Genomic DNA, 57671 nt, shown 5'->3' with positions numbered 1-57671 from the left:
ATCTAAGCCTATAGTTATTTCTAGTTTTTCTGCCAGCTCCTGGTATTTATAAAGCTCATCAAGAGTTGAATGAGACATATTTACTCTAAATATGTCTACTCCAGCTCGCTTAAGCTCAAGTAGAGCTTTTTCGTTATTGCAACTGGGCCCAATAGTGCAGATTAGCTCTGGATTATTCATGAATTATCAAAATAAATCGGAGTTAAGTCTTTGCAGTTATTAGAACTCTAACATTAAGCTCAGGTCGAGGTCTAATTAACTAACAAGCTTACTTAACTATTTTGTCCATTGGACGTTACAAAATAAATTTCATATTAAAAGATATCATACTATATTTTTTTTATAAAGCCTAGTAGTTATAATCCTAAATGTATCTTTGTTTATCTGTATTTATTTTTTTAATCATAATCTATAAAGTAATATGTAAATCTTTGATCTTATCTTGAACTCTTGTATGAAGAATCTAATATTTTCTAAATTTAAAAAAACAACAATAAGCTTTTATTTATTAAGTGTCTAAGAAACAGTCTTAATAGCCTTAAATAGAGATTTTACTTGACTATTAATTATATCAGTTATAATATACTATAAAGGCTTAAATATATTAATAATGAATAAACCAGTCATTTTTGTAGGTAGGAATAATCCTGACAGTGTATATGCAGCAAATCGATTGTTTGATGAAGGTGTAATCTCTATTGCAATAATTGAAGAGAAATTATCATTTAAAAATGAATTTAGAAATTTTAATTTTAAAAAAAATATATTTAAATTATTACACTTTTCTAATTCAAGATTCAATTCAACTCAGCATAGGCGAATTTTCGGCTCTTATTTAAATGTATTTAATGATAAAATTAACCTATATAAAGTATCTAACGTTATATCAACAGAGACAATCGAACTTATTAATTACCTAAAAGCCAAACTTGTTATTTCTCTAGGAGTTGATCAACTTAGCTCAAACATATTTAAAGATTACTTGCCTGAATGGATAAATATAAATTGGGGTAATAGAATTTTCTATAGGTCAAATGGTGTTATATTACCAATATATAAAAGGAATTGGGAAAAGGTTGGATTTACGATTCATAAAATCGACATAGATAATGAATATGGTTCTAATTTTTGTAATGATCAAATAATTATTGATGAATCTGATGATTTTAATTCAATATGCTCAAAGATGACTAGAAAGGCTATTGATTATTTAACCAATGGCTTGATTGTGGATGATAAACTTAGTATTCCGAAAAATTTTTCAAGCAAAAACAATATACAATCTTCTGATAAACTTAATAATTTCTATTACCTTTATATTTTATTTATTTCAAAACTAAATTTATTCAGTTTAGGATTAAGATTAAGATTTTCTAAGAAAATTAAACCTCATATAAAGTCTATATTAGGCTCGTTATCATTTCCATTTATTCCCAAGTCACCTCAAGTATTTTTATATCACGAGGTTACAGATAAACCTTCCTCATTTGCTATTGATTATTCTTTATCAATATCTACTAAAAACTTCATTAAACAACTAAATTGGATTTCAAAAAGGTACTCAATAGTTGATCCAATTGACTTATTAAATAATCCCCAAATTAAAGGGAGAATAGGTAAAATGCCAGCTATTTTAACTTTTGACGATGGTAACCTTTCAGTATTTAAATTCGCTGCTCCAATTTTAAGAAGATTGTCTTTAAAAGCTATTCTTTTTATTAATATGGCACCAATTCAAGGAGAAATGTTTTGGGCTGGTTTGGTTCATTATTTATGCAATAATGATTATTTCTTTCAGCTTGAAATAGAGAATAAATATCATATGGGAGTCAAAAACTACCTTTATGTGACCAAGGATGATATTGAATTATATGCTAATGCAGCAAAAATAAAAAATTTTGAAAATAATGTTAGACAATACTATGGTCAATTTTCCAATCTAAATCTTTTAAAAGAAAATAAAGATGTCTTTATTTATTCTAACCATTTGTATAATCATTACAATGCTACTACTTTGAATGAAATAGAATTAAAAGAACAAATTATTAAGAATAAAAGAATTTTGAATCAACTAAAAGCTAACATAGAATTCTTTGCATATCCTTTTGGTCAACCGATTAGTTGTTATAACAACATTACTAACTCTATTGTTCTCGGATGTGGTGTCAAAAAAATATTCTATTCTAATCCTGGCATAAATAAATCTTTGGATGATAACTTTTTTTTTAGAACCTCACCTGATAACTATTTCTCTAATGGATACATGAAATATATATCCTCTGTAAGACCATTCTTTATTGATTATTTAAATTCAAACAGATTTGATTCTAATTAATTAAATTTTTCTTTCTATTAATACTTATAATATATAAGAACAATAAAAGATTTGCTTGCTAATAATTTAATTGCTTTAATGGATAAGAATAGTATTGTTATAAAATATGTTTTGCTGCCCCTCTTGTAAAGAAATATTAAATAATTCTTCTACGACAAGTAATTTGCTTGTATGCAGCAATGTTAAGTGTCAAATTTATAAAAGGCAGTTTACAAGGATTGATAATATTCCTATATTAGTTCCTTTTGGTTTTGACGATTGTATTTTTGATAATCTTGATTTTAATCTAAGTGTTACTAATAAAAATAAGCATAGTAAGAAATTTGAAGGGAGATCATCTTTCCTTTCTTATGTAAGTAAGATTTTTATGGGAGAAAGTAAAATTACCAAAAAAAACTTTAAGTATCTATCTAGTAAGATTAATAATAATTCAAGAATTTTAATTATTGGTGGAGCTGAGATTGGCTACGGCATGCATAACTTTTATCTTAAATGTATAAATGAAGCTTCCCTAGTTGAATCCATTGATGTTTATCCATCTAGCAATATAACTGTTATTGCAGATGCTCATTATCTTCCTTACAAAAATAATTCTTTTGATTTGGTGATAATTCAAGCAGTACTAGAACATGTTATCAACCCTAATCGTGTAATTTCCGAAGTTAACAGAGTTCTTGTTGATAAAGGCTTAGTTTATGCAGAAACCCCTTTTATGCAATCTGTGCATGAAGGTCCCTTTGATTTTACTAGATATACACATTCCGGTCATAGATGGCTTTTTAAGGATTTTAGGGAGCTAAGTTCCGGCTCGATTTTTGGAGGTTTTTCTGCAACTGTTTTCCTCTTTAGTTATACTTTGTCAGCTTTATTTAGAAGTAGATTAATTGGATCTATATTTAGAATTCTTTTTACTAGAATAGCAAAGTCTTTAGATCAACTAATTCCACATAAGTCAAATATTGATGTTGCTTCAGCTTTTTATTTTTTGGGAGTAAAATCCTTGAAATATCATCAAAAGTTAAACTCCAATATAGCTAGTTATTATTCTGGTTCACAGTAATCATTTGAATACAATTTTAATAGTTAAAAGATCAAAATTAATTAATTTCTAATAATTTAATTTTGCTTATCATTAGTAAGCGAAAGTATTGACAATTTACTTATATAATTGGATAATATAAATATATTATTAATTAAAGTTAATCTACCAATAATAGAAAACCTTTATGCATAATCATGGAAAATAAGAGTTTCTCAGTTGAATCCAAGCAAATGGATGAAGAAATTGATGCTTACAATATAATTTTGGCAATAAATAGAAATAAAGATCGAATTGCCGTGATGACTGCAATTGGTTTTTTGGTTTCATTAGCTTATGTATTACCTAAAAAAAGAGTCTGGCAAGGAGGTTTTCAAATAGTTTTGGAGCAAAAGTCCACTGCCGCAAACGACTTGAGAAGTGTTGCTCAGAAATTTTGGCAAAGAAATTCTTCAAATTCAATTGATACAGAAATTGCTATACTTTCCAGTCCATCAGTTTTGATGGAAACATTTGAATATGTAAATTCACTGAAGTCCACTTCTAGCAAAAACGAATCATCGTTAAGGTTTACAGATTGGACAAAGAATAATTTAGTTATTAATCGTAAACCCAAAACCACTATTCTTAATGTTAAGTATAACGATACTGATAAAGATTTGATAATACCTGTTTTGGATCGAGTTTCTAAAACTTATCAAGATTTTTCTGGTAGGAAGAGAAGAAGAAGTTTAGAATTAGGGCTAGATCACATAACTAGTCAACTAGAAATTGCGAAGAATGAAAGAACAAAAATTATTAAAGATGCTAAGGATCACGCCAATGAACATGATTTGATTCTATTTAGCGATTCAGAGGTCTCAACAAGTTCATTCTGGCAGCCATCTTATTATGATAAAGCTCAACTAAATGCAAAAGAATTAATAAAAACATCTAATAGTTATCTATCTGCTATAAACAATTCCAACATAGAAAATGATGATCTTTTGAATATAGCTAATTCAATTTCTGAATTTAGAGAGTTATCAACAACTGAAAAATTAAATGCTATAAATTTTGATTTAAATATAAAAAGAAATATTTTCAGAGAAAATGATATTTCTATTCAAGAATTAATCCGCAAAAAGAAGATTTTATTATTAGATTTACAAGTCCAGATGATAGGTACATTAAATGCTAAGATTGAGTATGCAAGAAATGAATTGTTATCAGTACAGCGTCCCCAACCAGTACTTTTAAAATTTAGAGATTTATTGAATAGCATAAATAAGTCTAATTTAAATATTAATGAATTAGAAAAACAGTACAATGCTCTTTCTTTAGAAAATGCGAGAAGAGAAGATCCTTGGCAACTGATTACAAATCCAACTTTATTGCCATACCCCGTGGCACCATCAAGAACTAAAGTTGCCGTCATAGGTTTAGTCTCGGGCTTTTTTGTCGGATTGCTATCTTCTTTAATTTACGAAAAAAAAGAGGATATTATTTATTCATCAAATGAGTTAAATTTATTATCTGATATTCCATTAATTTCAGAACTTACTATTGATAAACAAGAGTTCCTTCAAAAGGAAATCTTACTTTTATTAAATGGCCCCTTTTCTAGTCTAGTAGGAACTATTGGAATACTTACATTAAGCAATGTAGATGATAATAAGATACAATTAATACTAGATAATTTTAATAAAATTAGACCTGATCTAAATATATTAGTATCAAATAATATTCAGGAATTAATAGATATATCAAATTTATTTATTTTAGTCGATTTGAATTATACAAATAGAAGTGAATTCAATAGAATGATTAATACATTAGGCATTCAAAAGAAAGTTGTTTTTGGAACTATTGTTTTAAAATCAAAGAAGGCTGGTAAATTGGATTATATATTTGATATGTTTTTAAATTTTTTAAATAAATTAACCAATTTAACCACTTAGGTAAATATGGTTAAGGATACAATAAACTCTGATTCTTATAAGGATTTTGTAGATCAAACTACAAATTTTCTTAGTTCATCCTTAAATAAGAGACTGTTTATGCATGTTAGTATATTATCTCCTATTCGAAGGGATTTTCACTTTAATATTATTAAAAATAGGATTCTAAGTCCTAATTATCTTAGATTTTATCTCATTCAAATTTCATTGTTAATTAAGCATTTCCTGGATTTTATTTTATATTTTAGTAATTATTTCTATAATAATTTGATTTCTAATTATTATGATAAAGGTTTCCATTCAATTTCTATCAGCAACAATAGAAATCTTCTATTAATTACTCATTGTAATAAATTAGAGCAAATTAACTTTAATGTCGATTCATATTATGGGTTCCCTAAAAATCTAAAAAATGCATCTTTTCTTATTTTAAACAAGACTGGTATTTTTGGGAGAAAATTATTGAATAAAATCTCCAATTATCAAATTTCAAATTCTTTCCTGCTAAATCTTCCTAGTTCATTACTTTCAACTTTATCCGCTTACAAGCATTGCTATAATTCTCACCGTATCCTTTTTATCCAATGGCTTCGTAATCCTTCTGATAGATTAATGCTAGCAGCAAGCATTGATTCCATATCACTAAGTAGCGTAACTAACTTTATTATTTATCAACAAGTTAAAGATATCCTTTGTGAATTTAAATTTAAACAGATTGTTTTTACTTGGGAAGGTTATCCATGGGAAAGGTTAGTAACTAATTATTGTAGGTTAAATAATATTATAAGTTATGGATATATCCATGCAGGTCCGTTTAGGGATCAATTCTCCGCTTTTAGATTGTTAGGTCTTGACTATGAACCTAATTATCTTTTAACCCATACCAAGGTCTCAAGATCACTGCTTTCTTCTTTTCATCAAAAATCATCATATTCAATTGGTTCTCATAAATCACAATTTATTGCAAATAATTTAGGACATTCTTCTTTTATTCAATCAAGATATTCTTCCAATAAAAAAAGATTATTAATTGTTCCCCAAGGCACAATTAAGGAAGTAAAATTACTTTTTGACTTTGCTTTAAAGTCACTTAATACTAAATTTAGTCTAATTCTTCGACTTCACCCAGCATTACAAAATAATAAATCTCTCTCTAAATATATTAAGGCAAAAATCAGAAATTCGAAATTTAAAACTAATATAATTTTTTCTTCAAGCACTTTACTAGAAGATATAAATACTTCTTCTCATTTTCTATATGCTGCATCTACCTCTGCAATCGAATGTCTAGCACTTGGCCTTACCCCCATTCACTTAGAAAATACTGATAATTTAGATTCATTGGAGGGGTACAATATCCCAAAGGAATTTCATGTTTCACTTCCTTCAGAGATACCTTATTTGCTTAATAAGCAAATCTCTAATAAATATATAAAGGATATTATTGAAGATCATTCATGCCCATTTGACCTATCTTTTTTTAACTAAATTTCTATATTTTCGCTATGTATTTAAAATATTAGTTTATATTAATAATTAATTAAGTTTAATTCTACTGCTTTGTTTCATCAACTTTCCTGGCTTTTGAACGTAAGAAAACTTTCCAAGGTACGTCTAATCGTATTAGATGTTGATGGAGTATTAACTGATGGAGGTCTATGGTTCTCTTCAAGCGGCGAATTAATTAAGAGATTTGATGTTAGAGATGGTTTAGGCATTATGTTATTAAAAGAATACGGCATTGAAGTAGCATTTTTGAGTGGTGGAAAGTCTGGAGCCATAGAAATAAGAGCCAAAGATTTAGGAATTACCAATTGTTATGTGGAAGTAAAAAATAAAGCCAACGTTTTAATTGATTTGCAAAAATCATTAAATTTAATACCTTCAGAAACAATATTTCTAGGAGATGATCTAAATGATTTAGTTTTAAAACCTTACGTTAGTCTTTTAATCTCAACTAGTGATGGTTCCTTGGCTTTTAGAAAGAAATCTCATCTTCTATTAAGAAACCGAGGCGGATATGGAGCGGTTAGAGAACTTGCCGATAATGTCCTCACTGCTAAAGGACTTATTTCAGAAATAGAGCAGAAAGGCTGGGTAAATAAAAATGATTAGCTTTTATTGTATTCATTTAATTTTGGGTTAATCTTGTTATAGCTCAATTTCTACTATATAAATTGAAATATAAAACCTTATTTTTGCTATCAAAACTTTGGAAATATATAGAGAAAAAAAGAAGAATTCAATTGTTTTTATCAAGTATTTTGATTCTTTTAAGCTCTTTAGCAGAATTTATTTCTATAGCATCTTTATTTCCATTTATCACTGCTTTATCTAATACAACTAGTCTATTCAACATCTCAATAATAAAACAAGTTTCTTTCTATTTTGGTATTAAGGATCCATCTAGTCTCTTAGTCCCTTTAACAATTTTATTTATTTTTGGCATTGTTATATCATCTTTAACAAGATTACTAAGTCAGTGGCTTAATGCCAGAATTGCCGCGTTAATAGCCACTGATCTAAGTGTTAGTGGTTTTGAGCGAACTTTATATCAACCTTATAAAGTTCACCTTTACAGGAACTCAAGTGAGATAATTAGTATTCATTCTAATGAAATAAATCGGGTAGAGAATGTAATTAAAGCTGTTCTTGAATTTATTGCCAATCTTATTTTCTCTCTTAGTATTATAGTAACCTTATTTTTCTTTAGTCCACGTATTTCAATATCAGTTGCATTCATTTTAGGTTCAATATATATTATAATCGCAATATTGACTCGAGATATTTTAGCAAAAAATAGCAAGTTGATATCTAAAGCAGATAATAGAAAAATTAATTCTTTACAAGAAGGTATGGGTTCAATTCGTGAGATATTACTTTCATCGATTCAACCATTTTTTGTTTCTAGACTCTTAGAAGCTGATTCTTCGGTAAGGAATACCGTTGTTACTAATTCAATGATTTCCCTTTTACCAAGATATGCTATTGAGACTTTTGGAATAACAATACTCGCATTATTTAGTCTAATCTATTCATTTAATCCTGAGTATAAAGAGCCTATCTTGCCAATTATTGCTACTTTTGCTCTTGGTGCACAAAAACTCTTGCCATCAATGCACAGGTGTTTTAGTTCTTTAACGTATATAAGAGGCATGATTACATCATTGGAAAATATTTTGAAAATGTTAAGCCAGGAAATTAAAAATCATAAACAATTTAATACTGTAAAACCTTATATTCTTAAAAATGATATTGTTTTTGATGATGTAAGTTTTTGCTATGAAAATAATGATATACATGTCTTGAAAAATATAAACCTTAAGATTAGAAAAGGAGAAAAAATAGGAATTATAGGAAAAACAGGAAGTGGTAAGAGTACACTCTTAGATTTAATATTGGGACTTATTGAACCATCAACAGGTCAAATATTAATTGATAGTTTTAATTTACATGATCAATCTTTCCAGAATGGACTCTTCCTTGAATCTTGGCAAAATTCTATTTCTCATGTACCACAAAATATATTTTTAATAGATAGTTCGATCAAAGAAAATATAGCTTTAGGTATCCCTCCTGACGATATAGATAACTCTACAATTAAAAATACTATTGATAAATCGATGTTAAATGAGTTTGTATCACATCTTCCTCGTGGAGCTGAGACCTTTGTCGGTGAAAGAGGAGTTAATCTTAGTGGTGGACAGATGCAACGTATAGGTATTGCTAGAGCACTTTATAAAAAATCGAAAATACTAATACTTGATGAAGCCACATCAGCATTAGATACGTCTACTGAAAGTAAACTTATACAAGCCATTAATTATTTAGATCCTGAACTAACCTTAATAATGATCGCGCATAGAACTAGTACACTCAAATCATGTGACAAAATTTATAGTGTTGACTCTCAGGGTATTAATATAAAATTCGATCGTTCAATGAGTTAAAAAAACTCAATATTGTTTAAAATAATAATCATCTTATATGAAAAAAGATTCTACTATTTTAATTACTGGAGGGACAGGATCTTTTGGTAATGCATTTGTTTCATTAACTTTGAATAAATTTTCACCTAAGAAAATAATAATTTATTCTCGCGATGAGATGAAGCAATGGGAAATGTCTAAAAAATATGAAGATGATAATCGAGTAAAATTTATTATAGGTGATGTAAGAGATAAGGATAGGCTAAGTTGGTGTTTAACTGGAGTTGACTATCTAGTTCATGCCGCAGCCACTAAGATTGTCCCAACAGCCGAATATAATCCAATTGAATGTATAAAAACAAATATAGATGGAGCGGCAAATGTAATAGAAGCTTCTAGAAGTAAAAAAGTAAAAAAAATAGTTGCTTTATCTACTGATAAAGCCTGTAATCCAATTAACTTGTATGGTGCAACAAAACTTTGTTCAGATAAATTATTTGTTGCTTCTAATGATCAAGAGACAATATCAACTACCAAATCAGCAGTTGTTAGATATGGGAACGTTCTTGGATCTCGAGGATCTGTTATACCTTTCTTTCTAGATAAAGCTTCTTTAAATGAACTACCAATAACAGATCCAAGGATGACTAGGTTTATGATCACTCTTCAGAAAGGGATTGAATTAGTATGGAATGCCTTCGAAGATATGGAAGGTGGGGAAATATATGTAAGGAAAATACCATCAATGAACATATGTGATATTGCAAAGGCAATATCACCTGAAGCCAGGCAAGTTAAAATTGGAATTAGACCTGGAGAGAAATTGCATGAGCAGATGATTTCAAAAGAGGATTCTATGTGTACATATGAATATGACAAATACTATAAAATACTTCCAATGCTTTATGCATGGAATAAAGATCCAATACGAATAAAGAACGGGATAAAGGTACCCGAGGATTTTGAATACACAAGTAATACTAATAAAGATTGGATGACTATAGAATGCTTGCGGAAATGGCTTGAAACTTATGAAAGATGAATACTGATTTAATTAAAAAGAATATTCTTATTACAGGTGGAACAGGTCTTCTGGGTACATTATGGAGTAATGCAATGAAAGATAAATATAAAATAACGTTGACTTATAAAAGAAAGAAAAATATAAAAACTAAATTCCCTTCGATTAAATTAGATTTAAATAATCATAATAATATTATAAATTATATACAAGATAACAATATTGATATTTTAGTAAATCTTGTTGGCCTTGCTAATGTTGAGTCATGTGAGAATGATAAAGATTTAGCTTATCACCTAAATGAAAAGATTCCTGAGGAAATAGCAATTGCTTGTGAGAAAACAAATTGCAAAATGATTCATATATCTACTGATTTAATTTATGGAGATAATATTAAACTTCATAAAGAAGATGATGAACCATTATTACTAAATAATTATGCTAAATCTAAATATGCTGGTGAGAAAAAAGTTCTCAATGAATACCCTAAAGCATTAGTATGCAGAACTAACTTTTTTGGATATGGACCATCTCATAGGCAATCAATGAGTGATTGGATTATAAATGAATGTAAGAATAATCATGTTTTAACTTTGTTTGATGATGTTTATTTTAATCCTCTTATAGGATCAAACTTGGCTAATTATGCTCATGGTTTATTAGAAATGAATGCTTTTGGATTGTATAATCTATCATCTGATAATCAAGTTACAAAATATGAATTTGCTAAATATCTTTGTATATTGTTTGATATACCTTTAACTTTTATTAAGCCTGGTAAGCTTATTGATAGATTAGACTTAATAAGAAGACCATTAGCCATGGGACTTGACAATAAAAAGGCTTCAAATAAACTTCGATTAAAACTTGGAACCGTTCAAGAAAATATAAATCTTTTAAAAAAACAGGGATAATTTATTATGAATGATCTAATACCTTATGCTAGGCAAACAATCTCTAATGAGGATATACAAGCTGTTATTGAAGTATTAAAAAGTAATGTTTTAACCCAGGGTGAGTTATTGAAGAAATTTGAAAATCAAGTATCTAGGAAGGTATCTTGTGATTTTTCTATAGCTACTAATAGTGCAACTAGTGCCCTTCATTTGGCTTGTTTATCATTGGGGCTTAGCGAAGGTGATATAGTTTGGACTTCTCCTATTAGCTTTGTCGCTTCGTCTAATTGTGCTCTTTATTGCGGAGCGAAAATTGATTTTGTAGATATTGATCCACGCACTTCCTTGATGAGCGTCTCTGCTTTAAAAGATAAACTAGAGTTAGCAAATATTCATGGAAATTTACCTAAAATAGTAATTCCTGTTCATCTTGCAGGGACAAGTTGCAATATGAGAGAAATAAAAAAACTTTCCAATAAATATGGCTTTAATGTTATTGAAGATGCTAGTCACGCAATAGGCGGACACTATTTTGATAATCCTATTGGCTGTTGTAAATATAGCGATATTTGTATATTTAGTTTTCATCCAGTAAAAATAATTACAACTCTTGAAGGTGGCATGGCTGTAACAAATAACGAGAAATTGTTCAAAAAAATATCACTTTTAAGAGGACATGGAATACTTCGAAATAATGATGAATTTATATATAATTCACCTGGGCCTTGGTATTATGAACAACAGGAACTCGGTTTTAACTATAGATTTAACGAGGTTCAAGCAGCTCTAGGTATTAGTCAATTAAAAAGATTAGACGAGTTTGTTAAGAAGAGGCATGAATTAATGGAAGTTTATAAAAAACATTCAAAACAAATTAATAATTTAGAATTCATAGAAGAAGAAGAAGGTGCTTATAGCGCATATCATTTGGCTATTATCAGATTAGTAAACTCGACTAAAAAGAAACATTTAGATCTTTTTAAATATATGAGAGCTAATGGTGTATTTACTCAAATGCATTATTGGCCCATCCATTTAAACCCTTATTATCAAAAGCTTGGGTTTAAGAAAGGAGACTTTCCCAATTCAGAGCAATATGCAATAAATTCATTTAGTATTCCACTTTTCCCTGAGCTTAAAGAATCAAGCCAAATTAAAGTAATTAAAGAATTAGAAAAAGGGATTAAATTTTGTAAGCTTGACAAGTAGAATTTTAAATAACTCCCAAGCCAATGCAAAATCATACAGGCAAATGAAATTATGTTAAGTATATATAATATATATTTTCAACATTAGAATATCAAATTAAATTGAACTATGTATGCTAATATAATGTTTTTATAATTATTTTGCATCTTAGATTCAAAATAATCTATATATTATGAATTATATAATAACTAGAACATTAAACTTAAGAGTTTTAATTAAAGCGTTATTTCTTTCACCTTGCTGCGTGGAGTACTTGAAATTAGATAAATTTAATCATGCCGAAAATATCTTCGTAAAAACTATTTTAACTAAATTCAATATCAGGTTAATAAGTATTCCAATGGGTAGAATGAAGAACAGTTCTGATATTAGTTTTTCTAAAATTGCTTATTCTCAACTTAATATACAAATAGCTAATACAAGAAAACGTTATCACAATAGATGCAATTCAAGTTTTTTGAATATTAATAATGATATCTTATTGAATAAAGATATGGCACGTAATTACGAAAATTTATTGGTCTCTTTATATACGCAGTCTAGGATTGATAATATTAAAAACGATGAGAGGATATTTAGCCAAACGGATCAATATGACCACACAATTGTGTTTAGAATTCTGTCAAGATTGAATACATTAGTGTCTGTAGAATTTCTTCGTGTTTTAATTTTCTTATTTAGATTTATTTTGAAATTTAATCCTTATAAGAATAAAAATAGTTCGATAAATATTATAAATAAAGATTGTTTAATTCTCGTATCAGAGTTTTATCCTAGAAACGAATTTGATTTGTTTAAGCGTAATCAGTTTGTCCTGTCTGAAAACCTTTCTCAAGGTGATTCATTTTTGTCTCTAGACTTTGCAAGTAGAAGCTTATATATAGATGATAAAAAATATCCAATTATTTTCGGATCTTTATCTGTATTCTTATCTATTTTAGCTAGAAGTATTCCTAAAATTGATAAATATTATAGAGTTAATTATAGTATTGATTTCTTAAGTCTATTACGCTTTGTTAGAATTACATATATGATGTGGAGTTTAATAAAAAATATAAATGTAAGAAAATCAATAATTAATTATTATTCACCAGAGGCAGCTTCACTTACTTTCTTATCGAATATAAATAATGTACCTGTTTATATGTTTCAGGGATCAATGGCTGGTCAAATTAATTCATACCTTCATAGTCCATATTCAAATATAATGTGTTTTACAAAACTTCATGGAGAGCTTTACTCGGCTCAAAGTGAAGGCTTCAAGTATTTAAAATCATCTGTAAAAACTATTAATTATCCTTATTGCTCATATTTAAATAAATCAAAAATTAGAAATTTTAAGAATATATTAGAAAGAGACTTTGATCTTTCTATAGCTTATTTTGACGAAGCCTATGCTACCTTAAGTAGTCCATTTAGCTCCTTTACTTTCTACTATGAGGATCTAAAACGTGAAATAAAAATGCTTTTAGAATTTGCTATTAGTTTCCCTCGTGTAGCATTAGTTTTTAAAAGTCAGTTTGTTTCTAATAGTCTTCAGAATTTAATTTTAAATGATTCCGAGTTAAGAGATTTATATAATCCAGAACAAATATTTGATATAGTTGAAACATCTCCTAGGAATGATCGTAATGTCGTCACTCCAGCGGAAGTTGGAAGAATTGTTGACATATCTATAAATACGACTATGGGTGGAACTGCGGGATATGAAGCTCTGTCTGTAGGGTGTAGAACTTGCTTTATCAAGAGTGCATATAGCTTGTATGATGAGATCCTTCCTGATAATATTTTATTCAATTCTATTGATGAGATATTATTTAATATCAATAAAATTTCTCGTTGTCGTAATAATTTGCTAACAAGTAATTTAGGTAAATACGATATTAATATACTTTCTTGATATTTAAATACATTTTTATATTTATCTCTATTCCTATTGTTAAAAATATATATAAAAATGTCTAAGAAATTTATGTTTATATATATTTTAGTATTTACTGCTAAATTGTTCCTAGGATAAATTCCAACAAGATGTCAAATCAAGTTAATACAAAAACTATAACTATTGGTGATTCTGATGTTAATAAAGTGAAAATTGGTAGTAACGAATCACTAGCTTTTATAGGCGGACCATGTGCAATTGAAGGGCGTGATCATGCATTTATGATGGCTGAAAAAATAAAAAAGATCTGCGATAAATTAGATATTAAATGGATTTACAAATCCTGTTATGACAAAGATTGCAGATCATCTCCCAAAAGCTTCCATGGATTAGGCCTTAATGATGGACTCACGATATTGAATGATCTTCGTAAAGAGTTTAAGGTTCCTGTTGTTTCCGATTTTTCTGATCCATCTTGGGCTAGTCAAACTGGCGAGGTTTGTGATTTGATTCAAGTGCCTGCATATCTTTGCAGGCAAACTTCTATTCTTAGAGCTGCAGCTGAAACTTCGAAGCCTGTGCATCTCAAAAAAGGGCAATATATGAGTCCTTGGAATATGAAGAATTCTGTTCGCAAATTAGAATCGTTTGGATGTAGTCAAGTTTTGCTCGCTGATAGGGGGAGTTTTTTTGGATATAACCAACTAGTAAATGATATGACCTCGTTACCAATCATGAGAAGGACAGGGTATCCAGTTTGTTTTGATGCAACTCATTCCATTCAAATGCCTACTTCAATGGGTGACATTTCAGGAGGGCAAAGAGAATTTATTCCTTTTCTTGTGAGAGCTGCTTCTGCATGTGGGATAAATGCTTTGTTTATGGAGGTTCATAATGATCCTCCAAATGCACTTTCAGATTCAAATACTGTATTGGATATTAAATATCTGGAGCAAATTCTAAACCAAGCTAAAATAATTCATAATATTCGCTTATCTTTTGATGAAAAATATGGAGAGGATAATGTCCACAGATACAACTAATTTAACCGTAGCGGATGTAATGATCGGAATTAACTCTTTCCCAATTGTTAATGAAGATAAACTAGTGAGAGAAACACTTGAGTTGATGAATACTTATAGATTAGGCATTGCGTGTATTGTAGACAATAAAAACACATTATTATCTGTTATTACAGATGGAGATATAAGGAGGATTTTATTAAGATCTCAGAAGCCATTAGCTTCATTATTTGTAGATGATATTTCTTTTTATTCTTCATCTTCATTTAAATATGTTGAACCTCAGTGTTCTCTATCTAAGGCTATTTCTCTAATTGGAGAAGTTAAAGTTTGGGATTTACCTGTCATAGATTCCAATGGCAAGCTTATTGGATTGTTGCATCTTCATTCTGCAATAAAAGCTGTATTGGAAGATTGAATATTTAAATCAATTCCTGTTAAAAATAGTTAAATTTACTAGTTAAAGTTTACGAGTGTATGATAAGCATAACCTCTTGCAATTTTCTAAAATATCATAGTTTATTCTACATGAATTACTATAATTATTGAATATACTACAGTTGAGCTCTTTCACTAGTGATAACCTCTAGAAACTCCTCATGCTTAAAGTTAAGATTACAAGCGAGAGAGATACTTTTTGGTGCTTGGGTATCTTTTGATCACCCTGCAATAACAGAAATATTTTCAATGGCTGGATTTGATTTTATTGGGATTGATATGGAACACGCTCCAATATCATTATCTGCAGCTCAGAGAATAATTGCTTGTGCACAAGCTAATAACGTTGAATGCCTACCACGCCCTGTTTCTCATTCTAATGATATTATTAAACCACTTCTAGATTCGGGAGCTAATGGATTAATAGCCCCTATGGTTAATACTGAATCTGAGGCTAGAACAATAATTAATCATATAAAATATCCACCTTTAGGTAATAGGACTTATGGCTTGAATCGTGCACAAAGTTATGGATTTGATTTTGATAATTATGTTCAAAAATGGAACAGTAAATCAGTGTTTATACCACAGATTGAATCTAGGAATGCTGTAGATAATATTGAAGGGATCCTTGCCCATGATGAGGTGGATGGTGTGATGATTGGTCCATATGATCTTTCAGGTTCATATGGCGTACCTGGAGAAACCAATCATCCATTAGTGTTAAAAGCGTGCCGAAAAGTTATACATGCTTGCCAGAGAATTGGCAAAAGTTGTGGTACACAAATCGTAGATACAAGTAAGGATTCAGTAAATAAGACAATTGAATCAGGATATACTTATGTCATACTTAGTTCCGACTTATTTGTGATGTGGAAATGGGCTGAATCAATGAAATCTCTCATTAAAGAATTTAATTAATATGAAAAATTCTTTTCTTCAAAGTATATTTAGTCTAGAAGGCCAAGTTGCAGTTGTAATTGGAGGTGGAGGCCATTTGTGTAGTGCGATTGCCTCTGGAATGGCTGGAGCTGGAGCATCGATTGTGGTTTTGGACCTTAGATTAAATAAAGCCGTTTCAGTCATTAATTCTATAAATAATGAGAATCAGGGAAATCATATGGCTATTGATTTTGATGCAACTAATAAAACTTCTCACCAAAAGGCTTTAAAAAAAATTATTTCTATTTATGGAAAAATTGATGTACTTGTTAATGGTGCAGGAATTAATTCACCGACTCCTTTCTTGGAAATTGATTTAGATGAATGGGATAAGGTTTTAAATTCTCAAATAACAGCAACTATGATTGGTTGCCAAGTCTTTGGCTCAGAAATGTTAAAACAAAATTCAGGATCAATTATCAACATTTCTTCTGCTTCTGCGGGACCTCCTCTCTCAAAAGCCTTTGCATATTCTGTTGCTAAAGCAGGTATAAAAAATCTTACGATGAATCTTGCTAGAGAGTGGGCTATGAAAAATGTAAGAGTAAATTGTATAAGGCCTGGGTTCTTTCCCACTGAATGGAATAAGAAAAATTTTATTACACCCGAAAGAGAGCGCTCAATACTTACACACACTCCTATGTCAAGATATGGAGAACCATTGGAACTTGTTGGTGCTGCAATATGGTTAGCATCCAACGCTTCCTCTTTCGTTACTGGTTCTGAGGTAACAATTGATGGAGGCTTTTCTTGTATGACTATTTAATTATGAGTAATAATGATTTAGTGGCAGTTATTACTGGTGGTTCAAAAGGCTTAGGACTAGGTATTTTAAATGGATTTCTCAAGGCAGGTTATAAAGTTGTTACATGCTCTAGAGCTGGGATAGGCAATACTTTAATACGTAAAGAATTGGTTTCTGTTAAAGGAGATGTAAGAGATTTTGCAACTCATGAGAGGCTTGTTGATATAGCCATAAATCAGTTTGGAAGATTGGACATATATATAAACAATGCAGGTATATCTTCATGGCGAGCTATAGACCAAATTGACTCAATATTTCTTGAAAAACTTTTCTCAACTAATATTTATAGTGCTTTTTGGGGGAGTAAGGCCGCAGTCAAGTATTTGAAATCAAATGGCTCCATTATAAATATTTCTAGTATTGCCGGTAAGAGAGGTTCCAAGAATAACAGTGCCTATGTAGCGACAAAATTTGCCATGAATGGCTTAACACAATCTTTAGCGAAAGAACTTGGAGAAAAAGGAATCAGGGTAAATGCAATTTGTCCTGTTCTAGTGCAAACCCCAGGATTGATGGATGCTTTAAGTAATGACAAATCTCCTGGGTATCCAAAACCATTAGAATTTATTGAGTCATTTAAATCTACACAGTCAGCATTAGGAAGATTGCCTACTTCAAATGAAGTTGCTGATACAGCACTATATTTAGCATCTTCAAAAGCTTCGGCAATTACTGGACAATGTATTAATGTGGATTGCGGCGTATTCCCTCAATAATAATTAGTAATTTGTGTAGGATATATATGTTTTTTTGAACAGAGATGAAGATTGTTGGCATAATTCCTGCTCATTTAGCTTCAGTTAGGTTCCCTCGAAAAATATTACATAAAATTCATGGTTTAGAAATGATTGAACATGTTAGAAGAAGAGCTTTAATGTCTGAAGTTTTTGATGATATTTTTGTTGCAACAGGTGATCATGAGATATCAACTTTGGTTAAGTCTTATGGAGGTAATGTTATACAAACTAAAGGAAATCATATCTCTGGGACTTCAAGGATAGTGGAGGCAGCATGCGACATTGATGCGAGTCATATATTTTTAATTCAAGGAGATGAACCTCTTATGCTTCCGGATCATTTACGTATATTTTGTGAGACAATAAGTGAAGATATAAATGTTGATGCTTGGAATGCAACAGCTAGTCTAACTAATAAGAAGCAACTTGAACAACATTCAATTGTTAAATGTGTTGTCAATGTAAAAAATGACATTTTATATTGTTTTAGAAAAACTCCTTCATTCAATAAATTTAATATCCAAGCCTCATATATTAGAAAGATCTTAGGCTTGATTGCTTATAAGAAAGAAGTTTTAATGTCTTTTGATAAATATAAGCCATCATTTATTGAAACCTCTGAATCTATTGAACAGATTCGACTAATTGAAAATAAATATCTATTTAGATCAGTTAAAGTCGAACCTGCATTGCCATCTATTAATGAATTAGCAGATGAAGATACTGTTCTTTCTCTAATTAATGATTCTGTAATACAAAAAGAATTATTAATAAAGACTATTAATTATAATATAAAAAAGTTTATTTAATTCCTTATAATCCATAATTCTAAACTTTAAAGTTGACATTCAATTCAAAAATCTGCTAGGATTAATATATTTAACAGTTAGTAGATATATTTAAAATATGAGATATTTATACCCTTTTCTTATTGCATCGCCGGCATTGCTGTCATTTCAGGGTGTTCTTCCTTTATGGTTATTGTTTACTATATTTAATCGCTTTTATTCATTTTTTAAAGGATATAAATTTGTATTTCTTTCTTGGTTAAGTTACTTGCCTCTTTTGGCATTAATCTCATATTGTATCAACTTTAATCAATCTAAAATTGGCCACTTAATAGCATATTTCACTATTTTTATATTTGCTATACCGTCTTTGGTTTCTTACTTTACTGTAAAGAAGAAGAAATATTTGCAGTATATTTTAGAATTAGAGTCATTTTTTTCTGCTATATGTATTTGTTTGTTTTTGATTGCAATTGTAGATTACTTTTTACTTTTTAATAACTTTGACTATTCCGTATATATCCCAGCACACGTCAATATTAGACCTATAATGTTAGGGATTGGGTCTAGAGCAAGAGGCTTTTGGTCAGAGCCAACAGATCTTGGTATGGCAGCTAATTCATTTTTTTCTTTTTATGCTGGTATTCATATTTATACATCTAATCTAAAAAGAATCAAAAGAAGTTTTAAACTTTTGTCAATTTTTATTGCTTGGTTTATTGTTTTGCTTTTGACAACAAGTGGATCTGCTTTCTCTTCTCTTGCTTTATCTTTAATCATTCTTTTCTTTATTAATCTTGTAGGAAAAAAGATACATTTAAAGATTAATTTGAAAACCTTTATTTACTATCTTATTACACTTTTTCTTATTGGATATTTATTATCACTTAATGATGAGATTCTTGAAATTCTAAATCAATCAGTTTTAGCTAAATCTAAACTCGATCTGGACAATCCATCAGTTGCAATAAGATTATATGCATGGATTTCTACTATTAGATATTTTTACTTTGATGCAAATTTATTACAATGGTTTATTGGCTCAGGTCCAGGTAATAATTCACTTATGTCTCAAGTTGGTACGCATCCAGGTTCATTAAGTTGGGTTTTGAGCGTACTTTCAGATTTAGGTTTGATTGGTATATTAACTTTATCATATATTATTTATAAGCTATCAAATTTTTCAAGTTCAATTCCTGCAGATATAAAACCATATTATTTCATAATGTTGACAACATTGATGACACACTTAATTACCATGACTGGCTTTTATCTTCCAGTTCTTCCTGTTGTTTTTTCTATACCTATTATTTTTAGATATTTAGAAAGATCTACTAATACTGAATATCTGCAGAAAAATAAAACATATGTATAATTTTTCTATAGTTATAGCTACTGCAATAAGACCAACTATTAGTCGTCTCTTAGACTCAATAAACGATTCAACTGTTTATCCACAAATAGTAATAATTTCTGTTCCAAAGGGATTAAGCTATTCATTAGAAAAATGTTATAAGTTTAACACTAAAGTGATTTCAGAGGCTGTTGGTCAAGTAAGTCAAAGAATTGCTGGCTTTACTCATGTAGAAACTCAATATTGTATTCAGATGGATGACGATATCTATTTTAGTAAAGACTTCCTTTCATCATTAGTAAAAAGATTTTCCCAACTTCCTTTTAACTCTGCTTTAGCCCCAATTTTTATCCTTGATAACAAACCCATTTCAGTCCTTGTTAGTCCAAAGCCTTTTTTATCAAAACTTATGTATTATGTTTTGGACTCAAGCTTTAACCCTAAGTATGGTTCAATTACTAAATCTGGATTTCCAATAGGAATTAATCCGATATATAATAATCTCGCTGAAGACTCATTAATTAGGGCTGATTGGCTACAAGGTGCATGTATAATTCATCATCAATCCAATCTAATTGTAAATTGGAAATATAAATTTTCAGGAAAAGCTTTTGCAGAAGATTTAATTCATAGTAAATTACTTTCATTAAATAATATTAATCTTTATGTTGATAGAAAATTATTAGTTTCTTCAATAAATTCCGAATTAGAACTTAAATATAGGATAGTTGATTTTATTAAAACAAGATACCCTTTGTACCGAGCTCTAAAGTCTGTTCCTGGTCATAACCCCAAATTAATAAGATATTTAGTATTTTCATTTTTATATTTTTTATCTAAAATAATCACATATATTTTAAAAAAAATATCTATTTGATAATTACTATTTTATTAATTTAGTCTTTTAAATCCTGAATGGCAAATCGGCCCTTCTAACCTTACTTTTAGTTCATGACCTTCCTCGAAGCTTTTTATATCTTTAAATACGCTATCTAATGCATTAAAGTATTTAGATATTATCCCTCTTGTATGAGATGTTGATGCGTAAAATACATTTGAGGCTAAATAACCTTTCTTAAGCATTTCCTGAGTAATGTATGTTTTATATAGAAGCATATTTTTGCTTTCTATAATAAAACTAGGCAATGGTTTTATACCATTTATTTTTATTGGAATACTATACTTATTGGCTAAATCTTGCCATCCCTTCGCAACAGACTGACCTGCTTCAGATATTATTTCCCAGGATTTTACTTTTTCCATTGTCTCTAATGTTCTTAATCCTGCTGCAGGTCCTATCCTTTCAGTCCAGAATGTGCTGCTTATAAATGTATTTTGTGCAGATTCCATTATATCTCTTTTACCAATAATAGAAGTAATGGCATATCCATTACCCATTGCCTTTCCAAAAATACATATATCTGGGTTTACATTATATTTAAGATGGATTCCACCAAATGTTTCACGAAATCCAGATGTGCATTCATCAAATATTAATATTAAATTATTTCTGGTACACAGATCTCTAATTTTTTCTAAGTAACCTTCCTTAGGAATTTCAGATCTTTGGACCTCCATTTTTATTGCAGCTAAATCTTTATTATCTTTTACAATTCTCTCTATTTCCTCATATTTATTGTACCTAAAGGGTATTACTGATCCATCTAAACTTTTTGGAACGCCAATAGGGTCAAGTCCTGGTAAAAGATGTTCCTTTAGCGAATCGTTATCTCTTAAATTAGTTGCCAGGTACCAATCATGCCATCCATGGTATCCACAGATAGCAATTTTATCTTTTCCTGACGCTGCTCTGGCTATGCGGATAGCAATTGCATTGGCTTCACCTCCAGTTCTTGCGAACCTAACCATTTGAGCCCAAGGGTGCAACTCAATTAGCTTTTCAGCTAAGTAAACTTCTTCAGGACAATTTAAAGTACTCATATTTCCTTTTGAAACAGTTTTTAAAACAGCTTTGTCAACTCGATTATTTCCATAGCCAAGAGTATTTGTTCCAATACCCATTATTGACATATCAATATATTTTTCACCATCTAAATCCCATACATTGCATCCTTTTGCTTTTGAAAAATAGGAGGGCCATTTATCTGGTAGAAATAATTCGGATCTTTTTGATAAAAGCATATTTCCACCTGGAATTATTCTCTTAGCTTTTCTCCATAACTCCTGACCTTTTGATTCTGACAATTGAAATTAGATATGATTTTTATTATTTTAAACCTTTATTAAAAACATAATAAAAAAAAAAAAGAATTTTTAGAAACCTATACATATTAGATCTTCTTTCTCTACCATTTATATATTAGTAGGCTTGTATATAAATCTATGAGATCCATATAGTTCGTTCCAGAATAGAATGATTGTAATATAATATACATAATAGTTTGTTTTTGTAAGGTTTAATTTACTAGATGTCTAAGTTTAAAATAATTCATTTATTCATATAATCAATGTTAATAATATTTAGATCAAATGATTAAGATATTTCTAATGCATTGCTTATTTTTATTAGATTAATATTTAAATTATTATTTGATTGTGATATATTCTTTTGGATTTTATATATATTTTTTATTATATATATTGAGTTTTTACATACTATTTATGTGACTTTATTGCTATCATTAAGAATGAAACTCAAGATCCATAACCAATGTCAAAATCGCTTTCGGTTCTTAAGGGCTGCAAGGAATCATATTTTAAAATCGTAAATAGTGATGTTGTTCACTCTTCAGATATTAGAGATTTGGTAGTCAATGATACTAAATTAAGTCCTATGATTACCCAGGTTTTTGATGTATATGGTTACAGCCCTCCTTATCCTTTTACCGTTTTTGATGGGATCTATCGATTAAGTAATAGAAATAACTGTAATGTAAAAATTGATGGTAATCGTGTTTATCTTTCTGACCCTAAACCAATTAATTCAATAGATCAAGATTGGCAAATTGATTCATATTTTTCTGCATTAAATAATTCATTAAAATGTGATAAAAAATATGCAATAATAATGTTTTCTTCTGGATGGGATAGTAGCTCAATTTTAGGCTCATTAGTTCAGCAACTTCCCAAAGAAAGAATTAAAACATTTACTCTTAAGATGTGTATTCCAGGTCTTAATGATCCTATAAATTTATATGAAATAAAGAAGGCTAAAGCAATAGCAGATTACTACGGAGTTGAAAATATTATTGTAGATGCTCCTTATTTGCAAGACGTGACTGATGCAATGAAATCAAGCGCAAGGAAGATGCTTTTTTCGATGTCAGCGATTAATTTTGAATGTATCTGGAAGGCTATAGATTCATATGGTTGGGATGCTTCTGAGACAGCTGTTTATTCAGGAGAATATAGTGATGGCGCGCATAATTTTGGTTTTGCGCAGCATTTTGGAGCCATTTATCCCGATAAAGGTTTTCGGCAATATGGAGACAAAATTAAAAACTATTTTTTATCGCCTAAGTTTTTTAAAAGATTGATAAATGAAGAGAATATAGCTAATGATATTTTGGTAAAGAACTTTATTCCTTCTCCCTTAGAGAATTATTTCGGATGGTCTGAAGAAAAGATGATGAAAGATATTTTAGAATCTATATTTATGTACAATATAAGAGGGCCTTTCAAAAAAAAATCGATTACTAATCAAGAATATAAAGCTCAGTCAATTAAACTTTATAATGATGTAATTGCTAATAGTCTAAATTTTGATAATCTCAATCAATGGTATTCTCTTGTATTAAGAACATACAATCATTTTCATTGGTCGGCCTCAACTGTAAATTGTATTAATTTACATAATCCCTCCAATTACTGTCTTAAGCTACCATTTGGTAATCCAGAATTATTAGATATCTTAGAAAAAATGCCTACAGAGTTTGGAAGAGGTTTAGAACCACTACCAACAAAATATCCACTTAGAAAATATTGTGAATTGATTTTAGAAAAATACCCTTTTGCTCTTCAAGATGGCCCTCACGCTTATATGTATGATACTGATCAGTCTGTAGATATTATTTCTCTCTACTCAAGTACTTCACTTGGTTCGATGATTAGACAGGCCTGGAATATTGATAAATATAATATTAGGAAAGATTTCTTAAACAATGAAAATTTTAATATAATATCCACTGATATTAAATCTCAATCTAAGGATATCCTAGGAACTTCATTTCTCCAAGGTTGTGCAGCTCTTATGCTTGATGAGTTTCTTGACTACTGTTCTTTCAATCCCAATTAAATTTAAAATGTAGTTTTGGTTATAAAAAATCGAAAACGAACTAAATCAATTATGATTATTTTATTTATATGGATGTGGTAGAGCTTGGATCTTCTAATTACAGTTTGAAGTTATACAGTAAAGCTTTATCTTTGTTTGAGGATGGTGATTACTTAGGATCCATCAATTATGTTTTAGAGAGTCTTGAGGTTTTTGATGATTATGAAGATATATCTCTTTCATATTTGATTTTAGGCTTTATGAGCGAGAAGCTTGACGATAACTTTAAGGCTATAGAGAATTTTTCAGATGCCATTACTTATGAAAAAAAAATTAATTTAAATAGAAGATCTAAAGATATTTCTTATCATGCAAGAAGTAATATGAGATATAAGCTTGGTGATTATCAAGGAGCAATAGAAGATAAGAGAAAAGCAAGAGAGCTAAGATCTTTAGAGAATTATGATTCTTCAAGAGCAGACAAGATAATTATTGAATATAAGAATATCATTTTAAATTTATTTGAAAATATTGATTTGGATTACAAAAATTTACTATTAATAAAAACATCAAGATTTAAAAAAAATAAATACGATTTAATAAATGACTTTCGTAAGGTTATTAGTAGTGAAAGAAAAGATGAAATAATTAATAAGCTAGAGATCAAAAGTGAATCTAAATTTATTGAAGGTGATTTCAAGGCCTCAATAAAAGCTATTCGACGAGCTGAGAGATATTATTAAACTATTTATAATATTATTTTACCAATAGGGATCATTAAAGAATTCAACTTTAACTTTAGCTTGATCTGGAACATTAGCTATACATGCGCGTATTACCTCTCCATTTACTTCTATTTCACACGCGCCACAACTTCCTCCAAGGCATCCAGTCGGGATATCAATATTTGCATCATAGGCAGCCTTTAACCATTGAATTCCTGGAGAGCAAATGCTTGATTTTTTGTTAGGCCAGTTTATTTTTACTTTTTTTATTTTCATAATTACTTAAATTAGCTTATCTATATTTATATTTTTTTCAAAGGCATCGGTTAATAGATCTAATAATTTATCTCTTTTATAAATATTATTTTCTTCAATAATACTTAATTTGTTTAATCCTTTCTGTGCTCTTATTTTATTAATCCATTCTCTTCTCCATTGATCATTTTCAAATATTCCATGTAAATAAGTTCCTCCAATAAAGCTTTTATCTTTTTTCTGAAGGACCCAACCCAAGGAAGTATTTTCGAATAGAGAAATAATATCGGAACTTTCATTCTTGATTAAATCGCTTTCCCCATAATGCATCTCAAATCCTTTGATATTTTGTAGATCAGGCCAAGTAACAGTCTCTTCTCTTTGTGAGGTGTGCTTGATTTCTCCAAAGATTGTTTTTATTGGAAGAAGGTTCATCCCATTATTTAAAAATGTGAAATGTTCATTTTTACTTTCATGATTAAACGGATCCTCTAGAGATTTTCCTAGCATTTGCAATCCTCCACATATACCAAAGACATTTCCACCGTTTTTTGCATAATCTTTGATTTGCTTGCTCAAGCCAGTTTTATTTAAGCTCTCTAAATCTTTAATTGTTTGTTTGCTTCCAGGAATTATCAATACATCTGGGTTACCTATTTTTTGACTAGGTTCTATCCACCTTATTTGAAGACTTGAATCGCCAATAAAAGGATCTAGATCAGAGAAATTGCTAATTCTTGGTAATTTTATTATTGCTATTTCAATCTCTGCATTTTGATTTATTTGATTCCTTTCAAGTAGGTCAAGGGAATCTTCAGGAGGGAAAATCTCATTTAGCCAAGGCAAAATTCCCAAAACGGTGATTCCTGTCTCTTTTTCTATCCATTTAGCTCCAGTTTCGAATAAGGTTTTATCGCCTCTGAACTTATTAATAATTATTCCTTTAATTAATCTTTTTTCATCGGGTTTCATTAATGCAATAGTACCAACGATTTGAGCAAAGACGCCTCCTCTTTCTATATCTGCTACTAAAATACAATTTGCATTTAAATATTTTGCTAATTTCAAATTTGTAAGATCTTTATGTTGCAAATTTACTTCTACGGGACTTCCAGCACCCTCTAAAATCAATCTTCCGCATTCATTACTTTTTAGTAATATTGCCAGAGCTTTTTTAATGGCTTCCCAACCCGAGTCGAACCAATCTTCGTAATAATTTATTGCTTTACTAGTTCCCACACTTTTTCCTAGATGAATTACTTCACTTGTACAATCCCCCTTGGGCTTGAGAAGTACAGGATTCATTTCAGCACTTGGCTCTAAGCCCGCAGACCAAGATTGAAGGGCTTGAGAATATGCCATCTCTCTTCCCTGAGGATCAACCCAAGCGTTATTGCTCATGTTTTGACCCTTGAAAGGTATCGGCTGTTCCCCTTTCCTTTTTAAATATCGACAAATGGCAGTTGTTATAAGCGACTTCCCAGCACCACTTGAAGTACCTAAAATCATTAATGGAGTACGTTTTATTTCTATGTTCATCTTGGTGATACTTTGTATTTTAAGCATGTAACAAATTTTTTAATAAGCGATATTTTTTTGCTAAACAAATCGGCGCTGTTCTCTAGAACTTGCCTTCCTATTGGAGTAATACGAACTCTTGAAGTAAGCCCTTGCCCATCAACCTCTCTTCTTAAAACACCTATTCTAATTAACTTAAGAAATTCATTCTCTATAAATAAAGAACTATTGATAAACATGTATTCTTTGTTCAAATATTTTGATTTGTGCTCAAAAACGTTTTGAGCACTGAGGCTCCCTTTTTGAAGACTTTGAAAAAGAAAAAAGTTAAAGGGACAGTTTTTTATCCCTTTCTTTGCTCTTCTAAAGATTTTTTGGTCAATCAGCAACATTTAATTAAATGGATTTATTTTTAATAGAAGATCAATAATGATACTAATAATGATTAAAAAATTTAGTTTTCTATGTTTGTGCTTGCCTCTGCATCCAAAGCACGTCAGAAATTACTTGATCAAATAGCCTTGAAACACAAAGTTATTGTAAGTGATTTTGATGAGACACAGCTTCAAGAATCAGATCCAATCTTAAAGGTCAAATTATTAGCTAGAGGTAAGGCTGAAAGTGCATTAAAAAAGTTGATCAAGGAAAATAAAACCTTAAACACTTTTCAAGCTTTATTAGGTTGTGATTCGCTGTTTGAGTTTGAGGGGGAAATTTTTGAAAAGCCAATTAATAAAGAGCAATTGATATCTAGATGGCGAAGGATGTCTGGTAAATCTGGATTTTTGCATACAGGGCATTATTTGATTTCACTAGATGATTTCAAATCAGATATGAAAAGTATTTCAATAAATAAATGTTCCGAGGGAATTGTGAGCACCAAAATTGAATTTATGTGTTTATCCAATATTGAGATCTTGAAATATTCTTCAACTTCTGAACCATATAATTGCGCTGGAGGGTTTGCTATTGAAGGCTATGGAGGATTATTTATAAAAAAAATAGATGGATGTTTTAGCAATGTTATTGGACTTAGCCTGCCTTGGTTAAAAAATAATCTAGAAAAGTTCGGCTTATCTGATTTGCTTTTAGAGGTATAAAACTTCAGTTGAATATTTTAAGCATAAAAAAAGTCCTCTGTTAGGAGGACTTTTTTTATTTATTCTTGGATCTAATCTAGATCAGGCATTGAAAGAGCAGGCTCTTGAGAACGACTGATACCTTTTTCAAATCCTGCAGCAGCAGCTCTCGCACGGCCAGCATGCCAAAGGTGACCTACAAAAGTAAACCATCCAAGGAAGAACTGAGCACCTGCAAGCCACTGGCGCAAATTAACAAAGTTAACTGCATTTGGCTCGGTAATGATTCCACCAACAGAGTTGATTGAAGCGTTAGGAGCATGAGTCATGTATTCAGCAGCGCGACGAACTTGCCAGGGCTGAATGTCATTTTGTATTTTGTCTAAACTTAATCCGTTTGGACCTCTTAGTGGTTCAAGCCATGGACCTCTGAAGTCCCAGAAACGCATGGTTTCTCCACCAAAGATGATTTCACCAGTAGGTGATCTCATTAGATATTTACCCAAACCAGTTGGACCCATTGTTGAACCTACATTGGCTCCAATGCGTTGGTCGCGAACAAGGAAAGTAAAACTCTGGGCCTGTGAGGCTTCAGCGTTTGTTGGACCGTAGAACTCAGATGGGTAAGCAGTGTTGTTAAACCAGATGAAAGTTGAAGCAACAAAACTTGCGACACAGATTCCACCTAATGCATAACTTAAAAGTCCTTCACCGTTCCAGATGAAAGCTCTTCTTGCCCATCCGTATGGTTGGGTGAAGATGTGGAAAAGACCACCAATTATTTCAATTACACCCAGGTAAACATGTCCTCCGACAATATCTTCCATTGAATTAACACCAACCATCCAGCCACCACCACCCCAAGGGGTAGATAGCAGATATCCAAAAATAATTCTTGGATCAAGTGTTGGATTAATTAAATGAACTTCTCCTCCACCTGGAGCCCAGGTGTCATATGCACCACCTATGTACATCCAATTGATGGACCATAGAAGTGAACCAACTCCTAGAACAACCAAATGAAAACCAAGAATATTGGTCATTTGGTTTTTATCTCTCCAGTCAGTAGAGAAGAATGGGAAATCTTCTTCTAATTTTTCTGGACCAGCAAGAGAGTGAAAAACACCCCCAAAGCCAAGGATTCCAGATGCAACAAGGTGAATAACCCCTGCAATGAAGAAAGGCCAAACATCTGTGACTTCTCCACCAGGACCAATACCGTATCCGAACATTGCTACGTGAGGCATACAAATTAAGCCCTGCTCCCACATGGGTTTATCCATGGTGAAGTGACTTACTTCGAAAAGCATCATCGCGCCAGCCCAGAACACAATTAGGCCTGCGTGAGCAATGTGAGCACCTAATAATCTTCCTGAAAGATTGATTAGCCTTGCATTTCCTACATACCAGGCGTAACCAGTCTCTTCAAGACTTTGATTAGGAGCTTTAAGTAAACTATTAAAGGGCGTTTCCACGTGGGAGTACCTCCTCAGGGAATACAAAGTTTTCGTGTGGTTGGTCTACAGAAGACATCCATGCACGCATACCTTCATTAAGAAGGATGTTTTTGGTGTAGAAAGTTTCGAATTCAGGATCTTCAGCAGCTCTAATTTCTTGGCTAACGAAATCGTATGCACGAAGGTTTAGAGCTAATCCTACGATTCCAATTGATGCGGCCCACATTCCTGTTACTGGAACGAAGAGCATCAAGAAATGAAGGAAACGCTTATTTGAGAAAGCAATACCGAAAATCTGACTCCAGAAACGGTTTGCAGTAATAAATGAGTAAGTTTCTTCTTCCTGTACTGGATCGAAACCTCTGAAGGTAGAACTTTGAGTTTTACCGTCAGAATATTGACTTGAATCTTCGTAAAGGGTGTTCTGAACTGTTGCACCGTGAATAGCACAAAGTAAAGCACCACCAAGAATTCCAGCTACTCCCATCATGTGGAATGGGTTAAGCGTAATATTGTGGAATCCTTGAATGAAGAGAATGAAACGGAATATTGCTGCAACTCCAAAAGAAGGAGCGAAAAACCAACTATGCTGTCCTAATGGATAAATAAGGAAGCAAGCAGTAAATACTGCAATAACTGCTGAGAAAGCAAGTGCGTTATATGGACGGATACCAACTAGTCTTGCAATTTCGAATTGACGAAGCATGAAGCCAATAAGACTAAATGCGCCGTGAAGAGCAACGAAATTCCATAGGCCACCAAGCTGGAACCAGCGTGTTAAATCGCCCTGAGCTTCTGGTCCCCAAAGGAAAAGAAGACTGTGACCCATGGCATCACCAGGAGTACTAACAGCGGCTGTGAGGAAATTGCATCCCTCAAGGTAAGAACTGGCTACACCATGGGTGTACCAGGAAGAAACGAAGGTTGTACCTGTAAACCATCCACCAATAGCTAGGAAAGCTGTAGGGAAGAGAAGTAGTCCAGACCAACCAACAAATACGAATCGGTCGCGCTTTAACCAGTCATCGAGGGCGTCAAACCAACCTCGTTCTGTTGCGCTTCCAACAGCGATCGTCATGGGAGGAGCGTTGCTGAGCTTTTGTATACGTCGGAGACTTTAACAACGATGACGGGGTTTGTGGGTAAAACTTTAACTTGATGAAATCCCTTGTATTGAAATGAGATAAAATCTATGTTTTTTATTGCTAGTTATTAAATCTCAAAAACTTAGTCACTATAATGTTTTGAAAGGGATGCTTTTACCAATTTAATGAACTTATGTCATCTGAATCAAATTTAAGCCAATCAGAAAAAGAGATACCTAACTTGGTTTTAGAACAAAAAATTAAAGGTTCTCGTAAGGTTTCTAACTATCTAGTCGCTTCGATGTTAAGCATTGGTGGTGTTGGCTTTTTGTTGGCTTCAATCTCTAGCTATTTTGGAAGGGACTTTTTACCACTTGGAAATCCTTCAACGCTAATTTTTGTTCCTCAAGGCTTGGTTATGGGGCTATATGGAGTGGCGGCTTTTTTACTGGCTCTTTATTTTTGGAGATTAATAAGCATCGATTACGGGTCCGGCGTTAATAGATTTGATAAAAACAAAGGGGTTTTATCTTTATCTAGAAGAGGTTTGTTGAAAAATATAGAAATAGAAATTCCAATTGATGAGATTAAAGCTGTGAAATTAGAGGTAAGAGAGGGTTTTAATCCACTTAGAAGAGTATCTTTGAGAATTAAAGGTAGAAAGGATTTGCCAATATCCAGAGTTGGATCTCCTAAACCACTTTTGGATTTAGAGAATGAAGGTGCTGAAATTGCGAGGTTTTTAGAGGTTAATCTTGAAGGAATTTAAAAAGGATAAAGAAAGCACGAAGATTTTAAATAATAAAACTTTAACTTATAAATTTTTTCAACCAGTTTTTATCTTTTTAATTTTTAATTCGATTTTGATATCTGGATGTTCAAATTTAAAGAAAAAAGAAGATATAAATATATGTTCTACTACCACGCTTCCTTGCTATAACTCAAATGTATATGTCTTGTTGATTACAAATAGAGGAAAGATAAAAATAGAGCTTTATGGCCAATCAGCACCAATAACCGTAGGAAACTTTCTTGATTTTGTAGAAAAAGGTGCATACAATAAAACTATCTTTAATAGGGTTATTAAGAAACCTTACCCTTTTATAATTAGAGGGGGAGAAAATATTTTAAAAGAAAATAAAAATAAATTTTTAGATGTTAAAACAGGAAAAAAAAGGCATATTCCTTTAGAGATAAAACTAAGAACGAAACTTTTACCAATATACGGAAAAGAAATATATGATTCTAGTCAAATAAATAACATTGAACTTAAGCATAAAAGATCATATTTATCAATGGCTAGATCTAAAAATCTTAATTCAGCAAGTTCTCAGTTTTATATCTTGTTAAAATCATTACCAGAACTAGATGGGAGATATTCTGTTTTTGGGAAAGTGATTAGTGGTATGAATATAGTTGATTTAATCGAAGAAGAAGATTTTATAATTGAAGCAAAAAGAGTCGATTCATGAATAAAATATTATTTTTTAGCTTTTAACATTTCTGTGTTTACACCTGATGCCCTCTTAAGAGCAACTTTTCCAGTCCTGGCAATTTCTAAAATTCCATATTGTTTCAATAGGTTTTCTAGTGCGACAAGTTTGCCTGGATCTCCAACGACTTCTAGTGTCATTGCATTGTCAGAAACATCTACAACTTTTGCTCTAAAAACTTGAACAAGGTCTAAAATTTTCCCTCTATTTTCTGATGATGCTGAAACTTTCAAGAGCATTAACTCTCTTTCTACAGCTGGTAATGTCGTTAAATCAAGAACTTCTAAAATATTTATTAATTTGTTTAGCTGTTTTGTCATTTGTTGAAGTGTTGATTCGTCTCCTTGAACAACCATTGTTAATCTTGATATCCCTTTTGCTTCTGCAGGACCGACAGCCAAGCTATCAATGTTAAATCCTCTTCTTGCAAAAAGGCCTGCAATCCTGCTCAATGCTCCAGACTCATCTTCAACTAAAACTGAAAGTGTGTGCTTCATATTTTTACTTAGAAGTTTTTAAGTTCTTCAGCCATTTCAGAACAATCTGATTGAAATCTTTAGGTAATTCATCGTGGAGACAATGGCCAGCTTCATTAATCACACTTAATTTAAGCCAAGGATGGAGCTTTATTAGTTTTTTTGCTAAAAATATAGGTATCAATTTATCTTGCTTACCCCAAATCAATAAAATTGGTGGGCGATTTAGAAGAGGCTGAATTTTTTCAATAATAGATGGACCTTTTGCAGAGGTAGCTCTATTGCTCATTCCAATGCACATGGCTCTAAGAGCTTTTGATGCATTGACTCTCCTGGCCGGGATAGTAACTATTCTTCTTAATGGAATGTCATTTGAAATTGACCGAAAATATGCACTTTGAAGCGCAAAGGTGATTAATTTTGTTTTAGATATTAAATTTATTAAAATCCTTAGTGGAAATAAATGAAAAAAAAGTTTTACAAGAAAACTTTTGATTTTTTCCAACCAACTTGGAAAAGAAAATTTAATTGGATTTATAAAAACTGGCTCTGGTAGTGGAGCTGCGATTAATGTTTTTATAAGCGCTGGCCTCTCAGAGAGGGTTGTAAGTGCTGTCAAAGCTCCTAATGAATTTCCAATCAAAATAACCTTTCCGTTCTTTTGAATGTCGACAATTTCATCAAGAAAAGAAGCTAATTGTGCTGCCCAAATTTGATTGTCTAAATATTTTATGTTGCTTTTAAGATTCTGCTCTGATTTCCCAAAACCTAACAAATCTATACCGAATACCCTATAACCTTTTGATGCAAATATTTCTGCATTATTTCTCCAGTGATCGCTGCTGGCTCCAAACCCATGAATTAGAACAATGGGAGGATTTGATTCTTCCCCAGTTACCCTGAAGTGAATCCTATTATCTTTGTAGATCCAATATCTAGAATCACCCCAATCCGGGGATCCTACTAAATGTTTTCTATCAATAATATTTTTCTGCATTTAGTTAAAAAACCACTTTGACTTTGAGTTTTATAATTTTTAGAATTCATTTTAAGTTTATTTTAAAAATTTGCTTACCCTTTTCTATTGCTGTCTGAATGTCAGGGCTTTAGGTTTTAATAGAAGATGAGTTAAGTTATCTGAATGGCATCAGAAATTTTTGGAATCGCTGCGGTCTTTTGGGTTTTAATTCCCGTTGGGCTTTTAGGAGGAGTTCTTCTTTTGAAACTTCAAGGCGATTGATTTCCACAATCCATAGTTTGCCCATTTAAGCTCCAATCTTGTAATGAATTCAACTATGCAAGTTCTGGTGATTGGTGGCACAGGAACTCTTGGTCGCCAAATAGCCAAAAATGCCATAGATGCAGGGCATAAAGTGCGTTGCATGGTTAGAAAACCAAAATCAGCTTCATTTCTTCAAGAGTGGGGTTGTGAGTTAACTCGTGGCAATTTAATAAACAAAGAAGATATTGAGTATGCCCTTGATGGTGTAGACGCTGTTATTGATGCAGCCACTAGCCGACCTGATGATCCACGCAGCGTTTACGAAATTGATTGGGATGGAAAATTAAATTTATATAACTCTTGTGAAGAAAAAAATGTAAAAAGAGTAGTTTTCCTCTCTCTATTGGGAGCAGAAAAATACAGAAAAATCCCTTTAATGGATATCAAATATTGTACCGAAGAATTATTGGTTAGTTCCTCTTTGGATTACACCATCTTGCAAGGTGTAGCATTCATGCAAGGGGTAATAGGTCAATTTGCTATTCCAATCTTGAATAATGAACCGGTTTGGATCAGCGGAAATCCTACTGAAATTGCTTACATGAATACGCAGGACATAGCTCGATTTGCTGTTGCAGCCTTAGACAGACCTCAAACCATAAAAGGAAGATTTCCAATAGTTGGTCCCAAAGCATGGAGTGCTAAAGAATTGGTTGGTTTATGCGAAAAGTTCAGTGAAAAAAAAGCAAGAGTATTAAAAGTTTCTCCAACTATAATTTCTATTGCTCAATCAGTTGTATCGTTTTTTGAATCGACCTTAAATGTTGCTGAAAGGCTCTCTTTCTCTGAATTGAGTGGTAGTGGCGGAAGGTTAGATTCTCCTATGGATGATACTTACACTGCTTTTGGTCTTGATCAAGCTGATTCAACAACAATGGAGGGCTACATAAAAGAGTATTACGGAGTTATTTTGAAAAGACTTAAAGATATTGGCGTTGACCTTGATATTGAAGAGAAGAAGAAATTTCCTATTTAAACTGTTGCCAAATTGTAGTTAATATGTACTATTGAGGAAACTTTTATTTTTTAATGTCCATTAGTCAAATCAAGAACCTCAATAGAAGGTTGGAAAATCTATCCAAAGAAGCTTCCTCTGAGTTAGATAAATTATGTGGTAATGAGTTATGGAAAAGTATTGGTTTTGAGGCTTTTGATGGTTTAGATGATGCAGGTTTAAGAGCTTCAGCAAATTATTATTATGGACAATTTCAAACTGCCAGAGAGTTACAAGAGATTTTTAGTTAAATATACATTTATTGGTTAATCAAAGACTTTTTAGAATACAATTATTTTAGTTAAATAGTGATGCAAAAAAAAACACATGATTGAAACATCCGGCGTTATTGAAAAAGAGCAAGGCAATGGATTCTATCTTGTAACTCTTGAGCAGCCCGCTGGACATCAATGCTTGTGTAGGGCTGCGGGAAAATTAACAAAATTTAGAATAAAATTGCTTGCAGGAGATAAAGTGCTTGTTGAAATAAGTCCTTATGATCTCACACGTGGTCGAATCACATACAGGGAGCGAAATGTAGGGCCCGGTGGAGGAAGACAAGGTGGTAATAGGCCAGGTGGACCAAGAAAAAGATAAGGCCTGATATCTAATCAACAAGAGACTCTAGTGCAAATTTATATTCACTTCTTGTTTTGACACCTTTCCATTGTTTTTTTAATTCTTTATTTTTGAAAAGATGAACCGTGGGAGTTCCACTCACATCAGCTTGTTTTGCAATTTCTTGATCGCTTTCAATATCAATTTCAACGCCTATAGCTTTTCCTTGTGACTCGTTAAGAACTCTGTGAAGTTGGGGCTTGAGGATGTGACAAGGGCCACAGCTGCTGGATGTATATATAACGAAAAGAGGTTTATCGGTCTCATGGTATAACTTTCTCAATGCATAACTTCCCTTTTGCCATGTCTTGTCAGGGTCAAAATTTTCCTTGTTGCTGACTTCTAAAGTTTTTGTTGTCTCAGCCTTTGATGGCTCTAAATCATCTCGTTTAATAAGAGTTGCCAGATTATTTTTTGATAGCCATCTTTCAGCGGCTAGAGCTGCTTTGCAACCACTTCCAGCTGCAGTAACTCCTTGCCTCCACTCCGAATCAGCGACATCCCCTGCTGCATAAACACCTTCCAAAGAAGTTTCGGGCCTTCCGGGTTCTGTTAATAAGTAACCTTTTGCATCTGTATCTAACTGATTAGTGAACAAAGAAGTGTTTGGAGTATGCCCAATTGCATAAAAAAGACCCTTAGCTAAAATCTCATCTTGTATGTTTGTATTTTTTCGCCTGACTTTTAATTTCTCCAACCATTCGTTACCTGAAACATCTAAAAGCTCAGTCTCCCAATGAATAGTAACGTTAGAATTAGCGGCTACTCGATCGGCCATTGCTGCAGAGGCCTTTAACTTGTTTGATCTAACTAACAAATGTACATGGCTTCCGTATTTAGTTAGATATTCAGCTTCTTCGCAAGCTGAGTCTCCCCCTCCGACTACTGCAAGCTCTTCATCCCTGAATTGAGGTGTTGCACCGTCACAAATTGCACAGGCGCTAATACCTTTACCCCAAAAAGATTTTTCGTTCTTAAGCCCCAGTCTATTGGCACTTGCTCCTGTTGAAATGATTAAAGAGTGTGATTTGACTTTTTGAGTATTAGTAAAAATAGTAAAGGGTCTTTTGCTTAAATCAATTGATATTGCATCTTCTTCAATTAACTTTGTTCCCCATCTTAAAGCTTGGGCTTTTATTAAATCCATCAAGTCTGGCCCCTGGACCCCATTAGGAAAACCGGGGAAATTCTCTACAAATGTCGTTGTCATTAATTGTCCGCCAGGTATTCCGCCTTGTTCAAAACCAGTAATGAGCAATGGTTGCAGATTCGCTCTTGCTGCGTAAATTGCTGCAGTGTATCCAGCTGGTCCTGAACCTACGATTACTAAATTCTCATTTTTTAATTCTTTACTTTCAGCTGCCATGCCAAACCAAATCAGACTGACTTATACGATATAAGAAAAAATATTGAAAGTGTATCTAAAACCAAAAAAAGTGGATTACTTCTAAATTATTAAATGATTAAAAATCAAAGCTCAAGAAGTTCGTCAGCGTCAAAATTTTCTTTTTGAAAGTTTGGCACTTTTAAAGTTGAAGCTTTTAATCCCTCTGGATAAGTGTTTATGCAAGTAATCCATTCACAGAATTCCTGGCTGATAGCGTAGCTATCTTCGTATCTTTCCACGCTATCAAGTAAAGCTATTCTGCTTGCGGCCCAGCAGCTTGCGATACTAATTCTCTTGTTGAAAGAAGCATTCATAATTAATCCCCAACGAACTTACCTTGACATGCCATTGGGAGATTAACTTGTGTTTTTTGGTACAAATTTGCGTTTTGTGGGGAAAACGAAATTATCACTTAAGATTTTAGATTCTCTTTATATTTGCGAAAAGCTGTTCATTCGTGTTGTTTCTTTACTTATTGATTAATGATTAAAGCTTTTATTTTGTAATTAATTCTTGTCAAATTAAACGGCTTCTGTATGGTTGATTAATAATTTTTCAACATCATTTATACCTTCAACTGCTGCATTCTTGGCTAACTCATAATCTCCATTGGCCTCTTCTTCTAATGCCTTGGCAATCTTGTTAGTTAACTCTTCTTTCCTTCCTTCAATCATTACAATTATTTCATTTTCTATTACTTTTCTAACAGCTTTAGATGGCAATTTGTCATCTTTTGCTTCAGCAAATGTTCCTTGCACAAGTTCTTGTATAAATAATCGGTGAACTTCACTACTTCTTAAAAAACTTTCGGTTGCATTTATAATGCCTTCAACTAAGGCTTCATCTGGTTCGGATTCTTTATTTGCAAGCTTGAATTCCCAATCAAGATGTTTCCTTTGCCATCCGGAAGCGTGAAGACTTGGCATGACTGTCTGAGAAAAAGTGTCTACAGACATTTCATAAATTCGTTCTGCTAGTCGCTCACACCACTCTTTGCCGTGACTTTGAAGATTTTTTTGCATGGCTGTTCTTGGAACAGCATGCCCACCGTGATGGCTATGACATACACCATCAGGACATTCGATCGCGGTGAGGCTCATTTTTTTTTGATCGATAACATTTTCTCATTTCCTTCATAGCCAAGAAAAACTATTAGGAAAACCTTTCTTAACTAAAAATGGTGGTATTCAAACGTTTCCTCTCCTAATCTTAAAGAGGATCAATTTTTTTACTTTTGGTTAGTTTCTTAATTCCTTTCGAATCAGCTTTTGAGGAAACTCGCGTTTCAGCTACTCCAGAGACTGTTAAAAAGTTTTTGGACCTGGGTTGTAAAGTATTTTTTGAAAAAGGTGCAGGTGAGGCTGCTGGTTTTTTAGATAATTCTTATGTGGATGCTGGCGCTGAATTAATTGAAAAGGAAAATAATGAGGTAATAAAGATTGTTGATATTGTTCTCTGTGTTCAACCTCCTGAAGGAAAATTTCTTTCACAACTAAAACCGGGCTGTTTTCTTGTGGGATTATTGAATCCTTACGGGAACAAATTATTAGCCGAAATATTAAAATCTCAGAAAATTTCTGCAATATCTTTGGAGTTGCTTCCAAGAATTAGTAGAGCACAATCATCAGATGCATTATCTTCTCAGGCAAATATAGCTGGATATAAAGCGGTGCTTTTAGCGGCTAGTGCCCTCGATAGATATTTCCCAATGTTGATGACAGCAGCTGGTACTATTCAGCCCTCAAAAGTTGTTGTTTTAGGAGCTGGGGTGGCAGGGTTGCAAGCTATTGCAACAGCAAAAAGACTTGGAGCTGTGGTTTATGTGAGTGATATTCGAGAAGCGGTAAAGGAGCAAGTTGAATCTTTAGGAGCAAGATTTATTGAGCTTCCAAAGATTGATGAAACTCCATCAGAATCAGGTGGATATGCAAATCAAGTCTCCGATGAATTTCTTATTGCGCAGAGAAAAGAATTGGCAAAACAACTATCTGAAGCTGACGTGGCAATTTGTACTGCTCAGGTGCCTGGTAAAAAAGCCCCTCAACTTATTGATGAGAATATGTTGGATAATATGCGTTCTGGTTCTGTAGTGGTTGATCTTGCTGTTCTGAGTGGAGGTAATTGTGCATGTTCAAAACCAGGAGAGACGATTGTTAGAAAAGGGGTAAAGATTGTTGGTGCTTCTAATCTGCCTTGTTCAATACCGAATCATGCCAGTTCTCTATATTCAAGAAATTTATTGTCTCTTCTTCAGCCAATGTTCACAGAGGGTAAGTTTTTAATTGATAACGATGATGAGCTTATTGCTGGTTCTTTGATTAGTAAGGATGGAGTAATACTCAAATCAGAGATTATTGAGAATGGAGGAACTAGTTCATGAGTTTTTTTAGTGAAGCTCTTTGGGTGCTTCTCCTTGGAAGCCTTTTGGGGTTGGAGCTTATAGGTAAAGTTCCTCCCACTTTGCACACTCCGCTTATGAGTGGGGCTAATGCAATATCAGGTATAACAATGCTTGCAGCTTTAACATTAATAATAAAATCAGGAGACAATTTACCTTTACTAATAATTGGATCAATATCTCTTGGATTTGCTTTGTTTAATGTGATTGGCGGTTTCCTGGTTACAGACAGGATGCTTGCAATGTTTAGTCGGAAAAAAACTCGTAAATAGGATCATCTCTTATGACTTTTATTGCTCCCGTTAAGTTTGCCATTGATCTACTGGCGGTTTTATTGCTTGCTTTAGGTATTAAAGGCCTTTCAAAAGTTAGATCAGCAAGAGAGGCAAATAGACTTGCCGCTATTGCAATGATATTGGCTGCTTTTGGAGTGCTGCTTAACACTCAAGGAACCATAGGCATTTCTATTAACTCTTGGATCTGGATAATTTGTGGAACTTTAATCGGAGGCTTTTTAGGAGCCTTAACAGCTAGAAGGGTTCCAATGACTGCGATGCCTGAGACAGTAGCCTTGTTTAACGGTTGTGGAGGAATGTCATCCCTATTGGTGGCACTTGGCGTGGCTTTGTTCCCATCTGCAGACGGCTCAAATGATGTGTTCAGTGAACTTATTAGAAATTTTTCAATAGTAGTCTCACTTTTTGTTGGAGCTATTACATTCTCTGGGTCTATTGTTGCAATGGCCAAGCTACAAGGTTGGCTTTCTACACCTTCTTGGACCCAAAGCAAAGCTAGGCATTTCATCAACATTCTGTTTGCTGTTATTGCTTTGATAGGTGGAATTTATCTTTTAATCAATGGTCAAAATGGTCTGTTTCTTATTGTAGTTGCTTCATCTTTTCTGGGTATTGGAGTTACTCTTCCTATCGGTGGAGCAGATATGCCAGTAGTTATATCATTGCTAAATAGCTACTCAGGAGTTGCAGCGGCGGCGGCAGGCTTTGTTGTTGGTAGTCAACTTTTGATTGTCGCCGGTGCAATGGTTGGAGCTGCTGGATTGATACTTACTCAGGTGATGTGTGATGGTATGAACAGATCTTTAGTCTCTGTTTTGTTTGGTGGTGCACTAGGGGCTAGTTCAGTTGCCTCAGGAGGTGGAAGTGGAGAATATACAAATATAACTAGTTGTAGTCCAGAAGAATGTGCACTCACTCTTGAGGCGGCAGAGAGAGTCGTAATAGTTCCTGGATATGGTCTTGCTGTGGCTCAGGCTCAGCACACGCTGAGAGAAGTTGCCAGAGTTTTAGAAAATGCCGATATTGAAGTCACATATGCTATTCATCCTGTTGCAGGAAGGATGCCTGGTCATATGAACGTTCTGTTGGCTGAAGCAGATGTTCCTTATGAGCAATTAAAAGAAATGGATGTAATCAATCCTGAATTTCCTGCGACGGATGTTGTATTAGTGCTAGGCGCTAATGATGTTGTTAACCCTCAGGCCAAGAATGATCAGACTTCACCTTTGTATGGTATGCCAGTTTTAGATGTTCAAGAAGCTAGAACCGTATTTGTTGTCAAAAGAGGAATGAGTGCTGGATATTCAGGAATAAAAAATGACCTTTTTGATTTGCAAAATACTTCTATGGTATTTGGAGATGCAAAAAAGGTTCTTGGAGATCTTTTATTGGAATTAAAGGAGCTTGGAGTTGGGAGCAGGGGATAATTTTAAAAGACAAGGTTTACTCTCAGATTTAGGAATAAGCCCTTTTAAAGAGCGTATCCCCTGGATTGGTCCTGACCTTCAGACCCTAAGAGATACATTCGCTTCCGATGAATTACCTGATGTCAACTCATCAGAGATTCGTATCAATGTTCCACCACTAAAAAGTAGAAAAAAAGGAGGAGGTTCATTAGTTGCGTATTTGGATAAACCATCAAGGTCCTTGCGCATCAATGGTTTAGTTCTACTTCTGCATGGACTTGGTGGTTCTACTCGCAGAAGAGGTTTGACTAGAATGGCTAGTGCTTTGGTGCAATCAAACTTCGCCGTTTTGAAACTGAATCTGAGAGGTTCAGATCCTTGTAGAAATTATGTTGATGGTACCTATGCCGCTGAGTGCAATAGTGATCTGGTTCCTGTATTAAGGCGTGCTAGAGAGATCTCATACAAATTAACTAATGACCATAACTGTTCAAAAAACATTCCTCTTTTTGGCGCTGGGATTTCTTTGGGTGGAACCATTCTTTTAAATGCTTGTATGAGTGATGAGTCTTTATTAGATGGATTGGTATGTATTAGTAGTCCTTTGGATTTGAATGAATGTAGTTCATCTATTGAAAGACCGAGAAATTTTATTTATCAAAAATGGTTGTTAAATCGTTTAATTAGGCAAACTTTAGAAGATCCTTTTGGGATAGAAGAAAGAGAAAAAAATGCATTAGTAATAAATAAAAAAGATAAAAAAAGAAAAATAAATGATATTAGATCCTTTGATAATTTTATAACTGCTCCGAGGTGGGGATATGAAAATGTTGATGAATATTATGCGAAAGCATCTCCATTTTTCTCTCTTATTAATAATGAAAAATCTATTCCTAAAACATTATTTATTCAATCTAAAGATGATCCTTGGGTTCCTTATTTAGCTGCTGAAAGACTAATGGAAAAAATGAAATTTTCTAAAGATCAAAATTTTAATAAATTTATTTTTACTGAAAAAGGAGGACACAATGGATTTCATGGGGTTCAAGGTTGTTGGGGGGATCAAGTTGTTTCTAAATGGTTTTTATCTATGAAAAATATTTAATCTAAAACTTCATTTTTGTAATATTTTTTTCTGAATAATCTAAGACTTCTTCTCTGGCCCAGCTGTCAACTTCAAGAATTTCACTGAGGCTTGGATTTATATTTAGGTCGCATTTATGTTTCTCGCAAATCGCCTCAATTACTTTTGGAATATCGATAAATTTAAACCTTTCTTCCAGAAATAGTTCTACTGCTTTTTCATTAGCGGCATTAAGCACTGCTGGCATTGTGCCTCCTATTTTTCCTGCGCCGTAAGCAAGTTCCATACATGGATATTTTTTAGTATCTGGTTCTTTAAAAGTTAAATTGCCTATTTCAGTAAGCTTTAATCTTGGCCAAGGTGTTTTAAGTCGACCAGGCCAACTTAAACAATACAAAATAGGGAGCTTCATATCTGGCCATCCCAATTGAGCTAAAACTGATGAATCATCCAATTCAACCATCGAGTGAATGATGCTTTGTGGATGGATAATGATTTCGATTTGATCATATGAAAGGCCGAAAAGATAATGCGCTTCAATGACTTCGAGTCCCTTATTCATAAGGGTTGCAGAATCTACAGTTATTTTCTTTCCCATGCTCCAATTAGGATGGCTAGTCGCATCATCGACAGTTGCTTTAGCTAAATCTTCAGCTTCCCAATCTCTAAATGCTCCTCCTGATGCAGTTAATTGTATGGATTTAAATCCTGGAGTAGGCACCCCAGTTGAGAGTCTTGCATTTTCAGCCCATGGCGTTCCTTGGAGACATTGAAATATCGCTGAGTGTTCAGAATCTGCAGGCAAGAGCCTACTTCCACTTTTTTTTAAAGCAGGAATGACAACTGGTCCTGCTGCAATCAAAGTTTCTTTATTTGCTAGAGCTAGGTCCTTCCCTGCTTCAATAGCTGCAAGTGTTGGCAAGAGACCAGCACAGCCAACTATTCCAGTTACAACAAGATCTGCACTTCCCCAAGCTGCTGCAGTATTAAGTCCTTCGGCTCCCGCCATCAATAAGGGTTTCTTGAATATTCTTGAATCTTCAGTAAGACTATTTATTCGCCTAGACAGTTCTGGCAAAAGAGACTCATCGGCTAGTGAAACGACTTCAGGTTGATGAGTTTCAATTTGTTTGATTACTAAATCAAGATTCTTTCCTGCTGTTAGCGCAACAATTTTGAATTGATCAGGAAACTCTTCTGCAATTTGAAGGGTTTGAGTTCCAATAGATCCCGTTGAGCCTAAAACGCTTATGGCTTTCACATTGTGAAGTCAAGTATGACCAGTCTCCCATTTAAAGGTATAACCCAGTTGTATATGTACCAGTTTCTTCTGGATTTTAATAGAGATTTATTATGCAAGAAAGGGAACAATGGAGATCAGGACTGGGATTCGCACTTGCCGCGGCCGGAAGTGCTGTAGGCCTTGGAAATCTTTGGGGCTTTGCTTATAGGTCATCTCAAGGCGGTGGACTTGCTTTTCTTATCCTTTATATATTGGTTGTTTTAGTTGTTTGCCTTCCTGTCTTAGTTGCAGAGATGGTCTTGGGGAGAAGCACTGCAAGTAGTCCTTTCCTTGCTCCCATCAAAGCTGCTGGAGAGAATTGGAAGCCTCTAGGTTGGTTGTTTGCAATAGCTTCTTGTGGAATTCTTTCTTATTACGCAGTGATAATGGGATGGACAATTGATACTTTTTTCCATGCCTTGTTCGTCGGCCTACCCTCCGATATGACGGAGGCGGGAGAATTTTTTGGTAAAATTAGCAGTGGTAATAGTGTATTTGTAGGTCAAATAATCAGCTTATTGTTAACTGCTTTAGTTGTTGTTGCTGGCGTTCGTGGAGGCATAGAAAAACTAACAAAATGGGCAATGCCATTTTTATTTGGACTCCTTTTGTTGTTAGCTATATGGGCTGCAACTTTATCTGGGGCATGGGAAGGATATACATCATTTTTACTTAAATGGGATTCATCTCAACTTTTTGATAAAAACACAATAAGTAATGCATTTAAACAAGCTTTCTTTTCTTTAAGTTTGGGTATTGGGATTATGGTTGCCTATTCTTCATATTTAAACCGTAAAAATCATCTTCCTAAAGAAGCTTTGAGAGTTGCAACTTTGGATACTGCTGTTGGTTTACTTGCCGGGTTGATTACATTCCCTGTCGTTATGAGTTTTGGTTTGAAAGATGTTATCAGTGAATCAACTGTTGGGACTTTATTTATTGCTCTCCCAACTGGCTTTGCGAATCTTGGATTGCTTGGGAGATTGATTGCTGCCGTTTTCTTTGGATTGGCGTTTATAGCTGCTATTACTTCTTCTATTTCATTAATGGAAGTACCAGTATCTTCTTTGATGGACAGATTGAATTGGAGTAGGAAAAAGGCCGTTTGGACTTCAACATTATTGATTTTCTTGATTGGAATACCGTCTGCTATTTCTACAGACTTTTTAGGCAAGTCCGATGCTATCTGCAATACACTCTTGATATTAGGTGGTCTTCTAATTTCAATTCTTTTGGGTTGGATTGTTCCAAATCGTTATGATGAAGATCTTGCAAATTCTAATGCTAATTTAAGAGTTAGAAGGTATCTAAAGTTTATGCTGCGCTGGGTGTCTCCACCAGTTATTGCTATAGGACTTTATTTAACAGTCTTATCTACAATGGAAACATTTGCTTAATCTGAAATTTGTTTCCATTCAGTAACCCCTTTTGGTTTATCAATTAAATCAATTCCAATATTTTTCAAATCATCTCTTATTTTGTCAGCGAGTAAAAAGTCTTTATTAGCTTTTGCTAAGGATCTATTCTTGATAAGTTCTTCAATTTTATTAGTGTCAAGTTCAGTATCGTTTTTTGTTTCTTCTTGATTTAAATTTACTTTTAAGCCCAGAACTCCTGCCAACTCACAGAGTAGTTCCCATTTATTAAAAATTTGATTTAAAATATCTTCGTCAACTTCATTGATATCTTTTTCTTTTAATAAATTTAGACACTTTCTAATAGGTTGAGATAATTCAAAAAGTATAGATAAAGCTCCAGATGTATTTAGGTCGTCATCCATATATTTTTCAAAGTCTGATAATAATTTAAATGAGTCTTTATCAAGTTTACTGTTGGCAGATCTTTTTATAGGTTCATCTAGGTTGATTTCCTTTCTGGCTTGATCTTTAATCTTATAAATATAACCAAAAGACAGGCAATTATTTAATCTTTCCCAACCTTTTGAAGCTGCTTTTAGCGCTTCTTCAGTAAAATCTAGAGGCTTTCGATAATTAGTTTGTAATACAAAAAATCTCAAAGTCATAGGTGAAATTCCTTCATCTAATAAAGACCTAATGGTTGTAAAATTCCCTAGTGATTTACTCATCTTTTCACCTCCCACATTAACCATTCCATTGTGAAGCCAGTATTTTGCTAACTCTTTCCCATTACAGGCTTCAGATTGAGCTATTTCATTCTCATGATGAGGAAATATAAGGTCTGATCCACCAAGGTGAATATCAATACTTTCTCCTAATTCTTGTTTAACCATAGCTGAACACTCAATATGCCAACCTGGTCTGCCGTTTCCCCAAGGCGAAGAGTAACTAACCTCACCTGATTTAGACTTTTTCCAGAGAGCAAAATCAAGTGAGTTCTTTTTACTTTCTTTTTGATTTGTTTTTAATCTACCTGCTGCATTATCTATCTGATCCTCAATTTCTCTTCCACTAAGTTTCCCATAATTTTTATGTTTATCTACTGAGAAATAAACATCACCATTTGATGAGTAAGCTATTTTTTTTTGCTCTAATTCTTCTATGAAATTAATAATTTGATGGAGGCATTTTGTTGCTCTTGGCATGCTACTTGGTCTAAGAATGGAAAGATTATCCATGTCTTTATGAAAATCATCAATATTTCTTTCACTTAATTCATCAGTAGAACACCCTTCTTTATTTGCTCGATTAATAATTTTGTCATCAATATCAGTGAAGTTTTGTACAAATTTAACTTCAAATCCTTTCCAAATTAAAAACCGTCTTAATACATCCCAATTAAGATAACTTCTTGCATGACCAAGATGACAAAGATCATAAACAGTTACACCACAACAATATATTTTAACTTGATTAGGATTTATAGAAATAAAATCCTCTTTCTTTTTGGATAAGGTGTTTGTGAATTTTAGGGACAATTTCTTAGATAAAAATGTGAAAAATTATTGAATTTATCAGCAACTATTTTGCCTCCATCCAATTTACTCCAACGCCAGTTTCAACTATAAGAGGGACGCTAAGTTTTACAGCATTTTCCATAGTGTTTCGAACAAGGAGTTTTGTTTCCTCCAAATCTTTGGGATCAACTTCTAGCACGAGTTCATCATGCACTTGAAGTAGAATTTTCGCTGCCAATCCAGTCTTTCTTAAAGCTGAATGCAATTGAATCATTGCTAGCTTAATTATGTCTGCACTTGAGCCTTGAATAGGTGCGTTTGCTGCGGCTCTTAATTGTTGTGCTTCCATACCTGCTCTTCGGGCCGTAGTTAAATCAATTTCATTTGGTGGAGTTCCCAGAAGTCTTCCAAGCCCATTTTTATTGAAATGAAAATAACGTCTTCTCCCTAGCAATGTTTCAACAAACCCTTGGCTTAGGGCAAGTCTTTCTTGATATTCTAAAAATTTAAAAACGGCTGGATAACGTTCTTTGAATTTACTTAAAAAATATTTTGCTTCTATTAGTGAAACGCCCGTTGATCTTGCAAACCTTTGAGCCCCCATACCATAAATAACCCCAAAATTTATTGTTTTTCCTATTCTTCTTTCATCGGCGTCGATAGCCTCTTTTTCAAATAAAATTTTGGCTGTTAAAGAGTGGACATCCTCATTTTTTAAATAAGCATTTCTTAGTACTTCTTCACCTGAAAGGTGTGTGAGTATACGAAGTTCAATTTGTGAATAGTCTGCACTTAGAAGTTTCCAATCTTTTTGCGGAAGAAAAGCTTTTCTTATTCGTCTACTAAATTCAGTTCTAACAGGGATATTTTGGAGATTTGGATTGCTGCTACTTAACCTTCCAGTAGCGGTTACGGCTTGATTGAAATCAGTATGTACTCTTCCCGTTTCTTTTTCAATAAGCTGAGGCAAAGCATCTACATAAGTATTAAGCAACTTACTTATGGTGCGATGTTCAATAATCATTTTTATTATTGGATGGTCTGATTCCAGCTTTTCCAATACACCTGCATCTGTACTCCATCCTGTTTTTGTCTTTCTTGATTTTTTCCTATCTAAATCAAGCTTCTCAAAAAGTAGTTCACCTAATTGTTTAGGTGATGAAAGGTTAAACTCATTTCCTGCAATCTTATAAACTTCCTCCTCAATACTTCTTAATGTGTCTGTTAGCTCTAAGGATAAATCTTTTAGATAAGGTGTATCAATAATGATACCTGTAGATTCAATTTCCGCTAAAACCTGCTCAAGTGGTTGTTCAATTTCTTTGAGTAACTTTATTAATTTCGTACTTGTACTTTTTAACCTTTCAATATAAATGAGTGCTAATTTTCTTGTTAAATAAACATCCATTCCGCAGTATATACTTGCAGACTTAATGTCAACAGAAGAAAAGTCTTCTCCTTTTTTGACAACATCAGAAAAACTTTTGGGTTTAAAGCCAAATTCTCTATAGGCAATTTCATCTAAACTATGCTTAAGAGTTGCATCGCATATATAGTCAGCAAGTAAAGTATCAATTACAACGCCATTTAATATAATTCCATGTCTTAGCAATATCAGTCTGTCGTATTTTGCATTCTGTAGGGTTTTAGGATTTTCCTTGCTAGAGAACCAATCCTGAAGTGCATAGATAACTTCTTCAATCTTTAATTGACTGATATGATTCTTTTCTATTAAATCTTCTTCTTTATTGAGGTGTCCTATTGGTATATAAACTATATCTTTTAATGATTCACCATAACAAAAGCCTAGGCCAACAAGTTCAGCTTTAAAAGGATTCAAACTCGTTGTTTCTGTATCAATTGCTATTGGTTTCTTCTCATCTGTATGCTTCATTATTTGTGAAACAAAATTATTAAGTTCTTCCAAGTTGTCTATAATTTTAGGTTCTACCTGAGGAATCTCTTCTATTTCATTATTCTCACTATTATTAACTGGTTTACTTTCTTTCGATGAGAGATTAGTGTCTTGTTCTGATAATTCTTCATTAGAAAATAGAGTTTTAAAAGTTGAAATTTGTTTTAATAAACTATGTAACTCAAGTTTTTCAAGGTTTTCAGCTAACTTTGATTCATTAATACCCTCTAAGTTATGATCTATGTTTCGATTTATAGGGATTTTAATTAAAATTTCTGCAAGTTTTTTTGAGAGATACGCATTATCTTTATCTGCCTTTAGTTTTAACCTAACTGCTCCTTTTATGGCTCCACGTTTCGCTTTATCGCCTTCTTTCTCGAGCTCTTGGAGTGTTTTATAGACTCCATCAAGATCATTATTTTCGTTTAAAAGATTTATTGCTGTTTTTGGACCAACTCCTTTGACTCCTGGAATATTATCTGAGCTATCACCAGTTAGGGCTTTCAAATCTATTACTTTATTTGGATTCACCCCTAGTTTCTCCCTTACTCCTTCTTCGTTAATCAGATTAGGATTTCCGCTTTTTGCGTAAGGACCACCTCCCATGTACAAGACAGCTATGTCTCTTGCATCATCTACTAATTGGAATAAGTCTCTATCTCCAGAGAGTATTCTGACACTCCAACCTTTTTCAGCAGCATCGTTGGCAAGTGTTCCTAAGACATCATCTGCTTCATATCCAGGAGCTTTGCATATTGAAAGATTCAGACTTTCTTTGAGAATTTTTTCAAGTGTGTCTAAATCTTGAAAAAATATGTCTGGTGCCACATCTCGATTGGCTTTGTAATTTGGATCTTCCTTATGGCGAAATGTTGGCTCAGCAGTATCAAAAGCGATTGTGATTCCTTTGGGTTTTATAGTTTTGCAATTGTCTAAAAGACTTTTTAAAAAACCATAAGTAACACTTGTAGGAAATCCATCCTTTGTGGCAAGTCCTCCATCTCCCCCCTTGCTAAAAGCATAAAAACTTCTGAAAGCTAAAGAATGGCCATCAATTAATAATAAAGTTGGCTTTTTTATTTCTTCCATAAAACATTAATGATGAGATTGATTAATAAATTTATTAATTTTCTCTTTTTTTGGCCCAAGGAGGAAGATTAATAAAAACTTTCTCTCCTGGTTCTAATCCAGATATTATTGCAGTTTTACTACCACTACTTGTACCTAACTCAACTTTTTTAAATGTTGGTTGATTGTTATTTCCAACTACAAGCACTCCAGCTTTTCCTTCTTCGGTGACAATTGCTACAGTTGGAATAAGTGTACTAATCTTTGTTGCGCCGGTTTGAAAATTGATGTCAGATGTCATTCCTAGGCGTAGATCTTCAGGCCTATTGCTCAACAACAACGTAACTTCAAATGATGTTACGTTGTTGTTTTTAATTGCACTTGGAGAGATTTTGGAAACAACTGCTCTAAAACGTTTATCAGGAAAAGCATCTACTCTAATTGTCGCTTCTTGAGCGGTTTTTATTCTTCCAATATCGCTCTCAGGAACTTTCGCAACTATTTCAAGACCTTGTGAGAGTTTGACTATTGATGAGCTTGTAGATCCTCCTTCTCTTGATGAAGAAGCAGAGGTCGTAGGAGTTACGAATGCCCCAGGGACTGCGTATCTGCTCGTTATTACACCTTTAAATGGAGCTCTTATGCTTGTCTCACTCTCTTCAACCTCTATTTGCTTAAATTTAGCTTCGCTTCTTAAAAATCTATTTTTATATTCTTCATACTCCTCGGCACTTATGGCACCCTCTTTGAAAAGCATCTTCCTTCTTAGGTAACTCGCTTTTTGAGTCTCATAATTAGCTTTTATTTCGTCAATTCTAAATTCCAAGTCTCCAAAATCCATTTTTGCAATTAGATCTCCTTTCTTAACTTGATCCCCTTCCTCTACGTAAATTTCAGAAAGTATTCCCTGTCTTTTTGGGCTTACATTTACGCTTTTATTTGCTTTCAGTTCACCACTTGCTGTGATCAAACCAGGTAAGCTCCCGCTTTCAGCTGCAATTGTAAATTCGGTTATGTCTTTGTTCGATCCATCTCCTTGTGTAAGTTTAAAACTAATTCCACCAGCACTTAATACTGCAAGCGCGATTAAGCCTAAAAATTTTTTCTTTTTGAAGGTGTTCCAATTCATTTTGTTATAACCAAGTTTCTCAAGACTTGTAGAAGCTGAGTGATGAAAGAAAAGCTTAAAAACTTTCCTTTGGAGATTTATAACTATATTTTCGCTGTTAAGGGGCACTATTGGGTTTAATTTAGGCAAATTAATCAGCTGGCGTCTTTTCAAAGACCCATTTCAATGCTCAAGGCCGGAATTGTAGGACTCCCAAATGTTGGAAAGTCCACTTTGTTTAATGCTCTTGTTGCTAATGCAAAAGCTCAAGCAGCAAACTTCCCTTTTTGCACGATTGAACCCAATGTTGGTTCTGTTTCAGTACCTGATCAACGTTTGAATTTGCTTGGCGAACTGAGTAACAGCAAGCAAATTATTCCAACTAGAATGGAGTTTGTTGATATAGCTGGTCTTGTTAAGGGAGCAAGTAAAGGGGAGGGACTTGGTAATAAATTTTTAGCAAACATAAGGGAGGTTGATGCAATAGTTCATGTGATTAGGTGTTTTAGCGATGATGATGTTGTTCATGTTTCTGGATCAGTAGACCCATCAAGAGATATTGAGATAATTAATTTAGAATTAGCATTATCTGATCTGAATCAGATCGAAAAACGTAGAACTAGATTAAAAAAACAAGTAAGTACTAATAAGGAAGCAAAGTTAGAGGATGAGGTATTGGAAAAATTAAGCGAAGCCTTGGAAAATGAAAATGCAGTGAGAAGTGTTTCATTAACTGAGGAACAAAAAATATTAATTAAACCATTGGGCTTGTTAACGGAAAAACCAATTATTTATGCAACTAATCTTGGAGAAGATGAACTTGCGAATGGTAATTCCTTTTCAGAAGAGGTACATACCCTGGCAACGAAAGAAGGTTCTGAATGTGTGAAGATTTCAGCTCAAGTTGAGGCTGAGTTAATTGAATTGGGTGAGCAAGAAAGAGATGATTATTTAAATGGTTTAGGAGTTGAAGAAGGAGGCTTAATTAGTCTTATTAAAGCTACATACAGGTTGCTGGGCCTAAGCACTTATTTCACTACCGGAGAAAAAGAAACTAAAGCCTGGACTATTATTGATGGGATGACTGCCCCTCAAGCAGCTGGGGTGATTCATACAGATTTTGAAAAAGGATTTATTCGAGCCCAAACAATTTCATATAAAAGATTACTAGAGGCAGGATCCTTAGTGGAAGCTCGAAACAAAGGTTGGCTTAGAAGTGAAGGGAAAGAGTATGTAGTGAATGAAGGAGACGTGATGGAGTTTTTATTCAACGTCTAGAAGTTCATTCATAGCAGTGGATCTCGGGTCCTTTAATTATACCCTATTCTAACTTTATTCTAACTTTTGGGTTAATTTCCTAAGGGTTTTAACAACCTGAATTGTTCAAAAGATTCCTTAATTACCCCAACCCTGTCATTTCAGTAAAGAGATTTAAGTTTTCATCGTTTTCTGCAAAACCTAAAAGAAGTTCATATCTCGTTTCTAAACCACTATTTAAGTTTCCGAGCCAATAGTTATAACCCTCTTGGTCATACTCACGACCAAGAATATTGATATAGAGAGTTTCTACAAATTGAGCATTAGAAACATTCGTTCCATACCGTTCACCAAACTCCTCGGATAAGAGAAATGATTCTGCAACGACTCGTCTGGTATTGCGTCCAGAACTAAACTCTTCAATCCAGTACTCCAGTCCATCAGCATCAGGGAACCTTGCAAAAGCAGCGTTATATAAACGGAACATTTCACCGGAATCTGTCTTTAATCCAGTGACTTGATCAAAGACACCTTTGATATCAGCGATGGCACTGACATCTTTAAATGAACTTGTTGTTACTTCTTCTGTAAAGGTCAATAGGGGAATTCCAGTGATGTCGTCAGTTGTTCCTGTCGAGCTATTCTTGATTTCATAAACACCATTGCCTTTGTTATAGAACTTGTAGTCTCTGAAATTTCCGCTATAAGTTTTAACTACGTCTACTTTAGATTCTTCTACGGTTTGATCTGAGAATTGAATGTATTCAATATTTGAGAGAGTATCTGTTCCATCATTTATCCCTGTCCTTTGATCGGCAACTTTTAAAGAATTGGGTTCTCTTGTAAAGGAATAATCAGAAAACTTTCCAGAATAAACAGAAGTGTCTGACCCTGACCCACCATCAATAGTGTCATTCCCTTCGCCGCCAGTAATAATGTCTACGCCTAATTCTCCATTTATATCGTCATTACCAAAATCACCTTTCAAAACATCATTTGATGAAGTTCCAGTGAGTGTTTTACCAAATTGAAAAATTTGAACGTGACCAAGCTCAGTTCCTTCTCCATCAAATTGCGTGGCTGAGCTGGCCAGAATTAAACCATTAGAGGAAAGGGAGACAGCAGTTCCAAAAACGTCTCCTTCAAAAGTGCCTGTAATATCCGCACCTATCTGAGTCCATTCATCATTTTTATATTTATAAATTCGAGTATGACCACTATTAATTCCATTACTGTCATTACCAGGTGCACCAATGGCAACAATAGAGCCATCAGAGGAGAGACTTATCGCGTTACCAAATGAGTCGCCACTTGATTCCCCATCAATATCAGCCCCTATTTGCTCCCAAGATCCATTTATATTTTCAAAAATTCGTACATGACCACTATCAATTCCATTACTGTCATTAACAGAAGCACCAATGGCGACAATAGAGCCATCAGAGGAGAGACTTACCGCCCAACCAGATAAGTCGCCACTTGATTCCCCATCAATATCAGTCCCTATTTGCTCCCAAGATCCATTTATATTTTCAAAAATTCGTACATGGCCACTTACATCTCCATTCCCATCATTACTAGGAGCACCAATGGCGACAATAGAGCCATCAGAGGAGAGACTTACCGCCCAACCCGATAAGTCGCCACTTGATTCCCCATCAATATCAGCCCCTATTTGCTCCCAAGATCCATTTATATTTTCAAAAATTCGTACATGACCACTTACATCTCCATTCCCATCATTACTAGGAGCACCAATGGCGACAATAGAGCCATCAGAGGAGAGACTTACCGCCCAACCAGATAAGTCGCCACTTGATTCCCCTTCAATATCAATCCCTATTTGCTCCCAAGATCCATTTATATTTTCAAAAATTCGTACATGACCACTTACATCTCCATTCCCATCATTACCATGAGCACCAATGGCAACAATAGTGCCATCAGACGAAAGACTTACAGAAATACCGGATTCATCATTAGGGAATTCCCCATCAATGTCAGCCCCTATTTGCTCCCAAGATCCATTTCTGTTTTCAAAAATGCGTACATGACCGCTTTCGAATCCATTGTCAGAATTCGTTATGGAGCCAATTGCAACAACCGATCCCTCTGAAGATATGCCTAAAGAAAAACCTGATTGATCTACATCAGATTCTCCTTCAATACCTGAGCCAATCCGAACCCAAGACAAGCCGTGAACAGTTGATTTGAAGTTTCATCTTAAACCTAGTAATTCTATTAATCTAGTTTTTCTTATTCTTTTTCGGTTTATGCAGACCTATATCAAGTTAGAGCTCTTCTAACTTCGTTCTACTGTTCTAACTTACGTCTAACCGCGATTTTTGCTTGTAATCAATTGGTATGACTGGACGCTAAGGAGTTTTTGTTCAACGTCTAGAATTTCAGTGATACCAAGGGTTTTCAGGAGTTAGACCGAGGCTTAGTCTAACCGTTTAGTCTAACTTCTTGAGACGAAATAGCCGACTTTTTGAGACAAGCGAGATTAGGATATCTATTCTTTAGTCAAAATAGATTATTAAAGCTATAAATAAAACCAATTTATAAAAACTCTAATCTAAATCATATATATCCTCCAAATTTTTCCTCGTTTGTATTATTTTCTGATTTGATAATTCATCTAACTCTATTAATATTTGATCTAAATATTCATCCATATTTGTTGTAATCGTAATAGCAACTTGCGAGCAATATTCATGAAATGTTTGAAAGTCCTCGATTTGACGCTTCATGAATTTTACTTTTTTTCTGAGTTCTGATTGTGAGTCTTCATTCATTTTGAAAGGAAGTAATTAGGATAAATAAATGATTAATTTGAATCAAAAAGGCACATCTTCATCTTCTGGAGGCAATGAAATTCCAAATTCTCCTGAGTTAATAAAAAGATCTTCAGCTATCTCTTTTGGCAGGGAAGCAAATAAGCCTTCTAAATTAGACACCTTGTCTGATAAGTAACTGATATCTGTTTCAAGTTCAGCCACTCTCTTTTCAAGGACCAAACAACGACGCGTAGTAACCCTTCTAAACGAGTGAAAAACGTCAAAAAATGATCCAGCCATATTGCTATATTTTTGCTAATAAATTGCTAACTTAGCCGTGGATGATTGGCAGCTCGCCCTGCTTCGATTTGGATGTCACTTTCAGCAATTCGTCTGGGATCTTTTGTTCAAGATTCCCTACTGGCAGGTCAAGTCTTTTGCAAGCTTCAATAATTTGAGGAGTCAGTTCATATTGCTCTCTTCCGAATTTTGGAGAAAAGCCCATATCCTTTAATCTTTTATGAAGCCTCCGCTCAGCTGGCTGAGTGTAACTTGTTGAATTGATAAATTTAAAGCCTTTTGATTCCCAATGATCTTGTCTGGTTGGGAGGTCATCTGTGAAGCCAATATTTAGAGTCCTGTCCTTCATTCGCACAAATACATATAGTCGCCCACACACCGCTTCTTTGATCATATTTAAATCGTTAGCCATTACCTCTAGCTGTCGTTGAGTGATTGACTTGGAATCCTTTCCATGATTGAGTTTCAAAGGAATTGTCGACATTCTTGGCTGACCATGTAAAATGAATATGTGACTAATATAGCCTGGAGATAGCACCTTGTCATCCAAATCACCAAGAAAAGATAGCAGGAAAGATGAAGGTGTTCAGCGTTCTAATAGCTCAAGTCATGGCGTCCCTATCGGTTTGCCTGATTATTCAATAGGATCAGCTCTTCGTTTATCGAAAGATGGGCTTCTGGAAGCTGACCCGAATTCATTGCTATCAACTCCTGATTCATTGCTTCAACCTGCGGAGTTGGTAGCAACTGGTTTAGGGATCCCCGCATCAAATTCCACCAAGGCAAATGATCGTCGACCTCAAGTTAATTTGCGTATTTCTCCTAAAACTAAGGAAAAGCTTTCTGCCCTTTCTAGTTGGTCAAGCGAACAAAACCCTATCGTTAAAGATGGATTAATAAGTTCTAAAGACTTTAACTCTAAATACGATTTATGGTCTTCAAATGGTTTTAAGTCTGAGACTGCTCTTTCTGTTTTGATTTTGGAAGCAGAAGTTGATCGTATTCATACGCATCATCAAAATGTAAGAGACATAGGTCGGATTTATGAATTATTAAGAGACGGCAAAAATGAAAATGAAATTACAGAGTTAGCAGTAAATCAATGGGGTATACCTAAAGCTGTTCTTCCTGCGCTTATCTCGGTATCTAAAAAATGGTTGATAAAAGAAAAAATCGACCCAGAAGCAGAAAGAATCAAGAAGGAGGCTAAAAAAAGACTTGCTGAACTTGCAAAACTTGATGATTTTAATGAGGAAGAAATATAAATATATTAATTCTCAAAAATCTTAATTTATATCGTTGGAGTATTCCCTAGATTTTTACACCAAAGAAATAGAACTTTTAATTTTTTAAACCATATCTGGAATATAGATCTGTCTCAACATGTCTCAAGAACGGTCTAACATTTTGCTGTACTGGTCTAACCCTAAAATATCGCTGTAATTAACTGGTATAACTGGACGTTATGGAGTTTTTATTCAACGTATAGTAGACTAGTAATAGCAAGGGTTCTCAGTATTCCCAATAGAGGCTTGTCTAGCTTTTTAGATTCCGAATTTTTCTAATGCGTTCTCAAATTTAATACTTGTATTTTTATCTATAAAAATAATTTTTGAGGTCGAAACTTTTGATTTTTCATCTTTGTATGTCAAATGATAGATATAGGCTTTTGAACGAAATGCTCCTCGATATTTTTTCTCTTTATAAATCTCTAGGATTTGGTCTTTAGAAATTGGAATCCCATCATTAACTTGAAAAGATGCTTCTGTTGAAGAGGTTTTGGGCAGAAATCGTATAATGCAATCTTCATCTTCTTCATCCCACCAAGCATGAAAAATAGTCTTGTTACTTATTTCGCTATGGTGAGTTGAATGAGCGAGAACAATACCTGAAGGAACTGATGTAAGAAAAACTAGAGAGGTGATTAATAAGAAATACATAATTAAGAATAAATTTTTTTAGTTAATCAAGAAATTTATCTACGTCAATTCCAGTGGTTCCAGTATTTTCTCTGCCAACATCTTTTGGAGATTTTAGAATGCTAGAAATAACAACACTATTACTATCTTCATCATATTTCCAGTCTCTCATTTTTTTATTTTCCCTTGCAATCTTTCCTTCTCTTTTTAAATTATTAAATAACTTTTTATTTTTAAGTTCTAATTTAATTGCCTTCACTCTTCTTTCCCAACTCGGGTGAGTACTTAACATTTCCATAACAGCTTCAGGTACCTTTTCTGTCTTTCTTTTTTTTGTACTTTTAAATTCGTCACAGTCGTCGTAAATAGGGTCACAGTATCTTGCTCTCCTATCTTTCTTTAAACAATCAAATTTTTCTTTTCCTTTTAAACCTATTTTGTCACACTTATCTTTTGAGATATCTTTTTCTTCCTTATTTATGAAAATAGGAACATCCTCTTTCCCTGGATCATTAGTGCCTTCAGGAAGTAAACGAGCAATGATTTTATCTTGATCATGAGGCATAGTCTCTGATGCTACTTTTATACATTCTTCTGGGTTGAATCCCGCTCTAGCGACATATTTAAGTCCTAATAAGTCAGCCTCGTATTCTTGACCTCGACTAAATGCTAATAACTTTAAGCTGCTATCTCTTAGGTAGCTATCAATGCTTTTAAAAGCTTTCTTTAAGTATTCAGGTGCTAATCCCTTCGTTTCATTGATAGATTTACCTATAACTGGGGAATAATTAAGTGCTATTTTACCAATTTCTGGTGCAGCCATTTGAGCTGCTAATCTATCAAATTGTATTTGAGTTGAAACTTGATTTATTGAACTATTGTCGCCAGAGTAAGCAGATGCCATTCCTCCAAATATAGCGGCCATTACATAAGCACCAGTTTGGTTATCATGTAATTGTTTTACCCTATTAGATATTTGTTTAGACGCTTCTAAATCATATTTTAATTGTTCTTTTTGTTCTTCCTCAGAATGATTTTGTGTT

Annotated in this window: 56 protein-coding genes (2 of these 56 only partly in view); 34 read left to right on the top strand and 22 right to left on the bottom strand. The window is 33.3% G+C overall.

Annotation, left to right across the window (positions count from 1 at the left end; all coding sequences use genetic code 11):
* Positions 1–180 carry the 5' end (the start) of a pyruvate kinase gene (locus AC6EI2_RS04720; RefSeq protein ID WP_498463240.1) on the bottom strand. It extends 882 nt beyond the left edge of the window, so 180 of the gene's 1062 nt are visible here — the first part of the coding sequence; its start codon is at positions 178–180; its stop codon lies off the left edge, out of view.
* A 430-nt stretch (positions 181–610) separates the two neighbouring features.
* On the opposite strand from AC6EI2_RS04720, the gene AC6EI2_RS04715 reads away from it, so the two are divergent.
* From AC6EI2_RS04715 to AC6EI2_RS04630, 18 genes are all read left to right on the top strand, one after another.
* Entirely contained in the window at positions 611–2335 is a 1725-nt protein-coding gene (locus AC6EI2_RS04715; RefSeq protein ID WP_498463239.1) for a polysaccharide deacetylase family protein, read from the top strand.
* A 106-nt stretch (positions 2336–2441) separates the two neighbouring features.
* A complete protein-coding gene (locus AC6EI2_RS04710) occupies positions 2442–3395 on the top strand; it encodes a class I SAM-dependent methyltransferase (RefSeq protein ID WP_498463238.1) in 954 nt (317 codons plus the stop codon).
* 176 nt (positions 3396–3571) lie between these two features.
* Positions 3572–5314, top strand: a complete 1743-nt coding sequence (locus tag AC6EI2_RS04705) for a GumC family protein (RefSeq protein ID WP_498463237.1) — start codon at positions 3572–3574, stop codon at positions 5312–5314.
* 267 nt (positions 5315–5581) lie between these two features.
* Positions 5582–6802 carry a hypothetical protein gene (locus AC6EI2_RS04700; RefSeq protein ID WP_498463236.1) on the top strand — a complete coding sequence of 407 codons (1221 nt, stop codon included), beginning with the start codon at positions 5582–5584 and terminating at the stop codon, positions 6800–6802.
* 96 nt (positions 6803–6898) lie between these two features.
* Positions 6899–7429: a KdsC family phosphatase gene (locus AC6EI2_RS04695; protein WP_498463235.1), complete on the top strand. Its 531-nt coding sequence runs from the start codon at positions 6899–6901 to the stop codon at positions 7427–7429.
* Between the two features lie 83 nt (positions 7430–7512).
* A complete protein-coding gene (locus AC6EI2_RS04690; protein WP_498463234.1) occupies positions 7513–9264 on the top strand; it encodes an ABC transporter ATP-binding protein in 1752 nt (583 codons plus the stop codon).
* A 37-nt stretch (positions 9265–9301) separates the two neighbouring features.
* On the top strand, positions 9302–10285 hold the full coding sequence (pseB, locus tag AC6EI2_RS04685) for a UDP-N-acetylglucosamine 4,6-dehydratase (inverting) (RefSeq protein ID WP_498463233.1): 984 nt from the start codon (positions 9302–9304) through the stop codon (positions 10283–10285).
* On the top strand, positions 10282–11178 hold the full coding sequence (locus AC6EI2_RS04680) for an SDR family oxidoreductase (protein WP_498463232.1): 897 nt from the start codon (positions 10282–10284) through the stop codon (positions 11176–11178). Before pseB ends, AC6EI2_RS04680 begins: the two co-directional genes overlap by 4 nt.
* A 6-nt stretch (positions 11179–11184) precedes the next feature.
* On the top strand, positions 11185–12369 hold the full coding sequence (pseC, locus tag AC6EI2_RS04675) for a UDP-4-amino-4,6-dideoxy-N-acetyl-beta-L-altrosamine transaminase (RefSeq protein WP_498463231.1): 1185 nt from the start codon (positions 11185–11187) through the stop codon (positions 12367–12369).
* A gap of 172 nt (positions 12370–12541) precedes the next feature.
* Complete coding sequence (locus tag AC6EI2_RS04670; protein ID WP_498463230.1) at positions 12542–14269, top strand: hypothetical protein; 1728 nt, start codon at positions 12542–12544, stop codon at positions 14267–14269.
* A 131-nt stretch (positions 14270–14400) separates the two neighbouring features.
* A complete protein-coding gene (gene kdsA, locus AC6EI2_RS04665) occupies positions 14401–15294 on the top strand; it encodes a 3-deoxy-8-phosphooctulonate synthase (RefSeq protein WP_498463229.1) in 894 nt (297 codons plus the stop codon).
* Positions 15275–15691: a CBS domain-containing protein gene (locus AC6EI2_RS04660; RefSeq protein ID WP_498463228.1), complete on the top strand. Its 417-nt coding sequence runs from the start codon at positions 15275–15277 to the stop codon at positions 15689–15691. The genes kdsA and AC6EI2_RS04660 overlap by 20 nt, the downstream gene beginning before the upstream one ends.
* Before the next feature lie 158 nt (positions 15692–15849).
* On the top strand, positions 15850–16632 hold the full coding sequence (locus tag AC6EI2_RS04655; RefSeq protein ID WP_498463227.1) for an HpcH/HpaI aldolase family protein: 783 nt from the start codon (positions 15850–15852) through the stop codon (positions 16630–16632).
* A gap of 1 nt (position 16633) precedes the next feature.
* Complete coding sequence (locus AC6EI2_RS04650) at positions 16634–17419, top strand: SDR family oxidoreductase (protein WP_498463226.1); 786 nt, start codon at positions 16634–16636, stop codon at positions 17417–17419.
* Positions 17420–17421: 2 nt separating this feature from the next.
* Positions 17422–18174, top strand: coding sequence for an SDR family NAD(P)-dependent oxidoreductase (locus AC6EI2_RS04645; protein WP_498463225.1), 753 nt, complete (start codon positions 17422–17424; stop codon positions 18172–18174).
* Between the two features lie 44 nt (positions 18175–18218).
* The gene (locus AC6EI2_RS04640) at positions 18219–19004 is read left to right on the top strand and encodes a cytidylyltransferase domain-containing protein (RefSeq protein ID WP_498463224.1); all 786 of its coding nucleotides are present in this window, start codon (positions 18219–18221) and stop codon (positions 19002–19004) included.
* Positions 19005–19533: 529 nt separating this feature from the next.
* Complete coding sequence (locus AC6EI2_RS04635; protein ID WP_498463223.1) at positions 19534–20358, top strand: hypothetical protein; 825 nt, start codon at positions 19534–19536, stop codon at positions 20356–20358.
* Positions 20351–21214, top strand: coding sequence for a glycosyltransferase (locus AC6EI2_RS04630; protein WP_498463222.1), 864 nt, complete (start codon positions 20351–20353; stop codon positions 21212–21214). The genes AC6EI2_RS04635 and AC6EI2_RS04630 overlap by 8 nt, the downstream gene beginning before the upstream one ends.
* 14 nt (positions 21215–21228) lie before the next feature.
* Here the strand turns inward: AC6EI2_RS04630 and AC6EI2_RS04625 are convergent, their stop codons facing one another.
* A complete protein-coding gene (locus AC6EI2_RS04625; RefSeq protein WP_498463221.1) occupies positions 21229–22542 on the bottom strand; it encodes an aminotransferase class III-fold pyridoxal phosphate-dependent enzyme in 1314 nt (437 codons plus the stop codon).
* Between the two features lie 466 nt (positions 22543–23008).
* On the opposite strand from AC6EI2_RS04625, the gene AC6EI2_RS04620 reads away from it, so the two are divergent.
* Both AC6EI2_RS04620 and AC6EI2_RS04615 read left to right on the top strand, forming a co-directional pair.
* Complete coding sequence (locus tag AC6EI2_RS04620; RefSeq protein ID WP_498463220.1) at positions 23009–24592, top strand: asparagine synthase-related protein; 1584 nt, start codon at positions 23009–23011, stop codon at positions 24590–24592.
* A 74-nt stretch (positions 24593–24666) separates the two neighbouring features.
* Entirely contained in the window at positions 24667–25314 is a 648-nt protein-coding gene (locus tag AC6EI2_RS04615; protein ID WP_498463219.1) for a hypothetical protein, read from the top strand.
* 18 nt (positions 25315–25332) lie between these two features.
* Here AC6EI2_RS04615 and AC6EI2_RS04610 read toward each other — a convergent pair whose 3' ends face one another.
* From AC6EI2_RS04610 to AC6EI2_RS04600, 3 genes are read right to left on the bottom strand one after another with little or no spacing between them, the layout of a single operon-like run.
* On the bottom strand, positions 25333–25572 hold the full coding sequence (locus AC6EI2_RS04610) for a 2Fe-2S iron-sulfur cluster binding domain-containing protein (RefSeq protein ID WP_498463218.1): 240 nt from the start codon (positions 25570–25572) through the stop codon (positions 25333–25335).
* A gap of 6 nt (positions 25573–25578) precedes the next feature.
* Complete coding sequence (locus tag AC6EI2_RS04605) at positions 25579–27090, bottom strand: cobyric acid synthase (RefSeq protein WP_498463217.1); 1512 nt, start codon at positions 27088–27090, stop codon at positions 25579–25581.
* Positions 27087–27461 carry an Npun_F0494 family protein gene (locus tag AC6EI2_RS04600; RefSeq protein WP_498463216.1) on the bottom strand — a complete coding sequence of 125 codons (375 nt, stop codon included), beginning with the start codon at positions 27459–27461 and terminating at the stop codon, positions 27087–27089. Before AC6EI2_RS04600 ends, AC6EI2_RS04605 begins: the two co-directional genes overlap by 4 nt.
* Positions 27462–27533: 72 nt before the next feature.
* On the opposite strand from AC6EI2_RS04600, the gene AC6EI2_RS04595 reads away from it, so the two are divergent.
* Positions 27534–28169, top strand: a complete 636-nt coding sequence (locus AC6EI2_RS04595; protein ID WP_498463215.1) for a nucleoside triphosphate pyrophosphatase — start codon at positions 27534–27536, stop codon at positions 28167–28169.
* Positions 28170–28240: 71 nt separating this feature from the next.
* On the opposite strand, the gene psbC is transcribed toward AC6EI2_RS04595, so the two are convergent.
* A complete protein-coding gene (gene psbC, locus AC6EI2_RS04590; protein WP_498463214.1) occupies positions 28241–29623 on the bottom strand; it encodes a photosystem II reaction center protein CP43 in 1383 nt (460 codons plus the stop codon).
* Positions 29607–30683 carry a photosystem II D2 protein (photosystem q(a) protein) gene (gene psbD, locus AC6EI2_RS04585; RefSeq protein ID WP_498463213.1) on the bottom strand — a complete coding sequence of 359 codons (1077 nt, stop codon included), beginning with the start codon at positions 30681–30683 and terminating at the stop codon, positions 29607–29609. The genes psbC and psbD overlap by 17 nt, the downstream gene beginning before the upstream one ends.
* Before the next feature lie 200 nt (positions 30684–30883).
* On the opposite strand from psbD, the gene AC6EI2_RS04580 reads away from it, so the two are divergent.
* Both AC6EI2_RS04580 and AC6EI2_RS04575 read left to right on the top strand, forming a co-directional pair.
* Complete coding sequence (locus AC6EI2_RS04580; RefSeq protein ID WP_498463212.1) at positions 30884–31459, top strand: photosystem I assembly protein Ycf4; 576 nt, start codon at positions 30884–30886, stop codon at positions 31457–31459.
* Positions 31446–32162, top strand: a complete 717-nt coding sequence (locus AC6EI2_RS04575) for a peptidylprolyl isomerase (RefSeq protein ID WP_498463211.1) — start codon at positions 31446–31448, stop codon at positions 32160–32162. The genes AC6EI2_RS04580 and AC6EI2_RS04575 overlap by 14 nt, the downstream gene beginning before the upstream one ends.
* An 8-nt stretch (positions 32163–32170) precedes the next feature.
* Here the strand turns inward: AC6EI2_RS04575 and ilvN are convergent, their stop codons facing one another.
* Both ilvN and AC6EI2_RS04565 read right to left on the bottom strand, forming a co-directional pair.
* Complete coding sequence (ilvN, locus tag AC6EI2_RS04570; RefSeq protein ID WP_498463210.1) at positions 32171–32680, bottom strand: acetolactate synthase small subunit; 510 nt, start codon at positions 32678–32680, stop codon at positions 32171–32173.
* Positions 32681–32684: 4 nt separating this feature from the next.
* The gene (locus AC6EI2_RS04565; protein WP_498463209.1) at positions 32685–33656 is read right to left on the bottom strand and encodes an alpha/beta fold hydrolase; all 972 of its coding nucleotides are present in this window, start codon (positions 33654–33656) and stop codon (positions 32685–32687) included.
* Between the two features lie 144 nt (positions 33657–33800).
* Between AC6EI2_RS04565 and petM the strand changes: the two genes are divergently transcribed.
* From petM to infA, 4 genes are all read left to right on the top strand, one after another.
* Complete coding sequence (gene petM / locus AC6EI2_RS04560; protein ID WP_011294850.1) at positions 33801–33899, top strand: cytochrome b6-f complex subunit PetM; 99 nt, start codon at positions 33801–33803, stop codon at positions 33897–33899.
* 55 nt (positions 33900–33954) lie between these two features.
* Positions 33955–34917 (top strand): NAD(P)H-binding protein, encoded by a 963-nt coding sequence (locus AC6EI2_RS04555; protein WP_498463460.1) that lies wholly within the window; start codon positions 33955–33957, stop codon positions 34915–34917.
* Between the two features lie 53 nt (positions 34918–34970).
* Positions 34971–35186: a DUF8669 family protein gene (locus AC6EI2_RS04550; RefSeq protein WP_498463208.1), complete on the top strand. Its 216-nt coding sequence runs from the start codon at positions 34971–34973 to the stop codon at positions 35184–35186.
* Positions 35187–35262: 76 nt separating this feature from the next.
* The gene (gene infA / locus AC6EI2_RS04545) at positions 35263–35532 is read left to right on the top strand and encodes a translation initiation factor IF-1 (RefSeq protein ID WP_011294847.1); all 270 of its coding nucleotides are present in this window, start codon (positions 35263–35265) and stop codon (positions 35530–35532) included.
* Between the two features lie 10 nt (positions 35533–35542).
* Here the strand turns inward: infA and trxB are convergent, their stop codons facing one another.
* The 3 genes from trxB to AC6EI2_RS04530 form a co-directional block, all read right to left on the bottom strand.
* Positions 35543–36919: a thioredoxin-disulfide reductase gene (gene trxB / locus AC6EI2_RS04540; RefSeq protein WP_498463207.1), complete on the bottom strand. Its 1377-nt coding sequence runs from the start codon at positions 36917–36919 to the stop codon at positions 35543–35545.
* A 104-nt stretch (positions 36920–37023) separates the two neighbouring features.
* Complete coding sequence (locus AC6EI2_RS04535) at positions 37024–37254, bottom strand: DUF8673 family protein (RefSeq protein ID WP_498463206.1); 231 nt, start codon at positions 37252–37254, stop codon at positions 37024–37026.
* Positions 37255–37461: 207 nt separating this feature from the next.
* A complete protein-coding gene (locus AC6EI2_RS04530) occupies positions 37462–38040 on the bottom strand; it encodes an EF-1 guanine nucleotide exchange domain-containing protein (RefSeq protein WP_498463205.1) in 579 nt (192 codons plus the stop codon).
* A gap of 134 nt (positions 38041–38174) precedes the next feature.
* On the opposite strand from AC6EI2_RS04530, the gene AC6EI2_RS04525 reads away from it, so the two are divergent.
* The 4 genes from AC6EI2_RS04525 to AC6EI2_RS04510 are packed head-to-tail and all read left to right on the top strand — an operon-like array spanning position 38175 to position 42145.
* A complete protein-coding gene (locus AC6EI2_RS04525; RefSeq protein WP_498463204.1) occupies positions 38175–39320 on the top strand; it encodes an NAD(P) transhydrogenase subunit alpha in 1146 nt (381 codons plus the stop codon).
* Complete coding sequence (locus tag AC6EI2_RS04520) at positions 39317–39610, top strand: NAD(P) transhydrogenase subunit alpha part 2 (RefSeq protein ID WP_011294842.1); 294 nt, start codon at positions 39317–39319, stop codon at positions 39608–39610. Before AC6EI2_RS04525 ends, AC6EI2_RS04520 begins: the two co-directional genes overlap by 4 nt.
* Positions 39611–39621: 11 nt before the next feature.
* Positions 39622–41061, top strand: a complete 1440-nt coding sequence (locus AC6EI2_RS04515) for an NAD(P)(+) transhydrogenase (Re/Si-specific) subunit beta (RefSeq protein WP_498463203.1) — start codon at positions 39622–39624, stop codon at positions 41059–41061.
* Positions 41045–42145 (top strand): alpha/beta fold hydrolase, encoded by a 1101-nt coding sequence (locus AC6EI2_RS04510; protein WP_498463202.1) that lies wholly within the window; start codon positions 41045–41047, stop codon positions 42143–42145. Before AC6EI2_RS04515 ends, AC6EI2_RS04510 begins: the two co-directional genes overlap by 17 nt.
* 1 nt (position 42146) lies before the next feature.
* Here the strand turns inward: AC6EI2_RS04510 and AC6EI2_RS04505 are convergent, their stop codons facing one another.
* On the bottom strand, positions 42147–43385 hold the full coding sequence (locus AC6EI2_RS04505; protein WP_498463201.1) for a 1-deoxy-D-xylulose-5-phosphate reductoisomerase: 1239 nt from the start codon (positions 43383–43385) through the stop codon (positions 42147–42149).
* Between the two features lie 92 nt (positions 43386–43477).
* Between AC6EI2_RS04505 and AC6EI2_RS04500 the strand changes: the two genes are divergently transcribed.
* Complete coding sequence (locus AC6EI2_RS04500; protein WP_498463200.1) at positions 43478–44803, top strand: sodium-dependent transporter; 1326 nt, start codon at positions 43478–43480, stop codon at positions 44801–44803.
* Here AC6EI2_RS04500 and cysS read toward each other — a convergent pair.
* Genes cysS through AC6EI2_RS04485 form a run of 3 tightly spaced genes read right to left on the bottom strand, consistent with a single transcriptional unit; the run spans position 44800 to position 50393 of the window.
* Positions 44800–46302, bottom strand: coding sequence for a cysteine--tRNA ligase (gene cysS, locus AC6EI2_RS04495; protein ID WP_498463199.1), 1503 nt, complete (start codon positions 46300–46302; stop codon positions 44800–44802). The two genes, AC6EI2_RS04500 and cysS, sit on opposite strands and share 4 nt — an antisense overlap.
* 43 nt (positions 46303–46345) lie before the next feature.
* Positions 46346–49285 carry a DNA polymerase I gene (polA, locus tag AC6EI2_RS04490; RefSeq protein WP_498463198.1) on the bottom strand — a complete coding sequence of 980 codons (2940 nt, stop codon included), beginning with the start codon at positions 49283–49285 and terminating at the stop codon, positions 46346–46348.
* A 34-nt stretch (positions 49286–49319) separates the two neighbouring features.
* Positions 49320–50393, bottom strand: a complete 1074-nt coding sequence (locus AC6EI2_RS04485) for an efflux RND transporter periplasmic adaptor subunit (protein WP_498463197.1) — start codon at positions 50391–50393, stop codon at positions 49320–49322.
* Between the two features lie 165 nt (positions 50394–50558).
* On the opposite strand from AC6EI2_RS04485, the gene ychF reads away from it, so the two are divergent.
* Positions 50559–51650, top strand: a complete 1092-nt coding sequence (gene ychF, locus AC6EI2_RS04480; RefSeq protein WP_498463196.1) for a redox-regulated ATPase YchF — start codon at positions 50559–50561, stop codon at positions 51648–51650.
* Positions 51651–51771: 121 nt separating this feature from the next.
* Here ychF and AC6EI2_RS04475 read toward each other — a convergent pair whose 3' ends face one another.
* From AC6EI2_RS04475 to AC6EI2_RS04460, 4 genes are all read right to left on the bottom strand, one after another.
* A complete protein-coding gene (locus AC6EI2_RS04475; RefSeq protein ID WP_498463195.1) occupies positions 51772–53823 on the bottom strand; it encodes a DUF4214 domain-containing protein in 2052 nt (683 codons plus the stop codon).
* A 379-nt stretch (positions 53824–54202) separates the two neighbouring features.
* Entirely contained in the window at positions 54203–54382 is a 180-nt protein-coding gene (locus AC6EI2_RS04470) for a hypothetical protein (protein WP_498463194.1), read from the bottom strand.
* An 87-nt stretch (positions 54383–54469) separates the two neighbouring features.
* On the bottom strand, positions 54470–54709 hold the full coding sequence (locus AC6EI2_RS04465; protein WP_498463193.1) for a hypothetical protein: 240 nt from the start codon (positions 54707–54709) through the stop codon (positions 54470–54472).
* Between the two features lie 31 nt (positions 54710–54740).
* Entirely contained in the window at positions 54741–55193 is a 453-nt protein-coding gene (locus AC6EI2_RS04460) for a GIY-YIG nuclease family protein (RefSeq protein ID WP_498463192.1), read from the bottom strand.
* A 55-nt stretch (positions 55194–55248) separates the two neighbouring features.
* On the opposite strand from AC6EI2_RS04460, the gene AC6EI2_RS04455 reads away from it, so the two are divergent.
* Positions 55249–55974: a hypothetical protein gene (locus AC6EI2_RS04455; RefSeq protein WP_498463191.1), complete on the top strand. Its 726-nt coding sequence runs from the start codon at positions 55249–55251 to the stop codon at positions 55972–55974.
* Positions 55975–56253: 279 nt separating this feature from the next.
* On the opposite strand, the gene AC6EI2_RS04450 is transcribed toward AC6EI2_RS04455, so the two are convergent.
* Both AC6EI2_RS04450 and AC6EI2_RS04445 read right to left on the bottom strand, forming a co-directional pair.
* Positions 56254–56649, bottom strand: a complete 396-nt coding sequence (locus AC6EI2_RS04450) for a hypothetical protein (RefSeq protein WP_498463190.1) — start codon at positions 56647–56649, stop codon at positions 56254–56256.
* Between the two features lie 22 nt (positions 56650–56671).
* Positions 56672–57671 carry the 3' portion of a M48 family metalloprotease gene (locus tag AC6EI2_RS04445; RefSeq protein ID WP_498463189.1) on the bottom strand. 473 nt of this gene lie beyond the right edge of the window, so the window shows 1000 of its 1473 coding nt (coding positions 474–1473); its start codon lies beyond the right edge, outside the window — the gene reads right to left on this strand; it ends in the stop codon at positions 56672–56674.

Source organism: Prochlorococcus sp. MIT2302, assembly GCF_059772385.1.
This window is presented reverse-complemented; position numbering and strand designations above follow the sequence as displayed.

Coding starts and splice junctions, on each gene's coding strand:
- petM (WP_011294850.1), top strand. CDS start 33,801: ATGGCATCAGAAATTTTTGGAATCGCTGCGGTCTTTTGGGTTTTAATT.
- pseC (WP_498463231.1), top strand. CDS start 11,185: ATGAATGATCTAATACCTTATGCTAGGCAAACAATCTCTAATGAGGAT.
- AC6EI2_RS04635 (WP_498463223.1), top strand. CDS start 19,534: ATGTTAGGGATTGGGTCTAGAGCAAGAGGCTTTTGGTCAGAGCCAACA.
- polA (WP_498463198.1), bottom strand. CDS start 49,285: ATGGAAGAAATAAAAAAGCCAACTTTATTATTAATTGATGGCCATTCT.
- AC6EI2_RS04470 (WP_498463194.1), bottom strand. CDS start 54,382: ATGAAGCGTCAAATCGAGGACTTTCAAACATTTCATGAATATTGCTCG.
- pseB (WP_498463233.1), top strand. CDS start 9,302: ATGAAAAAAGATTCTACTATTTTAATTACTGGAGGGACAGGATCTTTT.
- AC6EI2_RS04710 (WP_498463238.1), top strand. CDS start 2,442: ATGTTTTGCTGCCCCTCTTGTAAAGAAATATTAAATAATTCTTCTACG.
- AC6EI2_RS04670 (WP_498463230.1), top strand. CDS start 12,542: ATGAATTATATAATAACTAGAACATTAAACTTAAGAGTTTTAATTAAA.
- AC6EI2_RS04595 (WP_498463215.1), top strand. CDS start 27,534: ATGTTTGTGCTTGCCTCTGCATCCAAAGCACGTCAGAAATTACTTGAT.
- kdsA (WP_498463229.1), top strand. CDS start 14,401: ATGTCAAATCAAGTTAATACAAAAACTATAACTATTGGTGATTCTGAT.
- AC6EI2_RS04580 (WP_498463212.1), top strand. CDS start 30,884: ATGTCATCTGAATCAAATTTAAGCCAATCAGAAAAAGAGATACCTAAC.
- AC6EI2_RS04705 (WP_498463237.1), top strand. CDS start 3,572: ATGGAAAATAAGAGTTTCTCAGTTGAATCCAAGCAAATGGATGAAGAA.
- AC6EI2_RS04535 (WP_498463206.1), bottom strand. CDS start 37,254: ATGAATGCTTCTTTCAACAAGAGAATTAGTATCGCAAGCTGCTGGGCC.
- AC6EI2_RS04550 (WP_498463208.1), top strand. CDS start 34,971: ATGTCCATTAGTCAAATCAAGAACCTCAATAGAAGGTTGGAAAATCTA.
- AC6EI2_RS04605 (WP_498463217.1), bottom strand. CDS start 27,090: ATGAACATAGAAATAAAACGTACTCCATTAATGATTTTAGGTACTTCA.
- AC6EI2_RS04630 (WP_498463222.1), top strand. CDS start 20,351: ATGTATAATTTTTCTATAGTTATAGCTACTGCAATAAGACCAACTATT.
- AC6EI2_RS04650 (WP_498463226.1), top strand. CDS start 16,634: ATGAAAAATTCTTTTCTTCAAAGTATATTTAGTCTAGAAGGCCAAGTT.
- AC6EI2_RS04460 (WP_498463192.1), bottom strand. CDS start 55,193: ATGTCGACAATTCCTTTGAAACTCAATCATGGAAAGGATTCCAAGTCA.
- AC6EI2_RS04680 (WP_498463232.1), top strand. CDS start 10,282: ATGAATACTGATTTAATTAAAAAGAATATTCTTATTACAGGTGGAACA.
- AC6EI2_RS04465 (WP_498463193.1), bottom strand. CDS start 54,709: ATGGCTGGATCATTTTTTGACGTTTTTCACTCGTTTAGAAGGGTTACT.
- trxB (WP_498463207.1), bottom strand. CDS start 36,919: ATGGCAGCTGAAAGTAAAGAATTAAAAAATGAGAATTTAGTAATCGTA.
- AC6EI2_RS04640 (WP_498463224.1), top strand. CDS start 18,219: ATGAAGATTGTTGGCATAATTCCTGCTCATTTAGCTTCAGTTAGGTTC.
- AC6EI2_RS04515 (WP_498463203.1), top strand. CDS start 39,622: ATGACTTTTATTGCTCCCGTTAAGTTTGCCATTGATCTACTGGCGGTT.
- AC6EI2_RS04715 (WP_498463239.1), top strand. CDS start 611: ATGAATAAACCAGTCATTTTTGTAGGTAGGAATAATCCTGACAGTGTA.
- psbD (WP_498463213.1), bottom strand. CDS start 30,683: ATGACGATCGCTGTTGGAAGCGCAACAGAACGAGGTTGGTTTGACGCC.
- AC6EI2_RS04530 (WP_498463205.1), bottom strand. CDS start 38,040: ATGAGCCTCACCGCGATCGAATGTCCTGATGGTGTATGTCATAGCCAT.
- infA (WP_011294847.1), top strand. CDS start 35,263: ATGATTGAAACATCCGGCGTTATTGAAAAAGAGCAAGGCAATGGATTC.
- AC6EI2_RS04450 (WP_498463190.1), bottom strand. CDS start 56,649: ATGTATTTCTTATTAATCACCTCTCTAGTTTTTCTTACATCAGTTCCT.
- AC6EI2_RS04485 (WP_498463197.1), bottom strand. CDS start 50,393: ATGAATTGGAACACCTTCAAAAAGAAAAAATTTTTAGGCTTAATCGCG.
- AC6EI2_RS04520 (WP_011294842.1), top strand. CDS start 39,317: ATGAGTTTTTTTAGTGAAGCTCTTTGGGTGCTTCTCCTTGGAAGCCTT.
- AC6EI2_RS04620 (WP_498463220.1), top strand. CDS start 23,009: ATGTCAAAATCGCTTTCGGTTCTTAAGGGCTGCAAGGAATCATATTTT.
- AC6EI2_RS04500 (WP_498463200.1), top strand. CDS start 43,478: ATGCAAGAAAGGGAACAATGGAGATCAGGACTGGGATTCGCACTTGCC.
- AC6EI2_RS04645 (WP_498463225.1), top strand. CDS start 17,422: ATGAGTAATAATGATTTAGTGGCAGTTATTACTGGTGGTTCAAAAGGC.
- ilvN (WP_498463210.1), bottom strand. CDS start 32,680: ATGAAGCACACACTTTCAGTTTTAGTTGAAGATGAGTCTGGAGCATTG.
- AC6EI2_RS04555 (WP_498463460.1), top strand. CDS start 33,955: ATGCAAGTTCTGGTGATTGGTGGCACAGGAACTCTTGGTCGCCAAATA.
- ychF (WP_498463196.1), top strand. CDS start 50,559: ATGCTCAAGGCCGGAATTGTAGGACTCCCAAATGTTGGAAAGTCCACT.
- AC6EI2_RS04600 (WP_498463216.1), bottom strand. CDS start 27,461: ATGTTGCTGATTGACCAAAAAATCTTTAGAAGAGCAAAGAAAGGGATA.
- AC6EI2_RS04660 (WP_498463228.1), top strand. CDS start 15,275: ATGTCCACAGATACAACTAATTTAACCGTAGCGGATGTAATGATCGGA.
- AC6EI2_RS04610 (WP_498463218.1), bottom strand. CDS start 25,572: ATGAAAATAAAAAAAGTAAAAATAAACTGGCCTAACAAAAAATCAAGC.
- AC6EI2_RS04565 (WP_498463209.1), bottom strand. CDS start 33,656: ATGCAGAAAAATATTATTGATAGAAAACATTTAGTAGGATCCCCGGAT.